The sequence below is a fragment of the Paracoccus sp. J55 genome (assembly GCF_000513975.1).
Classification (GTDB): domain Bacteria; phylum Pseudomonadota; class Alphaproteobacteria; order Rhodobacterales; family Rhodobacteraceae; genus Paracoccus.
On record NZ_AZVA01000003.1, the window covers coordinates 197,168 to 252,070 of the forward strand.

A 54,903-nucleotide genomic window follows, 5' to 3' on the forward strand; every position below is an offset into this window, starting at 1 on the left:
AGCAACCAGCAACCAGCAACCAGCAACCAGCAACCAGCAACCAGCAACCAGCAACCAGCAACCAGCAACCAGCAACCAGCAACCAGCAACCAGCAACCAGCTCATTGTTGTCGAAGGGGCGTGTTCGCGGCGGCATTCCTTCGTAGCGCCCCGGGCCTGCGGAGTTGTTGGCCAAGGGCATGTCTGGCAGCCGCGCCTCTCGCGGCCTTGACCTCGGCGGCGATCCGCGGATGCTGGCCGGGATCCTGACGGAGTCCCGCCCATGTCCGACGACCCCGCCGCCCGCCCTCCTTCGCCCAGCACCGCTGGCGACGGCGGCGCCCCTGATCGCCGCGGCGGCAGCAGCAGCGACGCCAACGCCCCCGGCATCGCGCAGCCCGACAGTCCCGAACCCGGTGCGGTTCGCCCCGGCTCCCGTCCGACCGGCCCGGAGGTCGTCGGCTTCACTCCGCCGCCGCTGCCCGGTCCGGCGCGGATCGAAGGCGGCCATGTGCTGCTGGAGCGGCTGGACCACCGGTGCCATGCCGGGGATCTGTTCGCAGCCAATCAGGGCCAGGACTGGGTCTGGGACTATCTGGGCTATGGGCCCTTCGTCGATCTTGCCGCCTATCGCGACTGGCAGGCCGAGATGGCCGCCAAGAGGGATCCGTATTTCTATGCCTTGCGCGACCGCGTCTCGGGCAGGGTGGGCGGGCTGGCCGCCTTCCTGCGCATCGATCCCGCCAATGGCGTGATCGAGATCGGCCATATCGAGATCGCGCCCGCGATGCAGCGCACCCCCGCCGCGACCGAGGCGATCTCGCTGATGATCGGCTGGGCCTTCGATGCGGGCTACCGCCGGGTCGAGTGGAAATGCGATGCGCTGAACGCCCCTTCGCGCCGGGCCGCATTGCGCTACGGCTTCACCTTCGAGGGGATCTTCCGCCAGCACATGATCTATAAGGGGCGCAACCGCGACACGGCCTGGTTCGCCATCATCGACCGCGACTGGCCGCGGCTTGCCGGCGCGCATCGGGCATGGCTTGCGCCCGGAAATTTCGATGCCGAGGGCCGGCAGCGGCAAAGCCTCTCGGCGCTGACCGCAGGCTGACGGCTCAGGAAATCCGCGCCGCGGCCAGCCTGTCCTGCACCAGCCCGCTGATGCGCGCCAGATCGGTGGCCAGGGCCTGCCCCCGGGCATGGTCGCGGGCCAGCGCCGTCGCCGCATCCTCAAGCGTCCGGTCATGCGCCGAGCGCGCAACCCCCGCCAGGAAGCGCGCGATATAGTCGATGGCCGCCGTGTCGTCCGCCTGGGACAGCACATCGGCGACATGGGCCAGGTCGTCGCGCAGCGCCTCGGGATCGGCGGCGATCATGTCGTCGGGCAGCACGCGCAGGCCCGGAGGGCGCGCCTCGGGCGGCAGGGCGGCCAGGATCGCCTCCTGGAATGCGGCGAGGCTTTCGATGGGCTTCGTCAGGAAACCGTCCGCCCCGGCCCGCATCACCGCATCCCGATTCGCCGGATCGCCCGAGATGCCGAGGATCACCGGCACCCGCGGCAGCGCCCGGGCGATGGTGGCGATCATGTCCGCGCCGTCGCCGTCGGGCAGGCCCATGTCGACGATCACCGCGCCGGGGCGATAGGTCTGCAGATGCCGCAGGGCCGAACGGATGCTGTCGGCCCGACGGATGCGCGCGCCGGAGCGCAGGCACAGCAGGCGCACCGCCTCGGAGGCGACGCGCGAATCCTCGACCACCAGCACCGTCAGGCCGGTCAGCGGTCGGTCGGGCAGGGTGGCCCGCCAGGTGGGGAATTCTTCCGCACCGATCCTTTCCTGTTCCATCTCGCAAAATCCTAACTGGGAATCACCGTCTGTCCCCGAGGATTGCGCGATTTCCCTAAGAAGCGGTTAACGGCGCTTTCTTTTCCTTTCCCCCGCCGCCTTGTGGTCCTAGAAGGGCGCAAACGACGGAGGAAGTGATGATCGGACGCCTGAACCATGTCGCCATCGCCGTGCCCGACCTGAAGGCGGCGGCCGCGCAATATGAAAACAGCCTTGGCGCCAGGGTCGGCGCGCCGCAGGACGAGCCCGACCACGGCGTCACCGTCGTCTTCATCGAACTGCCGAACACCAAGATCGAACTGCTCTATCCGCTGGGCGAGAACAGCCCGATCAGGGGCTTTCTGGACAAGAACCCCTCGGGCGGCATCCACCACATGTGCTTCGAGGTCGAGGACATTCTGGCCGCCCGCGACAAGCTGAAAGCCGAAGGCGCGCGCGTGCTGGGCGATGGCGAGCCCAAGATCGGCGCCCACGGCAAGCCGGTGCTGTTCCTGCATCCCAAGGATTTCAACGGCTGCCTGATCGAGCTGGAGCAGGTCTGATGAGTCTGACCGGGGGCATCGTGCTTTATGCCGTGCTGTGGTTTCTGGTGCTGTTCGTGCTGCTGCCGATCGGCCAGCAGTCGCAGGCGGATGTCGGGCAGGTGACGCCGGGCACCCCGGCCGGCGCCCCGCACGAGCCGAAGCTGAAGAAGAAGATGCTGTGGGCGACGCTGATCGCCGCGCTGATCTGGGGCGCGATCGCCTATGTCATCATCGGCGGCATCATCACCCGCGCCGATCTGGACGCCTGGACGCGCTGATATGGTAAAGGTGGGTGAAGCCCGCCGCCGCCAGCACCGGAACGACCACGTTCAGCACCGGCACGGTCAGGAGAGCCGCGATCAGCACCCCCAGCGTGGTGGCCTGCGCCGTCAGGCCGCGGCGCAGGGCGGTCGCTTGCGGTTCGTGCAGGTGGCGGCGCGCCGCCATCTGGAAGAATTCGCGTCCCAGCAGCCAGCCGTTGCCGCCATAGAACAGCACCGAAGCCAGCGGGCCGAGGAAGGGCGTCAGCACCAGCGTCGCCAGCGTGACCAGGATCACCGCGCCCATGACGGCCAGCGATTCCCAGAGCCCGTCCCAGAAATCGACCGGCAGGCCCTTGGCGGAGGGGTAATGCGTTTCCTCGACCGCCTCGGCGACCTGCTCGGCGAACAGGCCCGAAAAGCCCGCCGCCACCGGGATCATCAGGAAGATGCTCATCAGCGGAAACAGCAGCAGCGAGCTCCAGGACAGGGCCGGGGCCAGGGGGACAGCGCCGATCCAGGGCAGGGTCAGCGTCTCGGGCGCGAAGGCGCGGATGGCCCAGAAGGCCCCGGCCTGCAGCGCCGCGAACAACACCAGCGTCAGCGCCACGCCAAGCGCCACCACGCCGAAGATGCGCGGCCGCAGCAGGTCGCCCCAGGCCAGGACCAGCGCGCGGATCACCATCTAGAGGAACGTCGTCTTGGCCGCGACATCGGGGCGCGGCCGCTCGGGCGGGGTGGCGCCGCGCTGGCCGATATGGATCAGGCCGACGATGCGCTCGTCCTCGCCGATGCCCAGATGCGCGCGGGCGAAACCCGGCTCGGCGGCCGGGCCGGTCAGCCAGGCTGCGCCATAGCCCGCCGCCAGCGCCGCATTCAGCAGCTCCAGGCAGACCGCCCCGGCCGAAAGGAACTGCTCCCATTCCGGGATCTTGGGGTTGTCGACCGGGGCCGAGACCACCGCGACGATCACCGGCGAGGCGAAGGCCGAGCGGGCCTTCTCCACCGCCGCGTCGTCGCCGCCCCCCTCGGCGACATGCTCGGCCAGCACCGGGGCCAGCCGGTCCAGCGTGGCGCGTTCCAGCACCACGAAGCGCCAGGGCTCCAGCTTGCCGTGGTCGGGGACGCGGGCCGCCAGCTCCAGCAGGTCCATCAGCTCGGCGCGCGAGGGGGCCGGCCCGCCGAGCAGCTTCGGCGGATGCGAGCGGCGGCGGCGCAGGAAGGCCAGGGTGGCGGGGTCGGCATGTTCCATTCGGTCCTCGTCGGGTTCGCGCATGTCCTGGTCCCAGATAGCCCTGCAGGCCCGGCAGCGCCAGCCGGCATTGCCTTTTTCGCCGCGCCCGGCTTCAAGGGGGCATGACCGACCTGAGCCATCTTGCCCGGCCCGGCGCCGAAATCGCCGTGCGCGTCACCCCGCGCGCCTCGCGCAACGCGGTGATCCTGGACGGAGAGACGATCCGCGTCACCGTCACCACGGTGCCCGAGGACGGCAAGGCCAATGCCGCCGTGGTCAAGCTGCTGGCCAAGGCGCTGGGGGTGGCCAAGTCGCGGCTGGTGCTGGTGCGCGGCGCCACCGCCCGCGACAAGCTGTTCCGGCTCGATCAGCCGCGCTCCAGCCGGTAGTTGCCCTCGGGCAGGTTCAGCGCCGCCCGCAACTCCTCGAGCTGCTCGATGGTCATGACGATCTGCGCCAGCTCGCCGGTGTCGGGGTCGAACTGTTCGATCACCACCCGGTCGTCGAAGCTCTGGATGACCACGTCCTCGTTCAGCGGCCGCGTTCCGGCTTCGGCCTCGGGAAGTTCGTCGATCAGGGTGATGACGGTGGCGTCGAAATCGTGCTCGATGGTGAACATGGCAGTTCTCCCGTTCAGCTTTTCTCAACAATCGCGTGATATTGCGGCCGGGGCAAGCCCGGGGCTTGGCGCGGGCCGAAAGGGACGGCTAGAGTGGCGCGAACAACTGATGCAGGGGCAGGCGATGGCAAGGATGTGGCAAGCGGCGGCGGCGATCGTGCTGGTCCTGGCGGGCTGTGTCGCGCCCGTGCCGCAGCCGGGCGGACCGCAGCCCGGCGCGCCGGACGTCACCATCACCCCGGCGCCGGATACGCCGGCCAATGCACCCGCCTCGGCCCGCGCCTTCATTTCGGTGATCAGCCGCATGGAGCCGGCGGTCGAGCGCGAATGCCTGGTCCGCCGCACGCAGCCGATCAATTGCGATTTCCAGTTCGTCGTCGATGACCGCCAGGGGCTGGAACCGAACGCCTTCCAGACCGTCGATGCCAGCGGCCGGCCGATCATCGGCTTCACCCTGTCGCTGATCGGCGAGGCGCGCAACGCCGACGAGCTGGCCTTCGTCGTCGGGCATGAGGCCAGCCACCACATCCTGGGCCATATCAACCGCAAGACCAGCGCCGCCACCATGGGAGCGGTGATCCTGGGCGGGCTGGCCAGCGCCTATGGCGGCAATCCCGAGGCGATTCGCAGCGCCCAGGATTTCGGCGCCCAGTTCGGGGCCCGCTACTATTCCAAGGAATGGGAACTCGAGGCGGATTATCTGGGCGCGATCATCGCGCTGAACGCCGGATTCGACCCCGAGCACGGTGCGCTGTTTTTTGCCCGCATCCCCGATCCGGGTGATAAAATTCTGGGCACTCACCCCCCGCGCAGCGCAAGAATGGGGCAGGTCGCCCGCGCCGTGGCCGACTACCGGGCAGGCCGGGTGCGATAGTCCGACGCTGTTGCATTGCTGCATCGGTCTTGTTTTGCCTCTGGAAATCCCCGATTTGTCCAGGAAATCCCGGCTAGTACCATGCAGTTGCGCCACCGCTGCGGGGAAAAGGATCGATTTGTCTGCATGACCCGACGTCAAACTGAACGGTTCCGCCAAATTTTGCTTTCATAGGCGAGAAACTGCCGATAGTTTCCGTTCTGGGTTGTGCTGCCTCCCTTATTATCGGGCGGATTTGGTTTAGGAGCTTTCATGATCGGCGTCATTCTGTGGAGCAGTCCGGCCAAGGAGAAGGCTGTGATCTGGTGCGAGGATCATGGTGCCCTGGCCTATCTGCAAGGATCCGAAAATCTGGCAATATCATCCGAATGGCCCGAGGCGGGCGATCTGGTCGAGCTCGAGGTCGAGCTTCTGGCCGATCTGCGCCATGCCCGCGCCGTCAGCCTCGTGGCCGGCAACCGACGGTCGGAGCTTCCGGACCTGTTGCGGGGCATGGGCGAGAAGCCCGACCGCAACCGGCCGGTCCTGCGGGTGATCTCGAATCGCGAATCGGAAACGCTGGAGCGGCCGCTGAAGCTTGCGGCCGCCCGCTAGGTCCGGTCAGGCGCCGCGCGCCAGGGCCGCGACGCCGGTGCGCGCCTGATCCGACAGGCCCAGGGGGCGCATCAGCTCGGCGAAGGCGTCCAGTTTCTCGGGCGTGCCGGTGATCTCGAAGACGAAGCTCTCCAGCGTCGAATCGACCACGCTGGCGCGGAAGATCTCGGCGATCCGCAGCGCCTCGACCCGCTTGTCGCCCTTGCTCGTGACCTTGAACAGGCCCAGCTCACGCTCGACGCAGGGACCCTCGACGGTCAGGTCGTGCACGTCGTGGACCGGCACGATGCGGCCCAGCTGCGCCTTGATCTGCTCGATCACCGCCGGCGTGCCGCGGGTCACGATGGTGATGCGTGAGCGGTGGCCCAGATGGTCGACCTCGGCCACGGTCAGGCTGTCGATGTTGTAGCCCCGCCCGGAAAACAGCCCGATGACCCGCGCCAGCACCCCCGGCTCGTTCTCGACCAGCACCGCGAGGGTGTGGCTTTCGATGGTCTGGGCGTTCGGGTCGCGCAGGTCATAGGCCGAATGGCTGGATGCGCCCTTCTGGATGTTCAGTGCCGCCATGTTCTTCTCCTAAACTCAGACCAGTGCCGCGCCGGCGCCGGTGATGGCGCCTTCCGTCGAGGCCTCGCCCAAGAGCATCTCGTTATGCGGCTTGCCCGAGGGGATCATCGGGAAGCAGTTCTCGTGCTTCTCGACCAGAACGTCCAGGATGAAGGGGCCGTCATAGTCGATCATCTCCTGGATCGCCGCGTCCAGGTCGGCCGGGTCGGCAACCGTGCGCCCGCCGCAGCCGAAGGCCTCGGCCAGCTTCACGAAATCCGGCAGGCTTTCCGACCAGCTCTGGCTGTAGCGTTCGCCATGCAGCAATTGCTGCCATTGCCGGACCATGCCCAGGCGTTCGTTGTTCAGGATGAACTGCTTGACGGGCGCGCGGAACTGCACCGCCGTGCTCATTTCCTGCATGTTCATCAGCCAGGACGCCTCGCCGGCGACGTTGATCACCAGCGCCTCGGGATGCGCGACCTGCACGCCGATCGAGGCCGGCAGGCCATAGCCCATGGTCCCCAGCCCGCCCGAGGTCATCCAGTGGTTCGGGTCCTCGAAATGCAGGAACTGCGCGGCCCACATCTGGTGCTGGCCGACCTCGGTGGTGACATAGGGGTTGCGTCCCGCCGTCAGCGCCTGCAGCCGCTGCAGGGCGTATTGCGGTTTGATGACCTTGTCCGAATTGCGATAGGCAAGGCAGTTCCGCGTCTTCCACTGCTCGATCTGCGCCCACCATTTCCGCAGGCCCTCGGCATTGGTCTTGCGCCCGCGGGATTTCCAGATCTTCAGCATGTCCTCGAGCACATGGCCGACATCGCCGACGATGGGCAGGTCGACATGGATTACCTTGTTGATCGAGCTGGGGTCGATGTCGATCTGCGCCTTGACCGAGCCGGGGCTGAAATCCGCCACCCGCCCGGTGATGCGGTCGTCGAAGCGCGCACCGACCGCGATCATCAGGTCGCAGTCATGCATCGCCATATTGGCCTCGTAGAGGCCATGCATGCCCAGCATGCCGATCCAGCCCTTGCCCGAGGCCGGATAGGCGCCCAGCCCCATCAGGGTCGAGGTGACCGGAAAGCCCGTCGCCTCGGCCAGCTCGCGCAGCAGCTGGCTGGCGCCGGTGCCGGAATTGATCACCCCGCCGCCGGTATAGAAGATCGGCCGCTCGGCCGTCTCCATCAGCTCGACCAGCCGGGTGATGGTGGCCGGATCGCCCTTTTTCGCCGGCTGGTAGCTGGGCGTCTCGATCTGCTTCGGTCCGACATAGTCGCCGGTGGCGAATTGCACGTCCTTCGGGATGTCGATCAGCACCGGCCCGGGCCGGCCCGAGGTCGCGATGTGAAAGGCCTTGTGGATCGTCGCCGCCAGCTCGTCGGTCTCTTTCACCAGCCAGTTGTGCTTGGTGCAGGGGCGGGTGATGCCGATGGTGTCGGCCTCCTGAAAGCCGTCGGTGCCGATCAGGAAGGTCGGGACCTGCCCGGTCAGCACGACCAGCGGGATCGAATCCATCAGCGCATCGGTCAGGCCGGTGACGGCATTGGTCGCCCCAGGTCCCGAGGTGACCAGGACGACACCCGGCTTGCCGGTCGAGCGGGCATAGCCCTCGGCCATGTGGACGGCGCCCTGCTCGTGGCGGACCAGGATGTGCTTGATGTCGTTCTGCTGGAAGATCTCGTCATAGATGGGAAGTACCGCCCCGCCCGGATAGCCGAATACCGTATCGACGCCCTGATCGCGCAGAGCTTCGATAACCATCCTTGCACCCGTCATCTGTCGGGACATGCCCATTCTCCATTTCTGAACCAAACACGCGGCAGGCGGAAACGGCCCCCCTGCTGCGTCGCGGAAAACTATGGGCGCGGCGCGGCGGGGTCAATGGCGATTGTCCAAGAAAATGACGCGTGGCCGCGAATTCTTGAAATATTCTTACCGAGTTTGCCCTGTTTCGGTAATCATCTCCGGCTGGAGGGAAGGTTGATGCGCGCGACCTGCTCGACGATCGGGTCGATGGACAGCGGATGGATGTCGGAGGTGTGCTGCGCGGGGTCGCCGATCGGCTGCCAGACCCCGCCCTTGTAGATCTCCAGCGCCGAGAACTTGGCCTTGTAATCCATCTTCCGGCTGCCGGGCACCCAATAGCCCAGATAGACGAAGGGCAGGCCGGCGCTGCGCGCCAGCTCGATATGGTCCAGGATGATGTGGGTGCCCAGGCTCATGCTCTCCAGCGCCGGGTCGTAGAAGCTGTAGACCAGGCTCAGCCCGTCATCCAGCACGTCGGTCAGGCAGACCGCCACCAGCCGGTCGCTGCCGGGCGGGGGCGGGGTTTCGCTGCTGTCGCCCTGATGCGTGCGATATTCGATGACGCGGGTGCGGACCGGCGTTTCCTCGATCATCGCGGCGAATTCGAAGATGTCCATGTCGGCCATGCCGCCATCGGCATGGCGCTCGTCCAGATAGGCGCGGAACAGTTCATATTGTTCCTCGGTCGCCCAGGCGCTGGTGGCCAGCCGGCGCAGATGCGCATTCTTGCGCGCCACCCGGCGCTGCGTGCGCGAGGGGCTGAACTCGGCCACCCGGATGCGGGCCGACATGCAGGCGACGCAGCTTTCGCAGCTGGGGCGATAGAGCACGTTCTGCGAGCGCCGGAAACCCTGGCGCGACAGGGCGTTGTTCAGCTCGTTGGCCGAATCGCCGGCCAGCGCGGTGAAGAGCTTGCGCTCGGCCCGGCCATGCAGATAGGGGCAGGGCTGCGGTGCCGTCACGTAGAATTGCGGCGCATGAGGCAGACTGTGCCGCATCAGCCGCGCCCCCGGGATCTGGGGCGCGCCGCGCCCTGGGGCGCATGCGGTCGGGTCACTCTCATGTCGGCGCGCATCGGCGGCGGCTTGGGCTCTGCTGTCAGTTGCACTCGGGCAGAGCCTAGCAACAGTTCCTCCCCGCGCCAAGCAGGGAAAACCGCAAGAATTGAACGCTCCGGTGCAGCAGCGCGGCATTGACGCGGCGCAGGCGGCGGCTAGGCTCTGGACATGGATTTCGCCGCCCGCATCACCCGCCTGCCCATTCCCGTCGATCCCGCCCGCGGCCTTTCGGCGCTGCAGGCGACCGGCATCGCCGATCCCCGCCTTGGCGACTTGATCCGGGGCGCCGCCGGCTGCAGCCCCTATCTGGCGGGGCTGGTCGAGCGCGAGGCCGACTGGCTGCCCGGGGCGCTGGCGCATGAGGATGTCGTCGCCCGCGAAACCGCGGGGTTCGAGACGCTTTCCGCCGACGCCCTCGGCCCGGCGCTGCGCCGGGCCAAGCGGCGGGTGGCGCTGTGGACGGCGCTGGCCGATCTGGGCGGCGTCTGGCGGCTGGAGCAGGTGACGGGGGCGCTGACCGACCTGGCGGATCGGGCCGCGGACCTGGCGCTGCGCGTCCATGTCGCCGCCGAGCGGGCGCGCGGCAAGCTGCCCGAGACCGAGGCCGATGCCGGCGGCATCGTCGCGCTCGCCATGGGCAAGATGGGCGCCGGAGAGCTGAACTATTCCTCGGACATCGACCTGATCGTGCTTTACGACGACAGCGCCTATGCCCGCGACGACCAGCACGAGGCCCGCGCCAGCCTGATCCGCGCCACCCGCAAGGCGGCGGCGACCATCTCGGACAATACCGACCAGGGCTATGTCTTCCGCACCGACCTGCGGCTGCGGCCCGATGCCGCGGTGACGCCGGTCTGCATCTCGATCTCGGCGGCGCTGGCCTATTACGAGGCCGAGGGCCGCACCTGGGAACGCAGCGCCTATATCAAGGCGCGGCCCTGCGCCGGCGACCTGGCGGCGGGCACGCGCTTCCTGCGCGAACTGCGGCCCTTCGTCTGGCGGCGGCACCTGGATTTCGCCACCATCCAGGACGCGCATGACATGCGGCTGCGCATCCGCGAACACAAGGGCCTGCACGGCCGCATCGAGGTGCCCGGCCACAACATGAAGCTGGGGCAGGGCGGCATCCGCGAGATCGAGTTCTTCACCCAGACCCGCCAGCTGATCGCCGGCGGCCGCGACCCGGACCTGCGGGTGCGCGGTACGGTCGAGGGGCTGGCGCGGCTGGCCGAAAAGGGCTGGGTGCCCCCCGACGTGGCCGAGGAGCTGACCGCGCATTACCGCGAGCATCGCGAGATCGAGCATCGCATCCAGATGGTGAACGACGCCCAGACCCATGCGCTGCCGAATTCGGCCGAGGGGCTGGAGACCATCGCCCGGATGATGGGCGAGGCCGATACCGCCGCCTGGTCCGCGCGCCTGGCCGGCCGCCTGGCGCGGGTCGAGGCGCTGACCGGCGATTTCTTTGCCCCCGGCGAGCAGCGGGCGCGCCCGAAGCTTCCGCCCGAGGCCGAGGCGATGGTGGAACGCTGGCGCAGCTACCCGGCCCTGCGCTCGGCCCGCGGCCGCGAGGTTTTTGCCCGGATCGAGCCCGACCTGCTGACCCGCCTGACCGCCGCCGCCCATGCCGGCGAGGCGCTGGCCCGCTTCGACGCCTTCCTGGCCGGGCTGCCGGCCGGGGTGCAGCTCTTCTCGCTCTTCGAGGCCAATCCGCAGCTGATCGAGCTGATCGTCGACATCTGCGGCACCGCGCCCGGGCTTGCCGCCTATCTGGCCCGCCACCCCGAGGTGCTGGACGCGGTGCTGGGCGGCAGTTTCTTCTCGCCCTGGCCGGGCGCGGCCGGGCTGGGCCGCCAGCTCGACCAGCTGCTGGCCTCGGCGCTGACGGCCCCGAACGGCGGCTATGAACAGGCGCTGGATGCGGCACGGCGCTGGGCGCATGAATGGCAGTTCCGCATCGGCGTGCATCACCTGCGCAGCCTGATCGGCGCCGAGGAGGCGGGCGGCCAATATGCCGACATCGCCGATGCGGCTGTGGCGGCGCTGTTCCCGGTCGTCGCGGCGGAATTCGCGCGCCGGCACGGCCCGCCGCCGGGGCGCGGAGCGGTGGCGCTGGGCATGGGCTCGCTGGGGGCGCGGCAACTCAATGCCGCGTCGGATCTCGACCTGATCGTGATCTATGACGCCGCCGGGCAGGACAGTTCGGAGGGGCCGAAGCCCCTGGCGACGCGGGCCTATTACGCGCGGCTGACCCAGGCGATGATCACCGCGATCTCGGCGCCGACCTCGGCCGGGCGGCTTTACGAGGTGGACATGCGGCTGCGTCCCTCGGGGCGGCAGGGGCCGGTCGCGACCTCGGTTCAAAGCTTTCGCGACTACCAGATGACCGAGGCCTGGACCTGGGAGCATCTGGCCCTGACCCGTGCCCGGGTGATCGGCATCTGCGGCGCTGATGCCGCGGCGCTGGCCGAGGAGGTCGAGGCGCTGCGCGTCGAGGTGCTGCAGAGCCGCGGCGGCGATCCGCGCGTCCTGCCGGACCTGGCCGGGATGCGGGCCCGCATCTTCGCCGCCAAGGCCCCGGACGGCGCCTGGGAGGCCAAGATCGGTCGCGGCCGGTTGCAGGACATCGAGTTGCTGGCGCAATGTTTCGCGCTGCGCGCCGGCTCGGCGGCGCGCGCGGCGCAGGCGCAGCTGCGGGCCGGTCCGCGCGCCGGTCTGGTCCGGCGCGAGGAGGCGGAAAGGCTTGCCGCGGCCCGGCGCTTCCTGTGGAACCTGCAATGCGCCGGCCGGCTGCTGACCGAGAAGCCGCTGGACATGGACAATCTCGGCAAGGGCGGGCAGGCCTTCCTGCTGCGCGAGACCGGCTGCGATACGCTTGAGCACCTTGCCGCCCGGCTGGCCGAGACGGTCGAGACGGCGGGCGGCGTCATCGACGGCATTCTGGCCGGGGTGGAGGCGCGGGCCGCTGCGGGATAGCCCCGGGGCAGCCGGCCCCGGAGCGGGCCGCCTGCAATCGATCTGGGCTCCTGCGGCCTGGAGGTCCTTGAGGCACGGGTCCTTGCCGAAGATGGCACACCGGCTTGGCCGCGGCCGGTCCTTTGTGCGGTTAAGCCTAGCCCACCTCGCCCAGCACGGGCACCAGTCGTTGCAGCCGCCCCCCGTCGGAAGGTTGCGCGGCCGAATCGGCTTCGGCCCCGTTCTGCAGCGGAATCAGCCGGCCCGGTTTCGCCACGGGCCCGGTCTCGGGCGTCTCGTCCTGGCCGGCGTCGAAGATGCCGTGCTGGGTCTTGTCCCAGTAGAAGGGCTTCGCCACCACCTCGTAGATCGCCTTCCAGGCGGCCAGGCAGCCGAGCGGGAAATACAGGTGCAGCGTCGGTACCCAGGGCAGCAGATGCCGATGCCGGCGCCCGCGCACCGCCCAGCAGCCGATGGCGATGTTCAGCAGTTCCGACGCCACGAACAGCGTGAACAGCAGGGCTATGGCATTACCGCCCAGCAGGCCCGCCAGCACGCCGCGCATCGGATGCGGCAGGCCGAGGCTGAGCAGCCAGAAGCTCCACAGCACCGGCGCCAGCAGATATTGCGAGACCGAGGCGAAAAGCTGCACCTGCAAGCCGATGAAGCGCCGTGCGCCCAGGTCGCGCCACAGCGCCACCGGGTCGCGCATATGCACGCCCCAGGTCATGGCGAAGCCCTTGAGCCAGCGCGACCGCTGCTTGACCCAGGGGACCAGCCGGCAATTCGCCTCTTCATGGGTCACGGTGTCGAGCATCCGGGTGCGATAGCCGCGCCGGGTCAGGCGCACGCCGAGGTCGGCGTCCTCGGTGACGTTCCAGGCATCCCAGGCGCCGACCGCCTCCAGCGCGTCGCGGCGGAAGAACAGCGTCGTTCCCCCAAGCGGCACCACCAGATCCAGCGCCGCCGCCCCGGCCAGCGTGCCGCGAAACCACGAGGCATATTCGATGGTGAAGGCGCGGGCCAGCCAGTTGCTGCGCGGGTTGTAATAGTCCAGCACCCCCTGCAGGCAGGCCACGTCGGGGGGCGCGAAATGGAAGCCGCGCGCGACCTTGTGCAGCTGGTCGGGCTCGGGCCGGTCCTCGGCATCCCAGACGCCGATGATCGAGCCGCGGCAGAAGTTCAGCGCATAGTTCAACGCCCTCGGCTTGGTGCGGATCGGGCCGTCCGGCACCTTGACCACGCGCAGCCAGCGCGGCAGCCGGGCGTCCTCCAGCGCCTCGCAGGTCACCCGGTCGGTTTCCTCGACCACGATCAGGATGTCCATCAGCTCGCGCGGGTAGTCCAGCCGCGACAGCCGGCCGATCAGCTTGTCGGCGATGTCGGCCTCGGCGAACAGCGGCACCATGACCGAGATTACCGGCAGCGGCGCCGTCATCTCGGGGCGCGGGGCGGCGGCGCGGGCCACCGCCTGGGCCTGCATGCGGTCGCGCCGGTGCTGGCGCAGGATGGCGCCGAAGGAGAACAGCTTCAGCGTGGCCGAGGCGATCAGCGTCAGCACCGCCCAGCCGGTCAGCAGCACGATCACCGCCAGCGGCGCCAACAGCAGCCCCAGCGCCGCCGCCGCGATCACGGCCCCGGCGATTCGGCCGAAGCGGCGCTCGTTGCGGGTGCGGCAGCTTTCCTGCGCGGGCACCCGTGTCTCGGCCTGGCGGATCAGCGCGGTGCGGCGCAGGGCCAGGATCGCCTCGCGCGCGGCGTTTTCGGAGCAAAGCAGCATACGCACGGCCCCGAAGCCGGCGGGCAGGCGGGGGCGCAGCGCCTCGAAATCCTCGGGCCGGGCGGTGGCGATGAAGGTCACGCCGCCGACCCGCCGCCAGGGCACCACCCCCTCGGCCAGGCAGAGCTGGGCGCCCATGGCATCCACAAGGCGCGGATCGGGCGGCAGCGCCTTGAGGTCCAGCACGCTGCTGCGCCATTGCCGGGACAGGGCGCGGGTCAGCGCCTCTTCCTGCACCCAGCCGTTTGCCAGCAGGATCTCGCCCAGCCGCGCCTGCTGGCGGCGGCGCATGACCACGGCCTTGAGCAGGTCGCGCGGATCGACCGCGCCGTCTTCGATCAGGATCTGGCCGAGCAGGCGCAGGTCGCGTGGCGCGACCACCGTCGCTGCGGGCGCGGCGGGGACGGCCGGGGCCGGCCCGGTCGAAAGGGGCTTGATGAGAGCGGTGCGGGCCATAGCGCGATTCCCGGTCCAGGTCATTCCGACCCGATCTCTGCCATGCAGAGGGTTAAGAACGGGTTAACCGCGCCGGCTTTTTGCCGGGATCAGGCGCGGCGGGCGCGCATGGCCTCGGTGAAACGCTCGAACAGATAGGCGCTGTCCTGCGGGCCGGGGCTCGCCTCGGGGTGATACTGCACCGAGAAGACCGGCCGGTCCGCCACCCGCAGCCCGCAATTCGAGCCGTCGAACAGGCTGACATGGGTCTCGATCACGCCCTCGGGCAGGGTCTGGGCATCGACGGCGAAACCGTGGTTCATCGAGGTGATCTCGACCTTGCCGGTTTCCACGTCCTTGACCGGGTGGTTGGCGCCGTGATGGCCGTGGTTCATCTTGATGGTGCTGGCGCCAAGCGCCAGCGCCAGCATCTGGTGACCCAGGCAGATGCCGAAGATCGGCAGGTCGCGGCCCAGCAGCTCGCGGATCATCGGCACGGCATATTCGCCGGTCGCGGCCGGATCGCCGGGGCCGTTCGACAGGAACACGCCCTCGGGATCATGCGCCAGCACCTCCTCGGCGGTGGCGGTGGCGGGCAGGACCGTCACCTCGGCGCCGCTTTGCGCCAGCGAGCGCAGGATATTGCGCTTCGCGCCGTAATCGACGGCGACGACGCGGAAAGGCTTCTTTTCCTCAGACCGGCCGAAGGTTCCGGGCCAGGACCAAAGCCCCTCGTCCCAGCGATAGCTTTGCCGGCAGCTGACTTCTTTCGCGAGGTCCAGGCCGACGATGCCCTGCCAGTCGCGCGCCTTGGCGACCATGGCGGCGATGTCGAAATTGCCCTCGGGATCATGGGCCAGCACCACATGCGGCGAGCCCTGCTGGCGGATTGCGCGGGTCAGGCGGCGGGTGTCGACGCCGCCGATGCCGATGCGGCCGCGCCGCGCCATCCAGTCCACCAGATCCGCGCTGGCGCGCCAGTTCGAGGGCTCGGTCGGGTCCCATTTCACCACGATGCCCGAGGCGACGGGCTCGGGCGCCTCGTCGTCCTGCTCGGTCACGCCGGTATTGCCGATATGCGGGAAGGTGAAGGTCACGATCTGGCTGGCATAGGAGGGATCGGTCATGATCTCCTGATAGCCGGTCATCGCGGTGTTGAAGACCAGCTCGGCCACCACTTCCCCGACCGCGCCGAAGCCCTGGCCGTGGAACACGGTGCCGTCGGCAAGCGCAAGACATGCGGTCGGTTTCTGGGGCATCGTCACTCTCCGGGTAAATCGGCGGGAACCTAGGTAAAGGGCGGGCGGGCGTCAAGGCGGGAACCGGCGGCGCGCGGAACTTTGACGGGTGGCCGGGGTTGAGGGCACGGCTTGACGGCGAGGGCGAAGCCGGGCACCACCCGGCGGAATTCATTCAGCGAGGATCACATGGGACTGCGCGAGCGTATTCTGGCCGACACCAAGGAAGCGATGAAAGCCAAGGAAGCGGCGCGGCTCTCGACGCTGCGGCTGATCTCGGCTGCGATCAAGGACCGCGAGATCGCCGCCCGCACCGAAAGCGGCGACGAGGCCGGGCTGAGCGAGGCCGACCTGACCGCCATCCTGTCCAAGATGGTCAAGCAGCGCCAGGAATCGGCCAAGGCCTATGAAGAGGGCGGCCGGCTGGAGCTGGCCGAGCGCGAGCAGGAGGAGATCAGGGTGATCCAGTCCTATCTGCCGCGCCAGCTGGACGATGAGGAAACCCGCGCCGCCATCGACAAGGCCATCGCCGAGCTGGGCGCCGAGTCGATCCGCGACATGGGCCGGGTCATGGCCGAGCTGCGCAGCCGCCATGCCGGGCAGATGGATTTCGGCGCCGTCGGGCCGATGGTCAAGGACCGGCTGATGAAGTGAGCTGATTCTCGGGCCTCGCCGGGTCCGAGCATCGCCGCAGCCTGCCCGCGCATAGCTTTCGCGGTCCGAGACTGATACAATTATTCTTCCGATGGGCAAAAGCTCGCGCGTGGCGCGGGTTTTTGTTTACAGTCGCCCCGACTCGCCGCCAAAGACGCGAGTCGAGGGCGCCGGCGCGGCGCGGCCATCAGGAGGACGGGCGATGAAGGCATTGGTGCTGGAAGAAAAGGGCAAGCTGTCGCTGCGGGATTTCGACATCCCCGCCACGCTGGGCCCCAGGGACGTGCGGATCAGGACGCATACGGTCGGGATCTGCGGCTCGGACGTGCATTATTACACCCATGGCAAGATCGGGCATTTCGTGGTCCGCGAGCCGATGGTGCTGGGGCACGAGGCGTCCGGCACGGTGATCGAGGCAGGGGCCGAGGTCACGCATCTGAAGCCCGGCGACCGGGTCTGCATGGAGCCGGGGATTCCCGACCCGACCTCGCGCGCCGCGAAGCTGGGGATCTACAACGTCGATCCCGCGGTGACCTTCTGGGCGACGCCGCCGGTGCATGGGTGCCTGACGCCCGAGGTGATCCATCCTGCCGCCTTCACCTACAAGCTGCCCGACAATGTCAGCTTCGCGGAAGGCGCGATGGTCGAGCCCTTCGCCATCGGCATGCAGGCGGCCTTGCGGGCGCGCATCCAGCCGGGCGACATCGCTGTCGTGACCGGGGCCGGCCCCATCGGCATGATGGTGGCGCTGGCCGCGCTGGCCGGCGGCTGCGCCAAGGTGATCGTCGCCGATCTCGCCCAGCCCAAGCTGGACATCATCGGCGCCTATGACGGCATCGAGACGGTCAACATCCGCAACCGCCCGCTGGCCGAGGCGGTGGCCAAGGCGACCGACGGCTGGGGCGCCGACATCGTCTTCGAATGCTCGGGCGCCGCGCCGGCGATCCTGTCGATGCACCAGCTTGCACGTCCGGGCGGCGCCGTCGTGCTGGTCGGCATGCCGGTCGACCCGGTGCCGGTGGACATTGTCGGGCTGCAGGCCAAGGAGCTGCGGGTCGAGACCGTGTTCCGCTATGCCAATGTCTATGACCGCGCCATCGCGCTGATCGCCTCGGGCAAGGTGGATCTGAAGCCGCTGATCTCGGCCTCGATCCCCTTTGCGGACAGCATCGCCGGTTTCGACCGTGCCGTCGAGGCGCGCGAGACCGACGTGAAGCTGCAGATCGTCATGCCGGAGTAAGCGCCATGTATCTGGGACTGGACCTGGGCACCTCGGGCATCAAGGCGATGCTGGTGGACGAGAGCTTCGCGACCGTCGGCGTCGCCCATGCGGCGCTGACCGTCAGCCGCCCGCATCCCGGCTGGTCGGAACAGGCGCCGGCCGACTGGATCGCCGGGGCCGAGGCCGCCATCGCCACGCTGCTGCGTGAGCATCCGCGGGAAATGGCGCGGCTTCAGGCCATCGGCCTGTCGGGACACATGCACGGGGCGACGCTGCTCGACGCTTCGGACCGGGTGCTGCGGCCCTGCATCCTGTGGAACGACGGCCGTTCGGGCCCGCAATGCGCCGAACTGACCGCGCGCGCCGACTTCCACGGCATCGCCGGCAACCTGGTCATGGCGGGCTTTACGGCGCCGAAGCTGCTGTGGGTGGCGCAGAACGAGCCCGCGATCTTCGAGCGGACCGCCAAGGTGCTGCTGCCCAAGGATTACCTGCGGCTGTGGCTGACCGGCGAGCATGTGGCCGAGATGTCGGATGCGGCGGGGACGTTGTGGCTGGACGTGGGCAGGCGCGACTGGTCGGATGTGCTGCTGGCCGCGACCGGGCTGACGCGCGCCCAGATGCCGCGGCTGGTCGAGGGCAGCGATGTTTCCGGCCATCTGCGCGCCGATCTGGCCGAACGTTGGGGCATCCCGCGGGTGCCGGTGGCGGGTGGCGGCGGCGACAATGCCGCCACGGCCTGCGGCATGGGGGTGATGACCCCCGGCACGGGCTTCCTGTCGCTGGGCACCTCGGGCGTGCTGTTCGCCGCGACCGAAACCTATGCGCCGAACACCGGCGACGCGGTGCATACCTTCTGCCATGCCGTGCCGGACACCTGGCACCAGATGGGGGTGATCCTGTCGGCGACCGACAGCATGACCTGGCTGTCCGAGATCACCGGCAAGGCGGTGCCCGACCTCGCCGCGCTGGTCGGCGAGGTGACCGCGCCCTCGCCGGTGCTGTTCCTGCCTTACCTGTCGGGCGAGCGGACGCCGCTGAACGATCCCGACGCGACCGGCGCCTTCCTGGGCCTGCGCCGCGCCACCGGGCTTGCCGATCTGGCGCAGGCGGCGATGGAGGGCGTGGCCATGGCCTTTGCCGATTGCGTCCAGGCGCTGCGCAAGGCCGGCACGCCGATCGAGGCCGCCTATGCGGTGGGCGGCGGCGCGCGCTCGCGGGCCTGGCTGCGAATCATGGCCTCGGCCACCGGCCTGACGCTGCTGGAGCCCGAGGACGGCGATTTCGGCGCGGCCTTCGGGGCCGCCAAGCTGGCCGCGGCCTGCGCCACCGGCGACATTTCCGAGCGCATCTTCGCCAAGCCCGCTGTTCGCGCGGAGGTTGTTCCTGATGCCGGATTGGCGGATGCCTATGCGAAAAAGTATGAGGCTCATCATGCCGCTTATCCGCGTTTGCGGGATCTGGCCATCCCTGCCGTCCAATAGCGACAACAATGGGTTTTCTTCGGAAAGCAGGCCAATGTCGCTGCAGCGCGGCATGGAACTTCTGCCATGCAGCATGAGCCGGCGCCGCCGCCTGCCGTCCGCTTCTTCAATTCCCGCGCGATTGCGGTCAAAAAAGTATCGGTATTTTTCCCGCGCTGATGTGGATCGCGGCACGGCTTGAAGCCTATGGTTGCTGAACGTCCGCGGCGGTCCACTCAGGCTCGGCGACGGGCAGGGGAGGAAGGCGATGCAACCCGATCTGGAACTGGTCCACATCCGCAAGGGCGAATCCTTCGCCGCGTGGATGCATGGCTATCCGTTCCGCACGGTGCGCTGGCATTATCATCCCGAATACGAGATCCATCTGGTCGTCGCCACCTCGGGCACCTTCTATATCGGCGACCATGTCGGCAGCTTCCGGCCCGGCCAGTTGATCATGACCGGCCCGAACCTGCCGCAGAACTGGATCAGCGACATCCCCCCGGGCGAGATCGTGCCGCTGCGCTCGCTGGTGATCCAGTTCCCCGAGCCCTTCATCGAGGATGCCTGCGCCGCCATGCCCGAGATGGAGGCGCTGCGCCCGCTTCTGGACCGCTCGCGCCGCGGCCTGCTTTTCGACGACGCGACCAGCGCCCGCGTCCGCCCGCTGGTCGAGCGGCTGATCGAGGCGCAGGGCATCCGCCGCCTGGCGCTGTTCTGGGAGATCCTGGACATCCTGGCCAATGCCTCGGAATACGAGGTGCTGGCCAGCCTCAGCTTCGAGCTGGACCTGACCCGCACCCATGACGGCGGCATCAACCGCGCGCTGGCCTATCTGCGCGAGCACCTGACCGAGCAGGTCGAGGAGGGCGAGCTGGCCGAGATGGTCGGGCAAAGCCAAAGCGCCTTTTCCCGCGCCTTCAAGCGCCATACCGGCACCACGCTGGTGCGCTATCGCAACCAGCTGCGCGTCGACCTGGCCTGCCAGATGCTGCTGACCGATCCCGACATCAAGGTGGCCGAGATCTGCTACGAGGTCGGGTTTTCGAACCTGTCGAACTTCAACCGGCATTTCCTGAAGCTCAAGGGAATGTCGCCCTCGCAGTTCCGCGCGACATTCGCGGCCCAGAAGGCGCTGGTCATGGCGGACTGACAAGGACCGACATTGCGAATTTCACCAATTCGGGCGGCGCGGCGCCGCCCGGAGACGCGCAGGCTTTGCCTGCTTTCATCCAGATGGGAGGGAACCCTGATGAAATCGAAACTTCTTACCGCCTCGGCCGCGCTGGCGCTGCTGGCGGCCCCGGCTCTGGCGCAGGACAAGCTCAAGATCGGCATGACCTTCCAGGAGCTGAACAACCCCTATTTCGTGTCCATGCAGGAGGCGCTGAAGGAAGCCGCCGAAAGCCTCGGCGCGGATGTGGTGGTGACCGATGCCGGCCATGACGTCGCCAAGCAGATCTCGGATGTCGAGGACATGCTGCAGCAGAACATCGACATCCTGCTGCTGAACCCGACCGACAGCGCCGGGATCGAGGCCGCCGTCCATGCCGCCAAGGCCGCCGACGTCACCGTGGTCGCGGTCGATGCGAACGCCAACGGCCCGGTGGACACTTTCGTCGGCTCGAAGAACCGCGATGCCGGCTACATGTCCTGCAAGTATCTGGGCGATGCGCTGGGTGGCCAGGGCGAGGTCGCGATCCTCGACGGCATCCCGGTCGTGCCGATCCTGCAGCGGGTCGAGGGCTGCAAGGCGGCGCTGGAAGAATTCCCCGAGATCACCCTGGTCACCACCCAGAACGGCCGCCAGGACCGCTCGGTCGCGCTGGGCGTGGTCGAGAACATGATCCAGTCGCATCCGAACCTGGCCGGCATCTTCTCGGTCAACGACGGCGGCGCCATGGGCGCGCTGGCCGCGATCCAGGGCTCGGGCAAGGACATCAAGCTGACCTCGGTGGACGGTGCGCCGGAAGCGGTGCAGGCCATCGCCGCGGGCGGCCCGTTCATCGAGACCACCGCGCAATTCCCGCGCGATCAGGTCCGCGTCGGCCTGGCCATGGCGCTGGCGCAGAAATGGGGCGCCCGCGTGGTGCCGAAGGAAGTGCCGATCGACGTCATGGTCGTTGACGCCGAGAACGCTGCCGAGTTCAGCTGGTAAGGGTTCCTCCCCGCGCCCGCCCCCGCATGTCGCGGGGGCGGGGCATTTCCTAGCCATTCAGGAGGGCATCATGCTGGAACTGAACGGAATCCGAAAAAGCTTCGGCAAGATCGAGGTCCTGCACGGCGTCGACATGCAGGTCCGCGCCGGCGAGGTCCATGCGCTTCTGGGCGAGAACGGCGCCGGCAAGTCCACGCTGATGAAGATCCTTTGCGGCATCATCCAGCCCAGCGAGGGCACGATCCGCATCGAGGGGACCGAGCGCCATTTCGCCGATTACGACCAGGCCATCGCCGCCGGCATCGGCATCGTGTTCCAGGAATTCAGCCTGATCCCCTATCTGGACGCGGTCGAGAACATGTTCCTGGCGCGCGAGATGCGCGGACCGCTGGGGATGCTGGACCGCAAGGCGATGCGCAAGCGCGCCGCCGAGATCATGCGCCAGCTGGCCGTCGACGTGGCCCTGGACGTGCCGGTGCACCGCCTGTCGGTGGCCGAGCAGCAATTCGTCGAGATCGCCAAGGCGCTGTCGCTCAATGCCCGCATCCTGGTGCTGGACGAGCCGACCGCGACCCTGACCCCCTCCGAGGTCGAGCACCTGTTCAAGGTCATGCGCGAGCTGCGCAAGCAGGGCGTGGCGATCATCTTCATCTCGCATCACCTCGAAGAGATCTTCGAGATCTGCGACCGCATCACAGTCCTGCGCGACGGCGAATTCATCGGCTCCTGCGCAGTTTCCGAGGTCGATAACGACCGGCTGGTCGAGATGATGGTCGGCCGGCGGATCGAGAACAACTTCCCGCCCAAGCCCGCTGCCAACCCTTCGGCCCCGGTGGTGGTCGAGGTCGAGGAGGTGCAGCTGAAGAAGGGCGGCCCCGTCTCGCGCTTCGCCCTGCGCAAGGGCGAGATCCTGGGCTTTGCCGGGCTGGTCGGCTCGGGCCGCACGGAAACCGTGCTGGCCATGCTGGGGGCATACCCGGCCCAACGCTGCAAGGTCAGGGTGGACGGGATCGAAAAGCGCTTCCGCGGCCCGGACGAGGGGCTGGCGCATGGCATCGGCCTTCTGCCCGAAAGCCGCAAGGAGCAGGGGCTGATCACCAGCTTCTCGATCCTGCAGAACGTCTCGCTGAACAATTACGGCAAGTATCGCAAGAACCACTGGTTCATCGACCTCAAGAAGGAACTGGCCGCGACGCAGGCCGCCATGGCGCAGGTCCGCGTCAAGGCGCAGGGGCCGCATGCCCGCGTCGACACCCTGTCGGGCGGCAACCAGCAAAAGGTCGTCATCGCCCGCTGGCTGAACCACGACATGCAGGTGCTGATCTTCGACGAGCCGACGCGCGGCATCGATGTCGGCGCCAAGGCGGAAATCTATGCGCTGATGCGCGCCTTCACCGAGAAGGGCGGCGCCATCATCATGATCTCGTCCGAACTGCCCGAGGTGATCGGCATGTCCGACCGGGTCTGCGTGTTCCGCTCGGGCGGGATCGTGGCCACGGTCGAGGGCGAGCAGATCGATTCCGAAACCATCATGACCCATGCTACGACCGGGAGAGTTGAACATGTCGCATGACGCAAACACCGGCGCGGCCGGGAAAACCGGCGGCTTCTCGTTTGGCCGCCTGCTGCATTCGCCCCTGGCGCTGCCGCTGATCGGGCTGATCGTCGTCTCGATCCTGATGGGGCTGGCCAGCGACAATTTCTTCAGCCTGAACAATATCCTGAACGTGCTGCGGCAGGTGTCGGTCGTCGGCATCCTTGCGGTCGGCATGACCTTCGTGATCCTGACCGGCGGCATCGACCTGTCGGTCGGCGCGGTCATGGCGCTGGTCGGCACGCTGAGCGCGGGGATGATGGTCAGCATGGGCCTGCCCGCGCCGGCGGCGCTGCTTGTCGGGCTGCTGATCGGCCTGGGCATCGGGCTGGCGAACGGCGTGCTGGTCGCCTGGGGCCGGATGCCGGCGATCATCGTGACGCTGGCCACCATGGGCATGGCGCGCGGCCTGGGCCTGATCTATTCCGGCGGCTATCCGATCAGCGGCATCCCCAGCTGGATTTCCTGGTTCGGGGTGGGGCGCATCGGCGTGGTGCCGGTGCCGGTCATCATCATGGTGGTGATCTATGCCGTGGCCTGGGTGCTCTTGCAGCGCACCGCCTTCGGCCGCCATGTCTATGCGCTTGGCGGCAACGAGACCGCGGCGCGGCTTTCCGGCGTCAAGACCCAGCGCGTCAAGCTGGCGGTCTACGGCATCTCGGGCCTGACCTCGGCGCTTGCCGCGGTGATCCTGACCGGGCGGCTGATGAGCGGCCAGCCCAATGCCGGCCAGGGCTTCGAGCTTGACGCCATCGCCGCCGTGGTTCTGGGCGGCACCGCCATCTCGGGCGGGCGCGGGCTGATCCTGGGCACGTTGATCGGCGCGGTGCTGCTGGGCATCCTGAACAACGGTCTGAACCTGATGGGCATCAACCCCTATCTGCAGGACGTCATCAAGGGCGCGATCATCCTGCTGGCCATCTATATCGGGCGCGAATGGCGCTGAGCCCCGCCCAACCCATTCGAAAGACAGGAGAACGGAATGTCTGAATCGCTGGACGGCAAGATCGCCGTCATCACCGGCGCGGCCTCGGGGATCGGGCTGGCCACCACCGAGCGGCTGCTGGATCGCGGCGCCACCGTGGTCATGGCGGACCGCAACCAGGCGGCGCTGGCCGAACTGGCCGCGAAACTGGGCCCGCGCGCGATCCCGCAGGTGACGGACCTGCTGGACAGCGACAGCTGCGCCGCCATGATCCCCGAGGTGCTGGCCAAGGTCGATCACATCGACATCCTCTATTGCAATGCCGGCACCTATATCGGCGGCGACCTGACCGAGACGACGCCCGAGGCGATCGACCGGATGCTGAACCTGAACGTGAACGCGGTGATGAAGAACGTCCACGCGGTCGTGCCGCATATGAGCGCGCGCAAGACCGGCGACATCGTCGTCACCTGCTCGATCGCCGGGCATTTCCCGACCTGGTGGGAGCCGGTCTATTCCGGCTCGAAATGGGCGATCACCAGCTTCGTGCAGGGCATGCGCCGGCAGATGATCCCGCACGGGGTGCGCGTCATGCAGGTCTCGCCCGGCCCGGTGGTCTCGGCGCTGCTGGCCGACTGGCCCGAGGAGAACCTGCGCAAGGCCAGGGAATCCGGCAGCCTGATCGACGCGGAAGAGGTCGCGGATGCGGTCGAATACATGCTGACCCGCAAGCGCACCGTCACCATCCGCGACATGCTGGTGCTGCCGACCAATTTCGACCGCGTCTGACGCCCGGCACCCGGAACGGAGAAGCGCCATGGACCAGTATCTGATCGGCATCGACGTGGGCACCGGCTCGGCCCGGGCCGGGGTCTTCGACCGGGCGGGCCGCCTGCTTGCCACCGCCAAGCGCCCCATCGAGATGCATCGCGAGCGCGGCGTGATCGCCGAACAGTCCAGCGAGCAGGTCTGGCGCGCGGTCTGCGATTCCGTCCGGGACAGCGTGGCCCGCGCCGGGATCGATCCGGCGCAGGTCGCGGGCATCGGCTTCGACGCCACCTGCTCGCTGGTCGTGCGCGGGGCGGGGGATGCGACCTTGCCGGTGGGCGATCCCGCCCATCCCGAGCGCGACATCATCGTCTGGATGGACCACCGCGCCGTCGAGCAGGCCGAGCGCATCAATGCGCAGGGCCATGACGTGCTGAAATATGTCGGCACCCGCATCTCGCCCGAGATGGAGACGCCGAAACTCTTGTGGCTCAGCGAGAACCGGCCCGAGGTCTATGCCGCGGCGGCGCATTTCTTCGACCTGACCGATTTCCTGACCTGGAAGGCGACCGGCGCGCTGGAGCGGTCCGCCTGCACCGTCACCTGCAAATGGACCTATCTGGCGCATGAAGGGCGCTGGGACGCGGATTATTTCCGCCAGATCGGGCTGGGCGATCTGGCCGATGACGGTTTCGCCCGCATCGGTGCCCGCGTCGTCGATCCCGGCACGCCGCTGGGGCAGGGGCTGACCGAGGCCGCGGCCGGGGCCATGGGCCTGCGCCCCGGCATCGCCGTGGCGGCGGGGCTGATCGACGCCCATGCCGGCGGTGTCGGCACGGTTGCGGCCGGGGGCGATGCGACGGCCTGCCTGGGCTATGTCTTCGGCACCTCCTCCTGCACCATGACCACCACGCGCGAGCCGGCCTTCGTGCCGGGCGTCTGGGGGCCCTATTACTCCGCCATGGTGCCCGGCAAGTGGCTGAACGAGGGCGGTCAGTCCGCCGCCGGCGCCGCCATCGACCAGCTGGTGCAGCTGCATCCCGCCACGGCCGAGGCGACGGCGCTGGCCGAGGCGGCGGACAAGTCCCTGCCGCAATGGCTGGCCGACCGGGCGCTGGAGCTGGCGGGCGATGCCAGCGCCGCCGTGCGGCTGGCGGATGAGCTGCATGTGGTGCCCGAATTCCTGGGCAACCGCGCGCCCTTCGCCGATCCTCATGCCCGCGCCGTCATCATGGGCCAGGGGATGGAGACCGGGCCGGATTCGCTGGTCGCGCTTTACGTCGCCGGGATCTGCGGCCTGGGCTACGGGCTGCGGCAGATCATCGAGACCCAGGCGCAGAACGGCGCCCCGGTTCAGACGATCAGCGTCAGCGGCGGCGCCGGCGCGCATCCGCTGACCCGGCAGCTTCTGGCCGATGCCACCGGGCTGCCGGTCGAGGTGACGGAATGCCCCGAGCCGGTGCTGCTCGGTTCGGCCATGCTGGGCGCGGTGGCGGCGGGGCTGTTCCCCGACCTGTTGACGGCCATGCCCGCCATGTCGCGCATCGCCACGCGCTGCGCCCCCGATCCCGCCAGCCGGGCGCGGCAGGACGCGCGCCACGCCGCCTTCCTGGCGCTGCAATCCACGGCGCGGCAGATCCGCGCCGCCATGGCGGCCCTGGCGCCGAACTGAACAGGGCGGCGCTGCCGCCGAACCGAACATGCGAGGAACCATGCAATTCTCGGGCAAGACCGTCATCATCACCGGCGCGGGCAAAGGGATCGGCCGCGCCTGCGCGCGCCTGATGGCCGAACGCGGCGCGAAGGTCGTGGCGCTCAGCCGCACCCAGTCCGACCTCGACAGCCTCGCGGCCGAGGTCGGCGCGCGCGGCATCCGCGTCGATCTGGCCGACCCGGCCGCCACCCGTGCCGCCATGGCCGAGGCGGGGACGGCCGACTACCTGATCAACAGCGCCGGCATCAACGTGCTGGAAAGCGTGCTCGACATGACCGAGGCCGGCTATGAGGCGGTGCTGGGCATCAACCTGCGCGCGGCGCTGATCTGCTGCCAGGAATTCGCCCGCGCCCGCGTGGCGGCGGGCGGCGGCGGCGCCATTGTCAACATCACCTCGATCGCCGGCCATCGCGGCTTTCAGGATCACCTGTGCTATGCCGCCTCGAAGGCGGGGCTGGAGGGCGCGACCCGCGTGCTGGCCAGGGAGCTGGGCCCGCACGGCATCCGCGTCAACGCGGTCGCGCCCACCATCACCCTGACCGAACTGGCGGCCGAGGCCTGGTCGGACCCGGCGAAAAGCCAGCCGATGATGGTGCGCCACCCGCTCAACCGCTTCGCCGAGGCCGAGGAGGTCGCGCAAGGCATCGCGCTGCTGCTCTCGGACGACAGCCGCATGGTCACCGGCGCGGTGCTGCCGCTGGACGGGGGTTTCCTCGCCGTCTGACCGCTTCAGGCCGGGGCGTGGAACCGGCGCCGCCCGTCGCGGCTTGTCTCTCGGCGCCAGAACCGGCGCGGGCCGGGGGACAGCCATGCTTGAAGACCTTCACCGCATCCTTCTGGGCGACCAGGACCTGGGCTTCGCCTGGGAGGTCTTCTTCCGCACCGTCATCATCTATTTCTACACGCTGGCGCTGATGCGCTGGCTGGGCGGGCGCACGGTGGCGCAGCTTTCCATCGTCGAGTTCCTGCTGGTCATCGCCATCGGCTCGGCGGTGGGCGATTCGCTGTTCTATCCCGACGTGCCCCTGCTGCCCGCCATGTTCGCCATCTTCCTGGTCGCGGTCTTCAACAAGCTGGTGGACGAGGCGATCCTGTCCTCGGACCTGCTGTCGCGGTTCTTCGAGGGCCGGCCGCGCATCGTCGTCACCGAGGGCCGCGTCCATCACGACCGCCTGCGCCGGCAGGGCATCGGCATGGGCGAGCTTTACGCCAAGCTGCGCGAGAAGGGCGTGGCCGACCTTGCCGATGTCAAGTTCGCCATTCTCGAGGCGGACGGCACGCTTTCGGTGCTGAAGCGGGACCGCGACGGCGCGGCGGGACTCTATCGGCCGCCCGCCCTTCCGCCGGGCGAGATGGCCTGGGCCGACAAGACATGACCGGCACGCGGCGCACCCTCAAGCGGCGGCTCCGCACGGCGCAGCCCTTCTGGGCCGAGACGCCGCATATCTCGGCAGAGCATCGCGCGGCGCCCTCGCAGCGGCGCTGGGACGTGGTGATCGTCGGCACCGGCATTTCCGCGGCGCTGCTGGCCGAGCGGCTGACCCGGCGCAAGCGGCGGGTGCTGCTGGTGGATCGCCGCCAGCCGGTGCGGGGCTCGTCGCTCGCCTCGACGGCGATGATCCAGCACGAGATCGACGTGCCGCTGAGCCGGCTCATGCGCCAGATCGGCCCCGACAAGGCATCGCGGGCCTGGCGACGCTCGGTCAAGGCGGTCGAGGAACTGCTGCGCCTGTCGCGCCGCCTGGGCCTCGACTGCCAGATGCAGCGCAAGCGGGCGCTCTATCTTGCCGGGGACGAGATGGGCTTTCGCGCGCTGGAGGCCGAGGCGGCGCTGCGCCGCGAGACCGGCATCGCGGCCGAGTTCATCCCCCGCCAGCGCCTGCTCGGGGAATTCGGCATCGACCGCACCGGCGCCATCGTCTCGGCCGCCTCGGCCTCGGCCAATCCGGCGCAATTGACGGCGGGGCTGCTGCGGGTGGCGCAAGAGCGCGGGGCCGAGATCGTCTCACCCTTCGAGGTCACGGATTTCGCCGAACTGGCGGACGGCGTGGCGCTGGGTTTCTCGACCGGGCGGGTGGTGGTGGCGGGCCATGTGGTGTTCTGCACCGGCTACGAATTCCTGCCGCAGCTCGTCTCGGCGCATCACCGCATCATCTCGACCTGGGCCCTCGCCTCGGCCGAGGGGGTGCGCCATCCGGCCTGGCTGCGGGATTTTCTGGTGTGGGAGGCCGCCGATCCCTACCTGTATTTCCGCACCACGTCCACCGGCCGGATCATCGCCGGCGGCGAGGACGAGGCCAGCCCCGACGCCTATCAGGACCCGGAGAAGCTGCGCCGCAACGCCGCCGAGATCGCCCGCAAGCTGCGCGAGACCTGCGGCATCCGCATCGGCCGCCCGGCGTATCGCTGGGCCGCGGCCTTCGGCGACAGCGACGACGGGCTGCCGATCTTCGACGCGGTGCCGGGCTGCCGGCGCTGCCATGCGGTGATGGGCTTCGGCGGCAACGGCATCACCTATTCCGTCATTGCCGCCGAAGTGACCACGCGGCGCATCGACGGGCACGCCGATCCCGATGCCGACCTCTATCGCTTTCGCTGACTCCGCCGGGCATTGACGGCGCGCGCGGCGGCGGTCAGCTTGCGCGGGGGGGCGCTTCGCGGCCCGGCAAGCAGCACGCAAGCACGAGGGACGCGCATGACGCAGGACGACTATCCGCGGGGCGAGCCCGCGATCCGCACCACCGCCATGCCGGCGGACACCAACCCGGCAGGGGATATCTTCGGCGGCTGGCTGATGTCGCAGATGGACCTTGCAGCGGGCAATGTCGCCGCCCGGCGGGCGCGGGGGCGCTGCGCCACGGTGGCGGTGGACAGCTTCACCTTTCACCAGCCGGTCAAGGTCGGCGACGAGGTCTCGGTCTTCGCCCGCATCCTGCGCGAGGGGCGCAGCTCGATGCAGCTGCATGTCGAGGCCTGGCGGCGCTCGCGCGAGGGGGTGGAGATGCAGAAGGTCACGCAGGCCACCTTCGTCTTCGTGGCGCTGGATGCGAACGGACGGTCGCGCGAACTCCCACCAGAAAGCTGAGATTTGCCGGGCGAAAGGGCAGTGACGCAATGCGACACCGACTTCGTCGCCTGCGTCCTGCCCGCCGCCCTGACAAGTGAGTTGCATTCCCTGACAGGCGCCGATTACTGTCGGGGGGCGGAACGAAGAACCAACAGAAACAGGGAGCCCGCATCGTGACAGCTGACCCCGGCAACGACGCTTTCGTTGTCTTCGATCACGTCCAGAAAAGCTATGATGGTCAGACGCTTGTCGTCAAGGATCTGAACCTGACCATCGGCAAGGGCGAATTTCTGACCATGCTTGGCCCGTCCGGTTCGGGCAAGACCACCTGCCTGATGATGCTCGCCGGCTTCGAGACGGCGACGCATGGCGAGATTCGCCTGGATGGCAGGAACATCAACGACGTCCCGCCCCACCGGCGCGGCATCGGCATGGTGTTCCAGAACTACGCGCTGTTTCCGCATATGAGCGTGGGCGAGAACCTGTCCTTTCCGCTGGAAGTGCGCGGCATGTCCAAGGAAGAGCGCGAGAGCCGCATCACCCGCGCGCTGGACATGGTGCAGATGGGCCAGTTCAAGAACCGCCGCCCGGCCCAGCTTTCGGGCGGCCAGCAGCAGCGGATCGCGCTGGCCCGCGCGCTGGTCTTCGACCCCAAGCTGGTCCTGATGGACGAGCCGCTGGGCGCGCTCGACAAGCAGCTGCGCGAGCACATGCAGTTCGAGATCAAGGCGCTGCACGACCGGCTGGGCATCACCGTGGTCTATGTCACCCACGACCAGGGCGAGGCGCTGACCATGTCGGACCGCATCGCCGTGTTCAACGACGGCCGCATCCAGCAGCTCGCGCCGCCGCCTGTGCTGTACGAGCAGCCCGAGAACAGCTTCGTCGCCGGCTTCATCGGCGAGAACAACGCCCTGCGCGGCACCATCGAGCAACTTCAGGGCGACAAGGCGCTGGTGCGGCTGGGCAATGGCGAGCTGATCGACGCCACCGCCGTGAACATCCGCGAAAGCGGCCGGCCGACCACCGTCTCGATCCGGCCCGAGCGGGTCGAGTTCAAGCCGGACCTCATGCCGGCCGGCGCCCATACCATCGAGGCGCAGGTGCGCGACGTGATCTATATGGGCGACATCCTGCGGGCGCGGCTGCATGTCGCGGGCCAGGACGATTTCGTGATGAAATACCGCAATACGCTGGGCCAGGTGAAACTGTCGCCCGGCGAGACGATACGGATCGGCTGGCATCCCGAGGACGCCCGCGCCCTCGATCCGGTCTGAGTGTGCATCGAGCAAGAAACCAGGGAGTTATGATGAAACGCACGCTGATACTGACCACTGCGCTGATCGCCATCGCGGCTGCGGCCCAGGCGCAGGACAAGCAGGTCAACCTGCTGTCCTGGGGCGGCGCCTACGGCATGAGCCATGTCGAGGCCTATGCCAAGCCCTTCGAGGCCAAGACCGGCATCAAGGTCCAGGTCTCGGATGCCGACAACCCCGCGACCCCGGTCAAGGCGCAGGTCGAGGCGGGCAATGTCTCGATCGACGTGGCCTCGGTCGAATATGCCGATGCCGTGCGGCTTTGCGACGAGGGCCTGCTGGAAGAGATCGATCCGGCGATCCTGACCCCCGCCGCCGACGGCACCCCGGCCGCCGAGGATTTCATCGAGGGCGCGATCACCGACTGCTTCGTCGGCACGGACGTCTATTCGATGATCCTGGCCTATGACGACACGAAGTTCCCGGATGCCAAGCCGGCCGGCGCGGCGGATTTCTTCGACACGGCCAAGTTCCCCGGCAAGCGCACCATGCGCAAGGGCGCCAAGTTCAACCTGGAATTCGCCCTGATGGCCGACGGCGTCGCGCCCGATAAGGTCTATGAGGTGCTGGGCACGCCCGAGGGCGTCGACCGCGCCTTCGCCAAGCTCGACAGCATCAAGAACAACGTGATCTGGTGGGAAGCCGGCGCCCAGCCGCCGCAGCTGCTGGCCGATGGCGAGGTCTCGATGGCCTTCGCCTTCAACGGCCGGATCTTCAACGCCGCCCAGCAGGAGGGCAAGCCCTTCAATATCGTCTGGGACGGCCAGATCTACGAGATGGAGGGCTGGGTGATGCCGAAGGGCGCCCCCAACCCCGAGGCCGCGAAGGAGTTCATCGCCTTCTCGACCGCGCCCGAGCAGCAGGCCCGCGCCGCCGAGTTCATCAGCTACGGTCCGCCGCGCGTCTCGGCCGCCGCGCTGGTCGGCAATATCGAGGGCACCGAGGTGCCGATGGGGCCGAACCTGCCCACCTATGCCGAGAACCTCGAAAACGCGCTGGCCTCGAATCTCGACTTCTGGGTCGATCACGACGCCGAGCTGCAAGAGCGGTTCAACGCCTGGCTGGCGTCGAACTGATGCGATTGCCGCGGCGGGCATCGTCCCGCCGCGGCCCGCCGAAAGCCCGAACGGGCCAAAGAACGGCCAGAGAGCCGAAACACCAACGGGAGTAAATCATGAAAACCACTCTGATCCTGACCTCGGCGCTGTGCAGCCTCGGTCTGGCGGCCCATGCCCAGAACAAGGAGGTCAACGTCGTCTCCTGGGGCGGTGCCTATGAAAGATCGCAGGTCGAGGCCTATAACATTCCGTTCGCCGAACAGACCGGCATCAAGGTGAACATGCTGGCCGCCGACAACCCGGCCACGCCGCTGAAGGCGCAGGTCGAGGCGGGCAACGTCACCGGCGACGTCTTCGATATCGAGGTCTCGGACGCGATCCGGCTTTGCGACGAGGGCGCGCTGGTCGAGATCGATCCCGCCATCCTGCCGGCCGCGCCGGACGGCACGCCCGCCACCGAGGACTTCATCCCCGGCGCATTGCAGGAATGCGCCGTGGCCAACATCTTCTGGGGCACGGTCATCGCCTTCGACACCACGAAATTCGAGGGCGAGAAACCCTCCACCGCGGCGGATTTCTTCGACACCGCCAAGTTCCCGGGCAAGCGCGGCCTGCCCAAGAACCCCAAGCGCACCCTGTATCTGGCGCTGATCGCCGACGGCGTGGCGCCCGACCAGATCTATGAGGTGCTGGGCACGCCCGAAGGCGTCGACCGCGCCTTCGCCAAGCTCGACACCATCAAGCGCGACGTGGTCTGGTGGGAGGCCGGCGCCCAGCCGGTGCAGCTGCTGGCCGATGGCGAGGTGGTGATGGCGACCGGCTATAACGGCCGTTTCTTCGACGCCATGGTCGGCGAGGGCAAGCCCTTCGAGATCATCTGGGACGGGCAATACATGGACATGGACATGTTCGTCATTCCCAAGGGCTCGCCCAATCCCGAGGCGGCGCTGGAATACCTGAAATTCGCCACCGCCACCGAACAGCTGGCCAATCAGGCGAAATACATCGCCTATGGCCCGTCGCGGCAAAGCTCGGCGGCGCTGGTCGGGCTGTATCAGGACGGCAAGACCGAGATGGGGCCGCATATGCCGACCAATCCCGAATACATGCAGACCGCGGTCATGGACGACCCGGAATTCTGGGCCGACCACTCGGCCGAGCTGGCCGAGCGTTTCAACGGCTGGCTCGCCAACTGACCTCTGAATCGTGCCGCGGCCCGCTGGTTCGGGCCGCGGCTTCCGACCAAGGATTGCCTGACGAAGGACCCAGATGGCCAAAGCCCTTGACCCCCATGCCGCGATCGTGACCGAGGCCGGCGGCCTCGACGAAGGCGGAACGCTGAGAACCGCCGACGGCCGCCCGCTGAAGTCTGCGCTTGCGCGCAGCTCGCGCCGGGCGCGGCGGCGCGCCTTCCTGCTGGTGCTGCCGCTTTTGCTGTTCGTCCTGATCACCTTCGTGATGCCGATCGGGCAGATGCTGCAGCGGTCGGTCAAGAACGAAGGCTTTTCGGCCAACATGCCGCAGCTGACCGCCTGGTTCCACGACAACCCGCGCGGCACCGAGCCCGACGATGCCGCCTGGGCGGCGCTGGCCGCCGACCTGACCGCCGCCGCCCAGGCGCGCACCGTGGGCGTGGTCGGCACCCGCATCAATTACGACATGCCGGGCACGCGTTCGCTGTTCACTTCGGCCGGGCGGCAGGCGCGCGGCGGCATCGAGCCGCCCTATCGCGAGGCGATCCTGGACATGGACGCCAGATGGGGCAACCCGCGGCTGTGGTCGGTGATGCGCGAGGCTTCCTCGCCCTATACCACCAACTTCTACCTCGCGGCGGTGGACCGCACCCGGGACGAGCAGGGCAACATCACTGCCGCCCCGGCGCAGCAGCAGATCTACGGCAAGCTGTTCCTGCGCACATTCTGGCTGTCGCTGGTCATCACCTTCACCACCTTCCTGCTGGGCTTTCCGATCGCGCATCTGCTGGCCACCCTGCCGATGCGGCAGTCGAACCTGCTGATGATCCTGGTGCTGCTGCCGTTCTGGACCTCGCTTCTCGTCAGGACCACGGCCTGGATCGTGCTGTTGCAGCAGCAGGGCGTGGTCAACGACGTGCTGGTCTGGCTGGGGGTGATCGGCAACAACCAGCGGCTGCAGATGATCTTCAACCAGACCGGCACGATCATCGCCATGACCCATATCCTGCTGCCCTTCATGATCCTGCCGCTCTATTCGGTGATGCGCACCATCAATCCCAGCTACGTGCGCGCCGCGCGCAGCCTGGGCGCGACCAGCTGGACCGCCTTCCGCCGCATCTATTTCCCGCAGACCCTGCCGGGGCTGGGGGCGGGGGCGCTTCTGGTCTTCATCCTGGCGGTGGGCTATTACATCACCCCCGCGCTGGTCGGCGGCTCGTCGGGCCAGCTGATCTCCAACATGATCGCGATGCACATGACGCAGACGCTGAACTGGTCCATGGCGGCCGCGCTGGCGGCGCTGCTTTTGGGCGGGGTTCTGATCCTCTACTGGGTCTATGACCGGCTCGTCGGCATCGACAACCTGAAACTGGGATAACGGCCATGGCGCTTCCAACCTACGCATCGCCGCTGGAAAAGGTCTGGCACTACACCTATCTGGCGATCTGCGGCGCGATCTTCTTCTTCCTGATCGCGCCCATCGTGGTGATCATCCCGCTAAGCTTCAATGCCGAGCCCTATTTCACCTTCACCGACCGGATGCTGTCCTTCGACCCAGACGGCTATTCGCTGCGCTGGTATGACAGCCTGCTGACCTTCGGCATGGCGCGGCCGGACGCGCCGCGCGACCTGAACTGGTGGGCGGATGCCTGGCGGAACGCGAAATGGGTGAACGCGGCGAAAAGCTCGATCATCATCGGCTTCTTCTCGACCATCCTCGCCACCGTGCTGGGCACGCTGGCGGCGCTGGGGCTGTCGCGGCCCGAGATGCCCTATCGCCGCGCGATCATGGCGATGCTGATCTCGCCCATGATCGTGCCGATCATCATCACCGCGACGGGGATGTTCTTCTTCTACTCGAACCCCTGCGAGCCGCTGACCTGGATCGGGCTGAACCCCGGTTGCGGCAAGCTGGCCGGCACCTATCTGGGCGTGATCCTGGCCCATGCCACGCTGGGCATCCCCTTCGTCATCATCACGGTGACGGCGACGCTGATCGGGTTCGACCAGTCGCTGAACCGTGCGGCGGCCAGCCTGGGGGCGAACCCGCGCACCACCTTCTTCCGCATCACCATGCCGCTGATCCTGCCGGGGGTGATCTCGGGGGCGCTGTTCGCCTTCGTGACCTCGTTCGACGAGGTGGTGGCGGTGCTGTTCATCGCCGGGCCCGACCAGCAGACCATCCCGCGCCAGATGTGGAACGGCATCCGCGAGCAGATCTCGCCCGCCATCCTCGCCGTGGCGACGCTGCTGGTGATCTTCTCCATCGCGCTGCTCACCACCGTCGAGCTGCTGCGGCGAAGATCCGAACGGCTGCGCGGCGTGACGCCGAGGTGATGCCGGACGCCGCCCTTCGGGGCGGCGTTTGCGCATCAGGGCAGGGCGGCAAGCCAGAACCAGACCGTCAGCATCGACAGGCCCGTCGCCACCAGCACCGCCGAGGCCGAGACGCGCTTGGCCACCCCGTAAAGCGCGGCGAAGAGATAGGCGTTGACCCCCGGCGGCATGGCGGCCGTCACCACGGCCGAGCGCATCTCGGCCATGCTCAGCGCGAAGATCCGACCCAGCCCGAAGGTCACCGCCGGATGCAGCAGCAGCGAGATGCAGCAGCACATCGCGATGGCCCGCGTCTCGCCCTCGGGGCGGTAGCGATAGAGCACGCCGCCCAGCCCGAACAGCGCCGCCGGCAGCGCGGCGCTGGACATCATCCTGACCGCCGCCCAGAAGCCCTCGGGCATGACCAGCCCGGCCTGGGTCAGCAGGTTCATGGCAAAGCCGCCGAGGATGCCGATGACCAGCGGCGTGTGCAGCACGCCCGACAGCGCCCGCAGCGCCACCCCGCCCACGGACAGGTTCTGGCCCCGGGCCCGGGCGAATTCCATCGCGGTGATGCCGAAGGTGTAAAGCAGCGGCGAATGCACCGAGATGATGGTGAAGTTGCCCAGCACCGCCTCGGGCCCATAGGCGCGCTCGGTGATCGGCACCCCCAGAAGCAGCGAATTCGAGAACAGGCAGACGAAGCCGATGGCGATGGCGTCCTCGACGGGCCGCTTCAGCCAATAGACCGACAGGCCGGTCCCCAGCGCAAAGGACAGAAGCGCGCCGCTGTAGAAGGCCAAGAGCAGCAGCGGGTTGTAGTTCGCCCCCAGGTCCAGCCGGGCGATGGCGCCGAACAGCAGCACCGGCAGGGCGAAGTTCTGCGCAAAGCGCATGACGCCGTCGACCGCCACCTCGGTCAGCCATCTGCGCCAGCAGACCAGATAACCGAAGCCAACCACCAGAAAGACCGGCAGGATGACGTCGAAAAGGGCGGTCATATCAGCTCGATCCGCATGCCGTCATGGGCGGGAACGACATTCTCGGGCGTCTCGCGCATGACGGCGTCGTAATCCAGATCCACATGCATGTTGGTGATCACGCCCCGCGCGCAGCCCGAACGCGCGATCCATTCCAGCGTCAGCGCCAGATGGGCATGGCTGGGATGCGGGATCCGGCGCAGCGCGTCGCAGATGAACACCTCGCAGCCTGTGATCGTGCTCCAGGCTTCCTCGGGGATCGCCAGCACATCGGGCAGGTAGACCAAGCTCTGCTCGATCCCGCCGATGCGGAAGCCGAGCGCATTCATGTCGCCGTGGTTGACCTCGAAAGGCGCCAGCTCGATGCTGCCGCCCGCGCCGTCGATGGCGAAAGGGCCGCGGATCGGCTGCAGGTCGCAGATCGGCGGATAGGACGAACCGGGCGGCGTCTCGAAGATATAGCCGAAGCGGGTCTTCAGCGCCGCCGCGGTCGGCAGGTCGGCCCAGACCGGCATTCGGCGGCGCATGTTGAAGACGATCTGCCGCAGGTCGTCGATGCCGTGGATATGGTCGGCATGGGCATGCGTATAGACGACCGCGTCCAGCTCACCGACCTCGGCATCCAGCAGCTGCGGCACCAGGTCGGGCCCGGTGTCGATCAGCAGCCGCGTCACCCCGTCATGGCCATGGCGCTCGACCAGAAGCGAGCAGCGCCGGCGGCGGTTGCGCGGGTTCGCCGGATCGCATTCGCCCCAGCGGTTGCCCAGCCGGGGCACGCCGCCCGAAGAGCCGCAGCCCAGGATGGTGGCCCGGATCATGCCGCGGCCTTGCGAAACAGCCGTTCGAAATTCTGCGTGGTGAGGCTGGCGAACGCGTCTTCCGTCATGCCCAGCAGCCCGGCGCCGACCCGGGCGGTATGGGCGACAAAGGCCGGCTCGTTGCGCTTGCCGCGATGGGGCGGCGGGGCAAGATAGGGGGCGTCGGTCTCGACCAGGATGCGGTCGGCCGGCGCGGCGGCAAAGATCTCGCGGATCTCGGTCGAGCGCGGGAAGGCGGCGATGCCGGACATGGACAGGTAGAAACCCAGGTCCAGCGCCGCCCGCGCGAGGTCCCGCCCGCTGGTATAGCAATGCATGACCCCGGTGAAGGCGCCGGCGCGATGCTCCTCGGTCAGGATGCGGGCCATGTCCTCGTCCGCATCGCGGGAATGGACGATCAGCGGCAGACCGGTGCGGCGCGCCGCCTCGATATGGATGCGCAGGCTTTCGGCCTGCATGGCGGCGCTGTCGGCGGTGTAGTGGTAGTCGAGCCCGGTCTCGCCGATGCCGACGAAACGCGGATGGCGCGACAGAAGGACCAGGTCCTCGACCGTGGCCAGCGGCTCCTCGGCGGCATACATCGGATGGGTGCCTGCGGCATAGAACACGCCGGGATGGGCTTCTGCGATGGCGCGCACGGCCGGTTCGTTGCGCAGCCGGGTGCAGATCGTGACCATGCGGGTGACGCCCGCGGCGCGGGCGCGCGCGACCAGCTCGGCCTGCTCGCCCTCGAAATCGGGGAAGTCCAGGTGGCAATGGCTGTCCACCAGGAGGGGAAGGTCGGGTTCGGACATCGGCAGGGTTCCGTCAGACGGCGGGCTGGTTCGCAAGCCCGATCAGCATATCCATCACCAGCGCGGAAGGGTCAAGGTTGACCGCCCGCCCGGCGCGGGCCCGCGCGGAAAGCTCGGCCTGGGCGCCGGCCCAAAGCCGGGCCGCGGCCGGGTCGGGGGCGATGCGGCCAAGCACCTCGGCCTCGCCTTCTGCCGCCTCGGGCAGGGGCGCGCCCAGCAGCCCGGTGCGCGCGGCGCGGGTCAGGAAACGGTCGAGCAGGGTGACGACCAGGTCGAAGGGATCGCCCTCGGCGCCCGCGCGCCCGGCGGCGAGCTCGGCCAGGGCGGCGGCGGCGCGGCGATCCATGCGCGGATGATCGGCGAAAAGGCCGGTGATGCGCTGATAGACCGCCAGCCCGTCCTGGCCGGCCAGCCGCAGCGCCTCGCCGATCGAGCCGCCGGACAGCGCGGAGAGCCGCGCCGCATCGTGATCGAGCCCCAGATCCTGCAGCACCCGGGCCATGTCTGCGGGATCCAGCGGATGCAGCCGCAATTCGCGGCAGCGCGAGCGGATGGTCGGCAACAGCCGGGCAGGCTGGTGCGCGACCAGCAGGATCGTGGCCTCGTGGGGCGGCTCCTCCAGCAGTTTCAGCAGCGCATTGGCGGCGGCCTGGTTCATCTCGTCGGCGGCGTCGATGATGGCGATGCGGCGCCCGCCCTCGGCAGCGCTCATGTGGAAGAACCCCTGAAGGCGGCGAATCTCGTCCACGGTGATCTCGGCCCGCAGGCGCAGGGTCTTTTCATCGACCGGGCGCCGGACCAGGTGCAGCCGCGGCTCGGAAAGCGCGCGGATGCGGCGCACCGCCGGATCGTCGGGCGAGGCGGTCAGGTCGGGCGACGCGGCCCCGCTCAGCAGCCATTTCGCGATGCCCCAGGCCAGCGTGGCCTTGCCGGTGCCGCGCGGGCCCGAGATCAGCCAGGCGTGGTGCAGCCGGTGCGCCCGGGCGGCGGCGAGGAAATCCGCCACCGCCGCGTCCTGGCCGACGACCCGCGCCGCCTCGCGCGGGTGCGGCGCGCCGGGCACGCGGTCGGGCTCGGGAAGCGGCTCGTCGGTCATGCCGGGCCCTCGACGGACAGGGCGGCAAGCACGCGGGCGGCGACCTCATCCTCGCTGCCGCTGCCATCGATCACATGAATGCGCCCCGGGGCCTCGGCGGCGAGCGCCAGGAACCCCTCGCGCAGCCGGCGCTGGAAGGCGAGGCCCAGCGTCTCGAACCGATCCTCGATGCCGCCGCGCGCCTGGCCGCGGGCGAGGGCGACCTCCGGGTCGACGTCGATGATGAAGGTCCGGTCCGGCTCGATGCCGATGGTCAGGCGGTGCAGCTCCTCGACCAGATGGCGCAGGTCGGCCCGGGCAAGGCCCTGATAGACGCGGCTGGAATCGGCGAAGCGGTCGGTGACGATCCAGGCGCCGCGCGCCAGGGCCGGTCGTATCAGCCGCTCGACATGGTCGCGGCGGGCGGCGGTGAACAGCAGCAGTTCCGTTTCGGGAGACCAGCGTTCGCCCCGGCCCTCGACCAGCAGGCGGCGGATTTCCTCGGCGCCCTCGCTGCCGCCGGGTTCGCGGGTCAGCAGCGTCTCGATGCCGCGCGCGTTCAGCACCTGCGCCAACCGCCGCGCCTGGGTGGATTTGCCCGATCCGTCGATGCCCTCGAAACTGATGAACATGCGCTGGGATCGGCCTCAGTTGCGCACCGACTGGATCGCGCGCTCGCCCAGGCGGAAGGCCGCGCTTTGCATGCGGCCGAAAACGCCGCTGCGGGCCACATCGGTCGCGGCAAGCAGCGGCAGGCGGGACTGGCCCGCGCCGGGAATATCCACGATCAGTTCACCGAGCTGGTCGCCCTTGGTGATCGGCGCCTCGATCGGGCCCCGGAAAACCGCCTCGGCCTTGACGCCGGAGCGCGAGCCGGCGGGGATCAGCACCCGGACGCCGTCCCTGGTGGTCAGGCCGACGCGGCTCTTTTCGCCCAGCCAGACCGGGGCCTGGGTCACGATCTCGTCCTTGGGAATGATGGTGCGCATGGTGAACTGGCGATAGGCCCAGTTCACGATCCGCTCGGATTCCTCGGCCCGGGCCTTTTCGCTGGGCAGGCCGGTGATCACGAAGACGATGCGCCGGTCGCCCTGCACGGCCGAGCCGACGAGCCCGTAGCCCGCCTCCTGCGTGTGGCCGGTCTTGAGTCCATCGGCCTTCCAGTCCCCCGTGCCCAGGCGCAGCAGCGGATTGCGGTTGTTCGCATTCGAGGGCACCCGGCCCTTGTAGTTGTATTCCGTGAGCGCGAAATTCTTGTAAAGCTCGGGAAACTCGGTGATCAGCCGGGTGGCGAGCAGGCCGAGGTCGTGCATCGACATCCGGTGCTGCGGATCCGGCCAGCCCGAGGAATTGGTGAAATGCGAATCCATCATGCCAAGCTGGCGTGCGCGTTCGTTCATCAGCCGCGCAAAGGCCTCTTCGGTGCCGGCCAGCCCCTCGGCCACGACGACGCAGGCGTCGTTGCCCGAGTTGATGATGATGCCGTGGATCAGGTCTTCGACCGTGGGGCGGTCGGCGGGCTCGACGAACATCTTCGAGCCGCCCATCTGCCAGGCCTTGGTCGAGACGGGAAAGGTCGTGTCCATCGCCACCCGGCCTTCATGCAGCGCCTCGAACAGCATGTTCAGCGTCATCAGCTTGGACATCGAGGCCGGCGGCAGCGGCTCGTCGGCATTCTTCTCCATCAGCACGGTGCCGGTCGCCACGTCGTAGACCCAGGCCGCCCGGGCATTGGTGTCGAAGGCCTGCGCCGGCAGCGCCAGGACCATGAGCAGGGCGAAGATGCGGAACGTCAGAGCGCGCATGGATTGTCCTTGACCTGTCGCGTTTGCGCCATGGTTAGCGCAGCGGGCCCGAACCCGCAACGCCGCAGGGCCGCCTGTGCCGGGCAAGTGAACCGCCGGCGCGGGCCTAGTAGCTGCGGATCAGCCCGACGAGGCGGCCCTGGATGCGCACCTTGTCCTCGGGCAGCACGCGGGTCTCGTAGGCTGGGTTCGCCGCTTCGAGCGCGATCATGCCGCCCTTGCGGCGATAGCGTTTCAGCGTCGCCTCGGATCCTTCGACCAGGGCGACGACGATGTCGCCGTTCTCGGCCGTGTCCTGTTCGCGGATCACCACAACGTCGCCGTCGTTGATCCCCGCCTCGATCATCGAATCGCCGCGCACCTCCAGCGCGTAATGCCGATCTTGGCCGGAGAGCATCGAGCCCGGCACGGCGATGTGATGCGAGACCTCGGAGATCGCCTCGATCGGGACGCCGGCGGCGATGCGGCCCATCACAGGCAGTTCCACGGCGGAAACGGCAATCTCCATCGCGCCGCGCGGCAGCGGCGCCGGGCGGTCGGGCGCGTCCCCGTCGATCACCCGCGGCTGGAAGCCGGGGCCCTTGCTGAGGCTGTCGGGCAGGCGGACGATTTCCAGCGCCCGGGCGCGATGCGGCAGGCGGCGGATGAATCCGCGTTCCTCAAGGGCGGTCACGAGGCGATGAATTCCCGATTTCGAGCGCAGGTCCAGCGCGAGTTTCATTTCGTCGAACGAGGGCGGCACCCCGTCGCGAGCCATCCGCGCCTGAATGAATTCAAGAAGCTGGATCTGTTTCTTCGTCAGCATGTTCTGCCCCCGATCTGCTGCGGCCGCCATCATGTTCATTGAATGTTCTAGCGCGGCCAATCCCTTGCGTCAATCTTTATGGCGATTCGGGTAAACTTCGGGTTAACCGGCTAGAGCGGCAGGTAGCCCATGCGCTCGCCCGCCTTGCGGGCCGGGTCGCCGGCGGGGCGGATCAGCAGGGCATCGGCCTCGGCCAGCAGCCACAGCCGGGCGGAATCCTGGTCGGGGAAGGGTTCGATGCCGGGCAGGCCGTCGCCGGGCGAGAGCCGGGCGCGCAGGTAATGCTGGCGGTCGCCCTCGGGCGGCAGGTCGCGGGTCAGCACGGCCTGCAGGGGGTCGGGCCCGGGCGGCAGGCCCTGCATGGCGCGGATCAGCGGCTGCATGAAGAGTTTCGCGCAAACCACGGCAGAGACCGGATTTCCCGGCAGACCCAGCATGGCCGCATCGCCCATGCGCCCGGCCATCAGCGGCTTGCCGGGGCGCATGGCCAGCTTGTAGAAGCTGCGCTCCATCCCGAGATCGGCCGAGACCTTGGCGATCAGGTCGTGATCGCCGACCGAGGCGCCGCCGATGGTCACGATCAGGTCGCAGCCCTCGGCCTCGGCGAAACGGTCGCGCAGGCTTTCCTCGGTGTCGCGGGCCAGCGGCAGGACCATGGGCTCGGCCCCGGCCTCGCGCGCCAGCGCGGCGATGGCAATGTCGTTCGAGCTGATGATCTGGCCCGGCGCCGGGTCCGAGCCGGGGCGCACCAGTTCGTCGCCGCCGGCCAGCACGGCGACGCGCGGCCGGCGCGCGACCGTCAGCCGCGGCACGTTCATCGCCGCGAGCAGCGCCAGATCGGCAGGGCGCAGCGGCCGGGCGGGCTGAAAGGCGGAACCTTCCGAGAAATCATTGCCCTGGCGGCGGATGTTCAGGTTGGGCCCGACCTCGGTGACGGTGATGCGGTCGCCGTCGCGGGTGACGATCTCCTGCATGACCACACGGTCGTAACCGGCGGGAACCGGCGCTCCGGTGAAGATCCGGATGGCGCTGCCGGGGGGCGTCTCGCCCGCATAGGGCACGCCCGCCGCCGCCGTGCCGATCACCGCCAGCGGCCCGGGCAGATCCGCCGAGCGCAGCGCATAGCCATCCATGGCCGAGGCGTCGAAGGGCGGTTGCGTCAGCCGGGCGATACCCGGCGCGATCATGGCGCGGCCGAGCGCCTGTTCCAGCGCCACCTGTTCGGGCTCGGGCGGCCGGGCAAGGGCCAGGACGCGGGCGCGGGCTTCTTCGACGCTGATCATTCTTCCCCCTCAGGGCGCGCGGAAGTCGCCCGATTTGCCGCCGGTCTTGGAGAGCAGGCGGATGCCTTCGATGCGCATGTCCTTCTGCGCGGCCTTGAGCATGTCATAGACGGTCAGGCAGGCGGTCGAGACGGCGGTCAGCGCCTCCATCTCGACGCCGGTCTTGCCGGCCGTTCGGACGGTGGCGGTGACGCGGATGCCGGGCAGAGCCGGATCGGCCGCCAGATCGACCGAGACCTTGGTGATCGGCAGCGGATGGCAAAGCGGGATCAGGTCGGCGGTGCGCTTGGCGCCCATGATGCCGGCCAGCCGCGCCACGCCCATCACGTCGCCCTTGGCCGCGCCGTCCTGCGCCAGCGCCAGCGTCTCGGGCGCCATGATGACCAGGCCCTCGGCCACCGCCTCGCGCGCGGTCTCGGGCTTTTCGGAGACATCGACCATATGCGCCTGGCCTTGGGCGTCGAAATGCGTCAGGCTCATGCCGCGAGGCCCAGGATCTGCCGGGTGGCGCCGGTCACGTCGGCCTGCCGCATCAGGCTTTCGCCGATCAGGAAGCGCCGGACCCCGGCCTCGGCCATGCGGTCCAGGTCGGCGGGGGTGAACAGCCCGCTTTCGCAGACTAGGTCGCGGCCGGTCGGCACATGCGGCGCCAGTTCCAGCGTCACGTCCAGGCTGACCTCGAAAGTCTTGAGGTTGCGGTTGTTCACGCCGATCAGCGGCGATTTCAGACGCAGCGCACGGTCCAGTTCCTCGCGGTCGTGGACCTCGACCAGCGCGTCCATACCCCAATGGATGGCCGCGTCCTCGAGTTCGGCGGCCAGCGTGTCGTCGACCGAGGCCATGATGATCAGGATGCAATCGGCACCCCAGGCGCGGGCCTCGGCCACCTGATAGGTGTCATAGAGGAAATCCTTGCGCAGCGCCGGCAGGCCGCAGGCATCGCGCGCGGCGGTCAGGAATTCGGGCGCGCCTTGGAAACTGGGGGCGTCGGTCAGCACCGAAAGGCAAGCGGCCCCCCCGGCTTCATAGGCGCGGGCCAGCGCCGGCGGGTCGAAATCCGGGCGGATCAGACCCTTGGAGGGGCTGGCCTTCTTGATCTCGGCGATCAGCGCATGGCCGGTCGCGGCCTTCGCGGCCAGCGCGCGGGCAAAGCCGCGCGGGGCCGAGGCGGCGCGGGCGGCAGCCTCGACGCCCGACAGCGGCCGGGCGGCCTTGGCGGCGGCGATTTCTTCCAGCTTGTAGGCCTTGATGCGGTCGAGAATGTCCATGACGTCGGTTTACCCCGCGGCGGCGGTTTCGGAAAGGGCCCAGTCGATCACAGGCTCGCCCCGCGCCCGCAGCCAGTCGTTCACCCGGCTGAACGGGCGCGAGCCGAAGAAGCCGCGCCGCGCTGAAAGCGGCGAGGGATGCGCGCTTTCGATCACCAGGTCCTGCGGGCGCGGCAGTCCGGCCAGCGCCTTCTGCGCATGGGCACCCCAGAGGATGAAGGCCAGCGGGCGCTGCCGCTGCGCGCGGGTGACGGCCTGACGCGCCAGCTTCTCCCAGCCCCATTTCGCATGGGCCCCGGCCTGTCCGGGCAGCACCGAAAGCGAGGTGTTGAGCAGCAGCACCCCCTGCCGCGCCCAATGGCTCAGGTCGCCGTTCGGGGGCGCGGCGCCGATATCCTCGCGCAGCTCGGCATAGATGTTCTTCAGCGAGCGCGGCAGCGCGGTTTCCGGCGTGACCGAAAAGGCCAGCCCGTTGGCATGGCCGGGCGTCGGATAGGGGTCCTGGCCCAGGATCACCACCCGCACCTGCTCGGGCGGGGTCAGCTCCAGCGCGGCGAAGACGCGGGCGGGGCCGGGCAGCCAGTCGCGCTGCGGCAGCCGGGCGGCGATGGTCGGCCAATCCTGCTGAAAGAATGGCAGATCGGCCCAGGCGCGAGGGACGGCGGCGGGTTCAGTCATGAGCTTCCGGCGCGCCGACCTCGGCCGCCAGCGCGGCCAGCTTGGCCTTGGCCTTGCCGCTGCCGATGGCGTCGCGGGCGATCTCGGCGCCCTCGCGCAGGTCGCCGGCCTTACCCGCGATCAGCAGCGCCGCGGCGGCGTTCAGCACCACCGCGTCGCGATAGGCGCCCGGCGCGCCGTCCAGCAGCGCCCGCAGCGCCGCGGCGTTCTGCGCCGGATCGCCGCCCAGGATCGCCTCGAACGGATGCACCGGCAGGCCGGCATCCTCGGGCGATATCTGGAACTCGGTGATCTCGCCGTCCTTCAGCTGCGCCACCCAGGTCGGCTCGGCGATCGAGATCTCGTCGGTGCCGTCGCCGCCATGCACCAGCCAGGCGGCCTCGCTGCCCAGCTCGCGCAGCGTCTCGGCCATCGGCCGGTTCCAGACCCGGTCGAAGGTGCCGGTCAGCTGCCGCCGCACCCCGCCGGGATTGGTCATCGGCCCCAGCAGGTTGAAGATCGTCCGCGTGCCCAGTTCCGCCCGCGCCGGGCCGACATGGCGCATGGCGGGATGATGCACCGGCGCCATCATGAAGCAGATGCCGGTGGCGGCCAGCGCCCGCTCGGCGATCTCGGGGGTGGACATGACGTTCAGCCCCAGATGGGTCAGCGCATCGGCCGAGCCCGATTTCGAGGACAGGTTGCGGTTGCCATGCTTGGCGACCGGCACGCCGGCGCCCGCGACCACGAAGGCCGTGGCGGTCGAGATGTTCAGCGTGCCCTTGCCGTCGCCGCCGGTGCCGACGATGTCCATGGCGCCCGCGGGGGCCTTGATGCGGTTCATCCGTGCGCGCATGGCGCGGGTGGCGGCGGCCATCTCCTCGACCGTCTCGCCGCGCACGCGCATCGCCATCAGCAGCCCGCCGATCTGGGCGGGGGTGGCCGCGCCCTCGAACAAGGCGCCGAAGGCCGCCTCGGCCTCGGTGCCGGTCAGCGGCCGGCTGGCGGCCAGGCCGATCAGCGGCCGGATGTCGGTGACGGCGGCGCTCATGCCGCAGCGCCCAGGTTCTGGCAGCGGCGCAGGAAGTTGCGGATCATGTCGTGGCCGTATTCCGAGGCGATGCTTTCGGGGTGGAACTGCACGCCCTCGACCGGCAGGGTCTTGTGCACCAGCCCCATGATGGTGCCGTCGGCGGCGGTGGCGGTGACGCGCAGGCAGTCGGGCAGGCTTTCCGGCTCGACCGTCAGCGAGTGATAGCGCGTCGCGGTCAGGGGCGAGGGCAGGCCGGCGAAGACCCCGGTGCCGTCATGGCTGATCGCGTCGGTCTTGCCATGCACGATGCGCGAGGCGCGCACCACCTTGCCGCCGAAGGCCTCGCCGATGGCCTGATGGCCCAGGCAGACGCCGAACAGCGGCACGCCCCTTTCCGCCGCCGCCTTGATCAGCGGCACGATGATGCCGGCATGGGCCGGATCGCAGGGCCCGGGCGAGATGACGATGCCCTGTGCGCCCATCTCCAGCGCCTCCTCGACGGAAAGCACGTCGTTGCGGCGCACGACCACATCCGCCCCGGCCTCGCCCATGTAATGCACGAGGTTCCAGGTGAAGCTGTCGTAATTGTCGATGAGCAGGATCATGGCGGGGCCTTGCATTGGGGGGTGAACCCCGGAAAATCTGCGGCTATAGATGGGCTAAAGCCTTGCGGTGGGTCAAGCCCGCGGGCAAGAAAAACCGGCGTGAAAGCCAAGGGCGGGACGGTCGAGGCATGGCAAGAGGGTTCGCGACGGGTCTGGTTCATGGCGTGCTGGTCTGCGGCGCCGCGTTGGCCGCGCTGTCGCTGGCCCTGCCGCAGCCGCCGCGCCCGGCCCCGCTGCCCGCCGCCGGCGAAAGCGGGGAGAGGGAGCCGACCGCCGAGGCCGTCGAGGCGCCGGCAATCCCGGCGCCGGAGCCGTCGAAACCGCCCGCCGATCCGGCCTCTGTCGAGCCGCCTGCCGAGGCAGCCGCAACCGAGGGGTCGGAACCCGTTCGACCGGGAACGCCCGGCGAGGCAGCGGCCGGGCCGGGCGCCGCCACCTCGCTCTCGGTGCCGGCCGAATCCGAATTTGCCCGCAGCACCGACATGCAGCCGCAGCGCCCCGCGCCGCTGGCCGGCGAGCCGCCGGCGCGGCCCGCCGCCCCCGCCGTCCCGCAGCCCGCCGGCGAGGCGGCGCCGACCCGTGCCGATGCCGCCGACAGCCGGCCCGAAACCCCGGCCCAAGCCCCCAGCGCCCCCGAGATGACGCCGCCCGAGGCCGGCCCCGCCGATCTGCCCGACCCGGCGGCCGAGGCGCCGATCCCGGTGCCGCCGCCCGGCAAGGTGGTGGTGCCCAGCCTCGACCGGGCGCCCGAGCGGGCGCTGCCCGCCGCTGCCCCGACGGCCGCAGGCACGCCGGAACCGCCGGCCGCGGCTGCCCCGGCCGAGCCGGGCCCGGAGGAGGAAGCCGCCGCCCCGCCGTCTGCCGCGGGCTCGGGCTTCGACCTGTCCACGCCGCCGGATTTCGGCGGATTGCGCCTTACCGACTGAGACCCTGCCCATGCTGCCGCTCAATCCCGCCCTTGCCGCCACCTTCCGCCCGCCGGTGATGGAGGCCCGCCGCTGGCTGCAAGGGCTGGCTTTCCCGCCCGAGCGGCCGCTGATCAACCTCAGCCAGGCCGCGCCGGTCGAACCGCCGCCGGAAGCCCTGCGCCGCGCCATGGCCGAGGCGGCGCTGGAGCGGCCCGACGCGCATCTCTACGGCCCGGTGCTGGGCCGTCCCGAACTGCGCGAGGCGGTGGCCCGCGACTGGAGCCGCGCCTATGCCGGCCCCATCCGCCCCGAAGAGGTCGCGATCACCCAGGGCTGCAACCAGGCGTTCTGCGCCGCCATCCAGACGCTGGCCCGGGCGGGGGACGAGGTGATCCTGCCCACGCCCTGGTATTTCAATCACAAGATGTGGCTGGACATGCAGGGCATCCGGGCCGTGCCGCTGCGCTGTGGCCCGGGCATGCTGCCCGACGCCGAGGCGGCTGCCCGGCTGATCTCGGACCGCTCGCGCGCCATCGTGCTGGTCAGCCCCAACAATCCCTCGGGCGCGGAATATCCGGCCGGACTGCTGCGCGGCTTCTTCGATCTGGCGCGGTCGCGCGGGCTGGCGCTGGTCCTGGACGAGACCTATCGCGATTTCGACGCGCGCGAGGACGCGCCGCACGACCTGTTCGCCGATCCCGACTGGGGCGACACGCTGATCCATCTCTACAGCTTCTCGAAAGCCTATCGGCTGACCGGGCATCGCGTCGGGGCGCTGATCGCCAGCCCGGCCCGCATGGCCGAGGTCGAGAAGTTCCTCGACACCGTCGCCATCTGCGCCGGCCAGCTGGGCCAGATCGGCGCTGCCTGGGGCATGGCGAACCTGAGGGGCTGGCTGGCCGGCGAGCGGGCCGAGATCCTGGCCCGCCGCAACGCCATGGCCCAGGGCATGGCGGCGCTGCCGGGCTGGCGCGTCAAGGGCTGCGGCGCCTATTTCGCCTGGGTCGAGCATCCCTTCGACATGCCCGCGCCGGAGCTGGCGCAACGCCTGCTGCGCGAGGCCGGGGTGCTGCTGCTGCCCGGCACCATGTTCATGCCCGCCGACGATCCCGAGGCCGCGTGCCACCTGCGCATCGCCTTCGCCAATGCCGACCGGGACGGCATCGCGGCGCTGATGCGGCGGCTGGATGCCTTCCGGCCCTGATGGCGCCGACCGGATTGTGAAGGGCGCGAGGAGGCGGCGCGGCGTCGCGGCACTTGCCGCCGGGCCCTTGGCATCCTAAAGACTTGCGCTGACTGACAAGAACAAGTGGCGGGGCACGGCGACAAGATGCGGGGCAAGGGCAAATCGACCATCGTCTGGTTGCTGATGGGCATGCTGGTTCTGGGGCTGGGCGGCTTCGGCGTCACCAATTTCTCGGGCGGCTCGGCCGATATCGGCTCGGTCGGCGATGTCGGGATTTCGTCGCAGGACTATGCCCGCACCCTGCGCGCCGAGATGCAGGACTTCTCGGCCCGCACCGGCCGGCAGATCAGCGCCGCCGAGGCCAAGGCCATCGGCGTCGATCAGGCGGCGCTGGCGCGGCTTTACACCGCCGCCGCGCTTGAGGCCGAGGCGAACCGGGTGGGCGTCTCGGTCGGCGACAAGGCGGTGGCCGAGCAGATCACCGGCATGTCCGCCTTTCGGGGCATGAACGGCCAGTTCGACCGCAACATCTATGCCGACGCGCTGCGCCGCGAGGGGATGCGCGAGGCCGAGTTCGAACACGACCTGCGCATGGACTTGGCCCGGCTGATCCTGCAGCGCGCGGCGCTGGCCGGGGTCGAGGCGCCGCAGCCGGTGGTGGCGCTGACCCAGGGCTGGCTGCTGGAGACCCGCGACATCCACTGGCGCGAGCTGACCGCCGAGGACCTGCCCGCCCCGGTCGCCGCACCCGACGAGGCGACGCTGCAGGCCTGGCACAAGGCCAATGCCGACCGCTTCACCGCGCCCGAGATCCGCAAGATCACCTATGTCTGGCTGACCCCCGAGATGCTGGAGGACGAGGTCGAGGTCGATGAGCAGGCGCTGCGCGATCTCTATCAGGACCGCATCGACGAGTTCCAGCAACCCGAGCGCCGCATGGTCGAGCGGCTGGTCTTTCCCACCGTCGCCGCCGCCGAAGAGGCGAAGGCCCGCATCGACCGCGGCGAGGTCACCTTCGAGCAGCTGGCCGCCGAGCGCGGCCTGACGCTGGCCGATATCGATCTGGGCGAGGTCAGCCAGGCGGAGCTGGGCGCCGCCGGCGAGGCGGTCTTTGCGCTGGACCAGCCCGGCGTCGCCGGCCCGGCCAGCTCGGAACTGGGGCCGGCGCTGTTCTCGATGAACGCGATCCTGGAGCCGCTGGACATCCCCTTCGAGCAGGCCCGCGACGACCTGCGGCTGGAGGCGGCGGTCGATCGCGCCCGCCGCCAGATCGAGGAACGCTCGGGCGAGTTCGCCGACCTGCTGGCCGGCGGCGCGACGCTGGAGGACATGGCCCGCGACACGCCGATGCGGCTGGGCCAGATCGACTGGAGCGCGGGCGCCGAGGCCGATCCCGACGGCATCGACGCCTATCCCGAATTCCGCCAGCGCGCGGCGCAGCTGACCGAGAAGGACTTTCCCGAGCTGTTCGAAACCGAGGATGGCGGCGTGTTCGCCCTGCGGCTGGACGAGCTCGTGCCGCCGGCGCTGATCCCCTTCGAGGAGGTGCGGGACCGGGTGGCCGAGGACTGGACCCGCAACGAGACGCATCGCCAGCTGCTGGCGCTGGCCGAGGAGCGCCGCGTCGAGGCCGAGGCGGCCGCCGAGCCCGGCATCGGGCCGGCCCCGGCGGCGGCGACCGCGCCGGTCGCCCAGGCCCTTGGCGCCGCGGCGCCCGTCAGCGGCGACGCCGAGGCCGCGGCCGCGGACAAGCCCGCCCCCGCACCCGGCACGCCGGCGCCGAACCTGTCCCGCGGCGGCTTCATCAACGGCGTGCCGCAGGACGTGGTGGCCCAGGCATTCGAGATCGCCGAGGAAGGCGCGACCGAGGTGGTCGATGCCGAGAACCGGGTCTTTCTGGTGACGCTGGACAAGATCCATCCCGCCGCGACCGACGGCGAGGAGGGCGCGCAGATCCGCGCCGGCATCTCGGCCCGGCTGGCGGATTCGCTGCGCCAGGACGTCTTCGACTATTTCGCCCGCGCGCTTCAGGCCCAGGGCGGCGTCACCCTGAACCAGACTGCCGTGGATGCGGTGAACGCGCAGGTCCAGTGATGGAGATCGCCCCCGATTTCGCCGCATTCGAACGCGGCTGGGCCCAGGGCCGCAACCAGTTGCTGACCATCCGGCTGGCGGCAGACCTCGATACGCCGGTCAGCCTGATGCTGAAGTTGGCCGAGGCGGCGCCGAATTCCTTCATGCTGGAAAGCGTCACCGGCGGCGAGGTGCGCGGCCGCTATTCCTTCGTCGGCATGAAGCCGGACCTGATCTGGGAATGCCGCGACGGCAAGGCGCGCATCAACCGCAACGCCCGCTATTCGGACGAGTTCGCGGCCGACGACCGCCCGGCGCTGGACAGCCTGCGCGCCCTGATCGCGGAAAGCCGCATCGACATGCCGGAGGGCGTGCCGGCCGGCGCGGCGGGGCTTTTCGGCTATCTGGGTTATGACATGATCCGGCTGGTCGAGCGGCTGCCCGACGTGAACCCCGACCCCCTTGGCCTGCCCGATGCGATGATGATGCGCCCCTCGGTCGTCGCGGTGCTGGACGGCGTCAAGGGCGAGGTGGCTCTTTGCGCCCCCGCCTGGCATGACGCGGCCACGCCGGCCCGCGCCGCCTATGCCCAGGCGGCCGAGCGGCTGATGGAGGCGCTGCGCTCGCTCGACCGCCAGCCCAGCGAGCCGCGCGCGCTTGGCCACGACCTGAAGATCGGCGAATTGCGCAGCAATTTCAGCAAGGAAGCCTATCTCGCGGCGGTGGAAAAGGCCAAGGACTACATCCGCGCCGGCGACATCTTCCAGGTGGTGCCCTCGCAACGCTGGGCGATGGATTTCCCGCTGCCGCCCTTCGCGCTCTACCGCAGCTTGCGGCGCACCAATCCCTCGCCCTTCATGTTCTTCCTGAACTTCGGCGGTTTCCAGATCGTCGGCGCTTCGCCCGAGATCCTGGTGCGGCTGCGCGAGGGCCAGGTCACCGTCCGCCCCATCGCCGGCACCCGCCCGCGCGGCGCGACCCCGGCCGAGGACGACGCGCTGGAGGCCGACCTGCTGGCCGATCAGAAGGAGCTGGCCGAGCACCTGATGCTTCTGGACCTGGGCCGCAACGATGTCGGTCGGGTGGCGAAGATGGGCACCGTCACGCCGACCGAGCAATTCATCGTCGAGCGCTACAGCCACGTCATGCACATCGTCTCGAACGTCGTGGGCGAGCTGCGCGAGGGCGAGGATGCGCTTTCGGCGTTGCTGGCGGGGATGCCGGCCGGCACCGTCTCGGGCGCGCCCAAGGTCCGGGCGATGGAGATCATCGACGAGCTCGAGCCCGAGAAGCGCGGCGTCTATGCCGGCGGCGTCGGCTATTTCGCCGCCAATGGCGAGATGGACATGTGCATCGCGCTGCGCACCGGGGTGATCAAGGACGGCCAGCTTTACATCCAGGCCGGCGGCGGGGTGGTCTATGACAGCGACCCCGAGGCCGAGTTCATGGAGACGGTGAACAAGAGCCGCGCCCTGCGCCGTGCGGCGGAAGAGGCGGCGCGCTTCGTGCGCGGGAACGGCTAGGGGCGGCGCCGGTGGCTCCGTCGTCCCGGCCGATCCTGCGCCCGTGGGGCCTGTTCCGGGCAGTCGGTGAAGGCGCCCTTGCCGCCGGCGCGACCTTCCGCCGGTCCGCGACGGCCGCTCTCTGCCTTGCCTTGGCGCAGCCTGCCGCAGCCGCCGACCTGATCGGCTTCTGGGACAGTCCGCAGCCCGGTGCGAACGGCTTCAACGCCGTGCCGCAGGACCAGACCTATTTCCGCGCCCTGGCCGGAACCGGGGCGACCTGGGTGCGGCTGTCCTTCAGCAAGTGGAAGGGCAAGGGCCGGGACCTCCTGATCGGCGATGCCGACCGCTATGCCGGCCTTGTCCCCGAGGATCTCGCCACCCTGCGCCGGGTGCTGGACGATGCCCATGCGGCCGGGCTGAAGGTGGTGGTCGTGCCGCTGAGCCTGCCGGGTGGTCGCTGGTCGCAGCAGAACGGCGGCGCTTACGACGACCGCATCTGGTCCGAGGCCGGTTATCAGGACCAGGCCGTCCGGTTCTGGGCCGATCTGGCGGCGGCATTGCGGGACCATCCGGCGGTCGCCGGCTACAACATCCTGAATGAGCCGGCGCCGGAAAAGCACGGCGGCCCGGCCGAGAACGGCACGGAGCAGGCGCTACGCTCCTGGCAGGCCGAACAGTCGGGCGGCCTGCGCGATCTGCCCGGCTTCTACGCCCGTGTCGTCGCGGCGATCCGTGCTGCCGATCCGGTGACGCCCATCATGGTCGATGGCGGCTGGTTCGCCAATCCGCGCTCGCTGGCGGCATGGCCGGGGCCGCTGGCGGACGGCAGGGTGCTTTACGCCTTCCACATGTATGAACCCTATGCCGCGACCAGCGCCCCGAACCTGCAGCGCGACGCGCCGCTGCGCTATCCCGGCGCGGTGACGGCCTATGCCGGGGGCGAGCGGGCCTGGGACCGCGCCGCCGTCGCCGCCCATATCGGCGCGGCCTTCGACTGGGCCGCAGCGCAGGGCCTGCCGCCCACCCGCATCGTCGCCGCCGAATTCGGCTGCATGCGGCGCTGGCCCGATTGCGGCGCCTATCTGACCGACGTTCTTGACGCCGTCGAGGCGCGCGGCGGCCATTGGGCCTTCTATTCCTTCCGCGAGGACGAATGGGAAGGGATGGATTACGAGCTTCCCGCCAGCCTTCCGCCCGGCCGGTTCTACTGGCTGACCGAAGAGGGGCGGGCGGATGAGCTGCCGCGCGACGGCGCGCTCATGGATCTCCTGCGGGACCGGATGCGGCGGCAATAGGGCGTACGCCCGCCCTGTCCATGAGCGATGCCGCATGCCGGTCCCGCCGGAAAACCCGGCAATCGGTGGCCAAGCGGGCTGGGGCCCAAGCGGCTGTGCGGGGCGCGACCCGCGCAGCCGCTGCGTGCCGCTTAGTCCTCGCCGCGATAGGGCTGGACGTATTGCAGCGCCATGTCCCAGGGAAAGAAGATCCAGGTATCCTGGCTGACCTCGGTGACATAGGTCTGCACCATCGGCCGGCCCTTGGGCTTGGCATAGACGGTGGCAAAATGCGCCTTGGGATACATCGTCCGCACATGTTCCAGCGTGCGGCCGGAATCGACCAGGTCGTCAATCACCAGGATGCCGTCGCCGTCCAGCATCACCGCCGGGTCGGGGGCCTTCAGCACCTTGACCTCGCCGCGCTCCTGCCCGCCCTTGCCGTGATAGGATTTCACCGAGATCGTGTCGATGACGCGAATGTCCAGTTCGCGCGCGACGATCATCGCCGGCGCCAGCCCGCCCCGGGTGATGGCCAGGATCGCCCGCCATTCCCGGTCCTCCAGCCGCCAGGCAAGGGCGCGGGAATCGCGGTGGATCTGGTCCCAGCTGATGTGGAATCCGCGTTCATGGGGCAGGCGATCGTTCATGCTGGCTCCTTAATGGTTGACGATCAACAGCAGCCCCAGCAGCGCCATGGCAATGCTGGCGGCCCGGTCGATCCAGAACTTGGCGGCAAAATAGCGCGCGCGCATGATGGCTGTCGACATCAGAACCGCCACCAGCGCATACCAGAAAAGCTCGGTCGCAAGGCAGAGGCCGTAGATCAACCCCTGGCGCGCCGGGCCCATCGGCGCGGGAAAGACCGACAGGATCAGCGCGGCATAGAACAGCGCCGGCTTGGGATTCGAGAGATTGAGCGCGATGCCGCCCCAGTAGCCCCTGGAGGCGCCGCCCGCCGCCTGCGGCAGCGGCCGGGTCGAGGCGCGCCACAGCGCCCAGGCGAACCACAGCAGATAGAAGCCGCCGAAGATCTTCAGCGCCGTGAACAGCGCCGGATGCAGCCGGAACAGCACCGCCAGCCCGGCCAGCGCGAAGAGGCACCAGAGCGAGGCCCCGGTGGCCAGCCCCAGCGCATAGGGCAGGGCGCGGGCGCGGCCATGGGCAAAGGCGGTCTGCACCGTGGCGATGATCGCCGGGCCGGGCGTCAGGATCGCCAGCGACAGCGCCGAGACAAGCGCGATGACTTGCTCGACGCTCATCGCCGGGGATCAGTCCTTCTTCGTGGTGGCGATGTCGGGGGCGTCGACGGCCTTCATGCCGACGATGTGATAGCCCGAATCGACGTGATGCGTCTCGCCGGTCACGCCCGAGCCCAGGTCGGACAGCAGGTAGAGCGCCGACTTGCCGACCTCCTCCTGGCTGACGTTGCGGCGCAGGGGCGAGTTCAGCTCGTTCCATTTCAGGATATAGCGGAAGTCGCCGATGCCGCTGGCGGCCAGCGTCTTGATCGGCCCGGCCGAGATGGCGTTGACGCGGATGCCGTCCTTGCCGAAATCCTCGGCCAGGTAGCGCACCGAGGCCTCGAGCGCCGCCTTGGCCACGCCCATGACGTTGTAATGCGGCATGACCCGCTC

55 protein-coding genes (1 of these 55 running past the window's edge) are annotated in these 54,903 nt (G+C 69.1%); 30 read left to right on the top strand and 25 right to left on the bottom strand.

The genetic code is table 11. The annotated features are described in order from the left end of the window. The first annotated feature begins 262 nt into the window (after window positions 1–262). A complete protein-coding gene (locus PARJ55_RS21480) occupies window positions 263–1,090 on the top strand; it encodes a GNAT family N-acetyltransferase (protein WP_084637779.1) in 828 nt (275 codons plus the stop codon). Between the two features lie 4 nt (window positions 1,091–1,094). Here the strand turns inward: PARJ55_RS21480 and PARJ55_RS0104890 are convergent, their stop codons facing one another. Next, a complete protein-coding gene (locus PARJ55_RS0104890; protein ID WP_028712001.1) occupies window positions 1,095–1,823 on the bottom strand; it encodes a response regulator in 729 nt (242 codons plus the stop codon). Window positions 1,824–1,960: 137 nt separating this feature from the next. Here PARJ55_RS0104890 and mce point away from each other — a divergent pair, with 137 nt between their 5' ends. After that, on the top strand, window positions 1,961–2,365 hold the full coding sequence (gene mce / locus PARJ55_RS0104895) for a methylmalonyl-CoA epimerase (protein ID WP_028712002.1): 405 nt from the start codon (window positions 1,961–1,963) through the stop codon (window positions 2,363–2,365). Further along, the gene (locus PARJ55_RS0104900; RefSeq protein WP_028712003.1) at window positions 2,365–2,625 is read left to right on the top strand and encodes a DUF1467 family protein; all 261 of its coding nucleotides are present in this window, start codon (window positions 2,365–2,367) and stop codon (window positions 2,623–2,625) included. Before mce ends, PARJ55_RS0104900 begins: the two co-directional genes overlap by 1 nt. Here the strand turns inward: PARJ55_RS0104900 and PARJ55_RS0104905 are convergent. Both PARJ55_RS0104905 and PARJ55_RS0104910 read right to left on the bottom strand, forming a co-directional pair. Continuing rightward, window positions 2,591–3,292 (bottom strand): EI24 domain-containing protein, encoded by a 702-nt coding sequence (locus tag PARJ55_RS0104905; RefSeq protein WP_028712004.1) that lies wholly within the window; start codon window positions 3,290–3,292, stop codon window positions 2,591–2,593. The genes PARJ55_RS0104900 and PARJ55_RS0104905 overlap by 35 nt on opposite strands. After that, complete coding sequence (locus PARJ55_RS0104910) at window positions 3,293–3,859, bottom strand: nitroreductase (protein WP_028712005.1); 567 nt, start codon at window positions 3,857–3,859, stop codon at window positions 3,293–3,295. It abuts the gene before it with no gap. Between the two features lie 104 nt (window positions 3,860–3,963). On the opposite strand from PARJ55_RS0104910, the gene PARJ55_RS0104915 reads away from it, so the two are divergent. Next, complete coding sequence (locus tag PARJ55_RS0104915; RefSeq protein WP_028712006.1) at window positions 3,964–4,230, top strand: DUF167 domain-containing protein; 267 nt, start codon at window positions 3,964–3,966, stop codon at window positions 4,228–4,230. Here PARJ55_RS0104915 and PARJ55_RS0104920 read toward each other — a convergent pair. Beyond that, window positions 4,209–4,460, bottom strand: coding sequence for a hypothetical protein (locus PARJ55_RS0104920; protein ID WP_028712007.1), 252 nt, complete (start codon window positions 4,458–4,460; stop codon window positions 4,209–4,211). The genes PARJ55_RS0104915 and PARJ55_RS0104920 overlap by 22 nt on opposite strands. 124 nt (window positions 4,461–4,584) lie before the next feature. Between PARJ55_RS0104920 and PARJ55_RS0104925 the strand changes: the two genes are divergently transcribed. Together PARJ55_RS0104925 and PARJ55_RS0104930 are read left to right on the top strand one after the other, a co-directional pair. Next, window positions 4,585–5,334, top strand: coding sequence for a M48 family metalloprotease (locus PARJ55_RS0104925; protein WP_028712008.1), 750 nt, complete (start codon window positions 4,585–4,587; stop codon window positions 5,332–5,334). 252 nt (window positions 5,335–5,586) lie between these two features. Beyond that, the gene (locus PARJ55_RS0104930; protein ID WP_028712009.1) at window positions 5,587–5,928 is read left to right on the top strand and encodes a hypothetical protein; all 342 of its coding nucleotides are present in this window, start codon (window positions 5,587–5,589) and stop codon (window positions 5,926–5,928) included. Between the two features lie 6 nt (window positions 5,929–5,934). Here the strand turns inward: PARJ55_RS0104930 and ilvN are convergent, their stop codons facing one another. The 3 genes from ilvN to PARJ55_RS0104945 all read right to left on the bottom strand — a co-directional run bounded on the left by ilvN (window position 5,935) and on the right by PARJ55_RS0104945 (window position 9,281). Next, complete coding sequence (gene ilvN / locus PARJ55_RS0104935; protein WP_028712010.1) at window positions 5,935–6,495, bottom strand: acetolactate synthase small subunit; 561 nt, start codon at window positions 6,493–6,495, stop codon at window positions 5,935–5,937. Window positions 6,496–6,510: 15 nt separating this feature from the next. Next, window positions 6,511–8,265: an acetolactate synthase 3 large subunit gene (locus tag PARJ55_RS0104940; RefSeq protein WP_028712011.1), complete on the bottom strand. Its 1,755-nt coding sequence runs from the start codon at window positions 8,263–8,265 to the stop codon at window positions 6,511–6,513. 170 nt (window positions 8,266–8,435) lie between these two features. Further along, window positions 8,436–9,281, bottom strand: coding sequence for an arginyltransferase (locus PARJ55_RS0104945; RefSeq protein ID WP_028712012.1), 846 nt, complete (start codon window positions 9,279–9,281; stop codon window positions 8,436–8,438). 228 nt (window positions 9,282–9,509) lie between these two features. On the opposite strand from PARJ55_RS0104945, the gene PARJ55_RS0104950 reads away from it, so the two are divergent. Continuing rightward, window positions 9,510–12,317 carry a glutamine-synthetase adenylyltransferase gene (locus tag PARJ55_RS0104950; RefSeq protein WP_028712013.1) on the top strand — a complete coding sequence of 936 codons (2,808 nt, stop codon included), beginning with the start codon at window positions 9,510–9,512 and terminating at the stop codon, window positions 12,315–12,317. A gap of 136 nt (window positions 12,318–12,453) precedes the next feature. Here the strand turns inward: PARJ55_RS0104950 and PARJ55_RS0104955 are convergent, their stop codons facing one another. Together PARJ55_RS0104955 and carA are read right to left on the bottom strand one after the other, a co-directional pair. Further along, window positions 12,454–14,532 carry a glycosyltransferase family 2 protein gene (locus PARJ55_RS0104955; protein ID WP_028712014.1) on the bottom strand — a complete coding sequence of 693 codons (2,079 nt, stop codon included), beginning with the start codon at window positions 14,530–14,532 and terminating at the stop codon, window positions 12,454–12,456. 89 nt (window positions 14,533–14,621) lie between these two features. After that, window positions 14,622–15,770, bottom strand: a complete 1,149-nt coding sequence (carA, locus tag PARJ55_RS0104960; protein WP_028712015.1) for a glutamine-hydrolyzing carbamoyl-phosphate synthase small subunit — start codon at window positions 15,768–15,770, stop codon at window positions 14,622–14,624. A gap of 168 nt (window positions 15,771–15,938) precedes the next feature. Here carA and PARJ55_RS0104965 point away from each other — a divergent pair, with 168 nt between their 5' ends. The 18 genes from PARJ55_RS0104965 (at window position 15,939) to PARJ55_RS0105050 (ending at window position 35,218) form a co-directional block, all read left to right on the top strand. Continuing rightward, window positions 15,939–16,403 carry a GatB/YqeY domain-containing protein gene (locus PARJ55_RS0104965; RefSeq protein ID WP_028712016.1) on the top strand — a complete coding sequence of 155 codons (465 nt, stop codon included), beginning with the start codon at window positions 15,939–15,941 and terminating at the stop codon, window positions 16,401–16,403. Between the two features lie 202 nt (window positions 16,404–16,605). Next, window positions 16,606–17,643: an NAD(P)-dependent alcohol dehydrogenase gene (locus PARJ55_RS0104970; protein ID WP_028712017.1), complete on the top strand. Its 1,038-nt coding sequence runs from the start codon at window positions 16,606–16,608 to the stop codon at window positions 17,641–17,643. Between the two features lie 5 nt (window positions 17,644–17,648). After that, window positions 17,649–19,109 (top strand): xylulokinase, encoded by a 1,461-nt coding sequence (gene xylB, locus PARJ55_RS0104975; protein ID WP_028712018.1) that lies wholly within the window; start codon window positions 17,649–17,651, stop codon window positions 19,107–19,109. 247 nt (window positions 19,110–19,356) lie between these two features. Then, complete coding sequence (locus PARJ55_RS0104980; protein ID WP_028712019.1) at window positions 19,357–20,241, top strand: AraC family transcriptional regulator; 885 nt, start codon at window positions 19,357–19,359, stop codon at window positions 20,239–20,241. A 99-nt stretch (window positions 20,242–20,340) separates the two neighbouring features. Next, window positions 20,341–21,246, top strand: a complete 906-nt coding sequence (locus tag PARJ55_RS0104985; RefSeq protein ID WP_028712020.1) for an ABC transporter substrate-binding protein — start codon at window positions 20,341–20,343, stop codon at window positions 21,244–21,246. A 70-nt stretch (window positions 21,247–21,316) separates the two neighbouring features. Further along, the gene (locus tag PARJ55_RS0104990) at window positions 21,317–22,819 is read left to right on the top strand and encodes a sugar ABC transporter ATP-binding protein (RefSeq protein ID WP_028712021.1); all 1,503 of its coding nucleotides are present in this window, start codon (window positions 21,317–21,319) and stop codon (window positions 22,817–22,819) included. After that, a complete protein-coding gene (locus PARJ55_RS0104995) occupies window positions 22,809–23,786 on the top strand; it encodes an ABC transporter permease (protein ID WP_028712022.1) in 978 nt (325 codons plus the stop codon). The genes PARJ55_RS0104990 and PARJ55_RS0104995 overlap by 11 nt, the downstream gene beginning before the upstream one ends. Window positions 23,787–23,822: 36 nt before the next feature. Beyond that, window positions 23,823–24,554: an SDR family oxidoreductase gene (locus PARJ55_RS0105000; protein WP_028712023.1), complete on the top strand. Its 732-nt coding sequence runs from the start codon at window positions 23,823–23,825 to the stop codon at window positions 24,552–24,554. 28 nt (window positions 24,555–24,582) lie between these two features. Further along, window positions 24,583–26,205: an FGGY-family carbohydrate kinase gene (locus tag PARJ55_RS0105005; protein WP_028712024.1), complete on the top strand. Its 1,623-nt coding sequence runs from the start codon at window positions 24,583–24,585 to the stop codon at window positions 26,203–26,205. Between the two features lie 40 nt (window positions 26,206–26,245). Further along, window positions 26,246–26,971 carry an SDR family oxidoreductase gene (locus tag PARJ55_RS0105010; protein ID WP_028712025.1) on the top strand — a complete coding sequence of 242 codons (726 nt, stop codon included), beginning with the start codon at window positions 26,246–26,248 and terminating at the stop codon, window positions 26,969–26,971. Window positions 26,972–27,056: 85 nt separating this feature from the next. After that, window positions 27,057–27,623 carry a DUF421 domain-containing protein gene (locus tag PARJ55_RS21485; protein WP_051416154.1) on the top strand — a complete coding sequence of 189 codons (567 nt, stop codon included), beginning with the start codon at window positions 27,057–27,059 and terminating at the stop codon, window positions 27,621–27,623. Next, the gene (locus tag PARJ55_RS0105020; RefSeq protein ID WP_028712026.1) at window positions 27,620–28,846 is read left to right on the top strand and encodes an FAD-binding oxidoreductase; all 1,227 of its coding nucleotides are present in this window, start codon (window positions 27,620–27,622) and stop codon (window positions 28,844–28,846) included. The genes PARJ55_RS21485 and PARJ55_RS0105020 overlap by 4 nt, the downstream gene beginning before the upstream one ends. 96 nt (window positions 28,847–28,942) lie before the next feature. Further along, complete coding sequence (locus PARJ55_RS0105025) at window positions 28,943–29,332, top strand: acyl-CoA thioesterase (protein WP_028712027.1); 390 nt, start codon at window positions 28,943–28,945, stop codon at window positions 29,330–29,332. 155 nt (window positions 29,333–29,487) lie between these two features. Next, entirely contained in the window at window positions 29,488–30,591 is a 1,104-nt protein-coding gene (locus PARJ55_RS0105030) for an ABC transporter ATP-binding protein (RefSeq protein WP_028712028.1), read from the top strand. Window positions 30,592–30,623: 32 nt separating this feature from the next. After that, window positions 30,624–31,706, top strand: coding sequence for an ABC transporter substrate-binding protein (locus PARJ55_RS0105035; RefSeq protein ID WP_028712029.1), 1,083 nt, complete (start codon window positions 30,624–30,626; stop codon window positions 31,704–31,706). 98 nt (window positions 31,707–31,804) lie between these two features. Further along, window positions 31,805–32,884, top strand: a complete 1,080-nt coding sequence (locus PARJ55_RS0105040) for an ABC transporter substrate-binding protein (protein WP_028712030.1) — start codon at window positions 31,805–31,807, stop codon at window positions 32,882–32,884. 73 nt (window positions 32,885–32,957) lie between these two features. Further along, window positions 32,958–34,259 (top strand): ABC transporter permease, encoded by a 1,302-nt coding sequence (locus PARJ55_RS0105045; protein ID WP_036698793.1) that lies wholly within the window; start codon window positions 32,958–32,960, stop codon window positions 34,257–34,259. 5 nt (window positions 34,260–34,264) lie between these two features. Continuing rightward, a complete protein-coding gene (locus PARJ55_RS0105050; protein ID WP_028712032.1) occupies window positions 34,265–35,218 on the top strand; it encodes an ABC transporter permease in 954 nt (317 codons plus the stop codon). Between the two features lie 35 nt (window positions 35,219–35,253). On the opposite strand, the gene PARJ55_RS0105055 is transcribed toward PARJ55_RS0105050, so the two are convergent. The 13 genes from PARJ55_RS0105055 to PARJ55_RS0105115 form a co-directional block, all read right to left on the bottom strand. Continuing rightward, window positions 35,254–36,198 (bottom strand): AEC family transporter, encoded by a 945-nt coding sequence (locus PARJ55_RS0105055; RefSeq protein WP_028712033.1) that lies wholly within the window; start codon window positions 36,196–36,198, stop codon window positions 35,254–35,256. Next, entirely contained in the window at window positions 36,195–36,995 is an 801-nt protein-coding gene (locus tag PARJ55_RS0105060) for an MBL fold metallo-hydrolase (protein ID WP_028712034.1), read from the bottom strand. Before PARJ55_RS0105060 ends, PARJ55_RS0105055 begins: the two co-directional genes overlap by 4 nt. Further along, a complete protein-coding gene (locus PARJ55_RS0105065) occupies window positions 36,992–37,789 on the bottom strand; it encodes a TatD family hydrolase (RefSeq protein ID WP_028712035.1) in 798 nt (265 codons plus the stop codon). The genes PARJ55_RS0105060 and PARJ55_RS0105065 overlap by 4 nt, the downstream gene beginning before the upstream one ends. A gap of 13 nt (window positions 37,790–37,802) precedes the next feature. Beyond that, window positions 37,803–38,885, bottom strand: coding sequence for a DNA polymerase III subunit delta' (locus tag PARJ55_RS0105070; RefSeq protein WP_028712036.1), 1,083 nt, complete (start codon window positions 38,883–38,885; stop codon window positions 37,803–37,805). Beyond that, window positions 38,882–39,496, bottom strand: coding sequence for a dTMP kinase (tmk, locus tag PARJ55_RS0105075; RefSeq protein ID WP_028712037.1), 615 nt, complete (start codon window positions 39,494–39,496; stop codon window positions 38,882–38,884). The genes PARJ55_RS0105070 and tmk overlap by 4 nt, the downstream gene beginning before the upstream one ends. Window positions 39,497–39,511: 15 nt before the next feature. Continuing rightward, entirely contained in the window at window positions 39,512–40,669 is a 1,158-nt protein-coding gene (locus PARJ55_RS0105080; protein WP_028712038.1) for a D-alanyl-D-alanine carboxypeptidase family protein, read from the bottom strand. A gap of 106 nt (window positions 40,670–40,775) precedes the next feature. Then, window positions 40,776–41,474 (bottom strand): transcriptional repressor LexA, encoded by a 699-nt coding sequence (gene lexA / locus PARJ55_RS0105085; protein WP_028712039.1) that lies wholly within the window; start codon window positions 41,472–41,474, stop codon window positions 40,776–40,778. Window positions 41,475–41,584: 110 nt separating this feature from the next. Beyond that, window positions 41,585–42,757 (bottom strand): gephyrin-like molybdotransferase Glp, encoded by a 1,173-nt coding sequence (gene glp, locus PARJ55_RS0105090; RefSeq protein ID WP_028712040.1) that lies wholly within the window; start codon window positions 42,755–42,757, stop codon window positions 41,585–41,587. Between the two features lie 9 nt (window positions 42,758–42,766). Then, a complete protein-coding gene (moaC, locus tag PARJ55_RS0105095) occupies window positions 42,767–43,237 on the bottom strand; it encodes a cyclic pyranopterin monophosphate synthase MoaC (protein ID WP_028712041.1) in 471 nt (156 codons plus the stop codon). After that, window positions 43,234–44,025, bottom strand: coding sequence for an indole-3-glycerol phosphate synthase TrpC (gene trpC, locus PARJ55_RS0105100; protein ID WP_028712042.1), 792 nt, complete (start codon window positions 44,023–44,025; stop codon window positions 43,234–43,236). Before trpC ends, moaC begins: the two co-directional genes overlap by 4 nt. A 9-nt stretch (window positions 44,026–44,034) precedes the next feature. Beyond that, entirely contained in the window at window positions 44,035–44,703 is a 669-nt protein-coding gene (locus PARJ55_RS0105105; RefSeq protein WP_028712043.1) for a uracil-DNA glycosylase, read from the bottom strand. Beyond that, window positions 44,696–45,733 carry an anthranilate phosphoribosyltransferase gene (trpD, locus tag PARJ55_RS0105110; RefSeq protein WP_028712044.1) on the bottom strand — a complete coding sequence of 346 codons (1,038 nt, stop codon included), beginning with the start codon at window positions 45,731–45,733 and terminating at the stop codon, window positions 44,696–44,698. The genes PARJ55_RS0105105 and trpD overlap by 8 nt, the downstream gene beginning before the upstream one ends. Next, a complete protein-coding gene (locus PARJ55_RS0105115; protein ID WP_028712045.1) occupies window positions 45,730–46,320 on the bottom strand; it encodes an aminodeoxychorismate/anthranilate synthase component II in 591 nt (196 codons plus the stop codon). The genes trpD and PARJ55_RS0105115 overlap by 4 nt, the downstream gene beginning before the upstream one ends. Before the next feature lie 128 nt (window positions 46,321–46,448). Between PARJ55_RS0105115 and PARJ55_RS0105120 the strand changes: the two genes are divergently transcribed. The 5 genes from PARJ55_RS0105120 to PARJ55_RS21490 all read left to right on the top strand — a co-directional run bounded on the left by PARJ55_RS0105120 (window position 46,449) and on the right by PARJ55_RS21490 (window position 53,287). Beyond that, window positions 46,449–47,246 (top strand): hypothetical protein, encoded by a 798-nt coding sequence (locus PARJ55_RS0105120; protein ID WP_028712046.1) that lies wholly within the window; start codon window positions 46,449–46,451, stop codon window positions 47,244–47,246. 10 nt (window positions 47,247–47,256) lie between these two features. Then, the gene (locus PARJ55_RS0105125) at window positions 47,257–48,432 is read left to right on the top strand and encodes an aminotransferase (protein WP_028712047.1); all 1,176 of its coding nucleotides are present in this window, start codon (window positions 47,257–47,259) and stop codon (window positions 48,430–48,432) included. A 126-nt stretch (window positions 48,433–48,558) separates the two neighbouring features. After that, the gene (locus PARJ55_RS0105130) at window positions 48,559–50,508 is read left to right on the top strand and encodes a peptidylprolyl isomerase (RefSeq protein ID WP_028712048.1); all 1,950 of its coding nucleotides are present in this window, start codon (window positions 48,559–48,561) and stop codon (window positions 50,506–50,508) included. After that, window positions 50,508–52,010: an anthranilate synthase component I gene (gene trpE, locus PARJ55_RS0105135; RefSeq protein ID WP_028712049.1), complete on the top strand. Its 1,503-nt coding sequence runs from the start codon at window positions 50,508–50,510 to the stop codon at window positions 52,008–52,010. Before PARJ55_RS0105130 ends, trpE begins: the two co-directional genes overlap by 1 nt. 11 nt (window positions 52,011–52,021) lie before the next feature. After that, the gene (locus PARJ55_RS21490) at window positions 52,022–53,287 is read left to right on the top strand and encodes a glycoside hydrolase family 5 protein (RefSeq protein ID WP_198019312.1); all 1,266 of its coding nucleotides are present in this window, start codon (window positions 52,022–52,024) and stop codon (window positions 53,285–53,287) included. Window positions 53,288–53,418: 131 nt separating this feature from the next. Here the strand turns inward: PARJ55_RS21490 and gpt are convergent, their stop codons facing one another. The 3 genes in view from gpt to fabI are tightly spaced (at most 9 nt apart) and all read right to left on the bottom strand, a layout consistent with a single transcriptional unit that may run on beyond the window. Continuing rightward, complete coding sequence (gene gpt / locus PARJ55_RS0105145; protein ID WP_028712050.1) at window positions 53,419–53,916, bottom strand: xanthine phosphoribosyltransferase; 498 nt, start codon at window positions 53,914–53,916, stop codon at window positions 53,419–53,421. A 9-nt stretch (window positions 53,917–53,925) separates the two neighbouring features. Beyond that, window positions 53,926–54,528: a LysE family translocator gene (locus tag PARJ55_RS0105150; protein WP_028712051.1), complete on the bottom strand. Its 603-nt coding sequence runs from the start codon at window positions 54,526–54,528 to the stop codon at window positions 53,926–53,928. Window positions 54,529–54,537: 9 nt separating this feature from the next. Beyond that, on the bottom strand, window positions 54,538–54,903 hold the 3' portion of the coding sequence (fabI, locus tag PARJ55_RS0105155; protein WP_371257417.1) for an enoyl-ACP reductase FabI. The gene runs 435 nt beyond the window's last position; 366 of the gene's 801 nt are visible here — the last part of the coding sequence; its start codon lies off the right edge, out of view; it ends in the stop codon at window positions 54,538–54,540.

Coding starts and splice junctions, on each gene's coding strand:
- PARJ55_RS0105060 (WP_028712034.1), bottom strand. CDS start 36,995: ATGATCCGGGCCACCATCCTGGGCTGCGGCTCTTCGGGCGGCGTGCCC.
- PARJ55_RS0105150 (WP_028712051.1), bottom strand. CDS start 54,528: ATGAGCGTCGAGCAAGTCATCGCGCTTGTCTCGGCGCTGTCGCTGGCG.
- PARJ55_RS0105070 (WP_028712036.1), bottom strand. CDS start 38,885: ATGACCGACGAGCCGCTTCCCGAGCCCGACCGCGTGCCCGGCGCGCCG.
- PARJ55_RS0104920 (WP_028712007.1), bottom strand. CDS start 4,460: ATGTTCACCATCGAGCACGATTTCGACGCCACCGTCATCACCCTGATC.
- PARJ55_RS0105080 (WP_028712038.1), bottom strand. CDS start 40,669: ATGCGCGCTCTGACGTTCCGCATCTTCGCCCTGCTCATGGTCCTGGCG.
- trpC (WP_028712042.1), bottom strand. CDS start 44,025: ATGGACATTCTCGACCGCATCAAGGCCTACAAGCTGGAAGAAATCGCC.
- PARJ55_RS0105115 (WP_028712045.1), bottom strand. CDS start 46,320: ATGATCCTGCTCATCGACAATTACGACAGCTTCACCTGGAACCTCGTG.
- ilvN (WP_028712010.1), bottom strand. CDS start 6,495: ATGGCGGCACTGAACATCCAGAAGGGCGCATCCAGCCATTCGGCCTAT.
- lexA (WP_028712039.1), bottom strand. CDS start 41,474: ATGCTGACGAAGAAACAGATCCAGCTTCTTGAATTCATTCAGGCGCGG.
- trpD (WP_028712044.1), bottom strand. CDS start 45,733: ATGAGCGCCGCCGTCACCGACATCCGGCCGCTGATCGGCCTGGCCGCC.
- PARJ55_RS0104955 (WP_028712014.1), bottom strand. CDS start 14,532: ATGGCCCGCACCGCTCTCATCAAGCCCCTTTCGACCGGGCCGGCCCCG.
- PARJ55_RS0105125 (WP_028712047.1), top strand. CDS start 47,257: ATGCTGCCGCTCAATCCCGCCCTTGCCGCCACCTTCCGCCCGCCGGTG.
- trpE (WP_028712049.1), top strand. CDS start 50,508: ATGGAGATCGCCCCCGATTTCGCCGCATTCGAACGCGGCTGGGCCCAG.
- PARJ55_RS0105035 (WP_028712029.1), top strand. CDS start 30,624: ATGAAACGCACGCTGATACTGACCACTGCGCTGATCGCCATCGCGGCT.
- PARJ55_RS0104950 (WP_028712013.1), top strand. CDS start 9,510: ATGGATTTCGCCGCCCGCATCACCCGCCTGCCCATTCCCGTCGATCCC.
- PARJ55_RS0104995 (WP_028712022.1), top strand. CDS start 22,809: ATGTCGCATGACGCAAACACCGGCGCGGCCGGGAAAACCGGCGGCTTC.
- PARJ55_RS0105025 (WP_028712027.1), top strand. CDS start 28,943: ATGACGCAGGACGACTATCCGCGGGGCGAGCCCGCGATCCGCACCACC.
- PARJ55_RS0105055 (WP_028712033.1), bottom strand. CDS start 36,198: ATGACCGCCCTTTTCGACGTCATCCTGCCGGTCTTTCTGGTGGTTGGC.
- carA (WP_028712015.1), bottom strand. CDS start 15,770: ATGCCCCAGAAACCGACCGCATGTCTTGCGCTTGCCGACGGCACCGTG.
- PARJ55_RS21485 (WP_051416154.1), top strand. CDS start 27,057: ATGCTTGAAGACCTTCACCGCATCCTTCTGGGCGACCAGGACCTGGGC.
- tmk (WP_028712037.1), bottom strand. CDS start 39,496: ATGTTCATCAGTTTCGAGGGCATCGACGGATCGGGCAAATCCACCCAG.
- PARJ55_RS0104980 (WP_028712019.1), top strand. CDS start 19,357: ATGCAACCCGATCTGGAACTGGTCCACATCCGCAAGGGCGAATCCTTC.
- xylB (WP_028712018.1), top strand. CDS start 17,649: ATGTATCTGGGACTGGACCTGGGCACCTCGGGCATCAAGGCGATGCTG.
- PARJ55_RS0104930 (WP_028712009.1), top strand. CDS start 5,587: ATGATCGGCGTCATTCTGTGGAGCAGTCCGGCCAAGGAGAAGGCTGTG.
- PARJ55_RS0104915 (WP_028712006.1), top strand. CDS start 3,964: ATGACCGACCTGAGCCATCTTGCCCGGCCCGGCGCCGAAATCGCCGTG.
- PARJ55_RS0105120 (WP_028712046.1), top strand. CDS start 46,449: ATGGCAAGAGGGTTCGCGACGGGTCTGGTTCATGGCGTGCTGGTCTGC.
- PARJ55_RS0104940 (WP_028712011.1), bottom strand. CDS start 8,265: ATGTCCCGACAGATGACGGGTGCAAGGATGGTTATCGAAGCTCTGCGC.
- PARJ55_RS0104925 (WP_028712008.1), top strand. CDS start 4,585: ATGGCAAGGATGTGGCAAGCGGCGGCGGCGATCGTGCTGGTCCTGGCG.
- PARJ55_RS21480 (WP_084637779.1), top strand. CDS start 263: ATGTCCGACGACCCCGCCGCCCGCCCTCCTTCGCCCAGCACCGCTGGC.
- PARJ55_RS0104965 (WP_028712016.1), top strand. CDS start 15,939: ATGGGACTGCGCGAGCGTATTCTGGCCGACACCAAGGAAGCGATGAAA.
- PARJ55_RS0105045 (WP_036698793.1), top strand. CDS start 32,958: ATGGCCAAAGCCCTTGACCCCCATGCCGCGATCGTGACCGAGGCCGGC.
- PARJ55_RS0105105 (WP_028712043.1), bottom strand. CDS start 44,703: ATGACTGAACCCGCCGCCGTCCCTCGCGCCTGGGCCGATCTGCCATTC.
- PARJ55_RS0104890 (WP_028712001.1), bottom strand. CDS start 1,823: ATGGAACAGGAAAGGATCGGTGCGGAAGAATTCCCCACCTGGCGGGCC.
- PARJ55_RS0105020 (WP_028712026.1), top strand. CDS start 27,620: ATGACCGGCACGCGGCGCACCCTCAAGCGGCGGCTCCGCACGGCGCAG.
- PARJ55_RS0105005 (WP_028712024.1), top strand. CDS start 24,583: ATGGACCAGTATCTGATCGGCATCGACGTGGGCACCGGCTCGGCCCGG.
- PARJ55_RS0104900 (WP_028712003.1), top strand. CDS start 2,365: ATGAGTCTGACCGGGGGCATCGTGCTTTATGCCGTGCTGTGGTTTCTG.
- gpt (WP_028712050.1), bottom strand. CDS start 53,916: ATGAACGATCGCCTGCCCCATGAACGCGGATTCCACATCAGCTGGGAC.
- PARJ55_RS0105040 (WP_028712030.1), top strand. CDS start 31,805: ATGAAAACCACTCTGATCCTGACCTCGGCGCTGTGCAGCCTCGGTCTG.
- PARJ55_RS0104985 (WP_028712020.1), top strand. CDS start 20,341: ATGAAATCGAAACTTCTTACCGCCTCGGCCGCGCTGGCGCTGCTGGCG.
- PARJ55_RS0105130 (WP_028712048.1), top strand. CDS start 48,559: ATGCGGGGCAAGGGCAAATCGACCATCGTCTGGTTGCTGATGGGCATG.
- PARJ55_RS0104990 (WP_028712021.1), top strand. CDS start 21,317: ATGCTGGAACTGAACGGAATCCGAAAAAGCTTCGGCAAGATCGAGGTC.
- PARJ55_RS0104970 (WP_028712017.1), top strand. CDS start 16,606: ATGAAGGCATTGGTGCTGGAAGAAAAGGGCAAGCTGTCGCTGCGGGAT.
- PARJ55_RS0104945 (WP_028712012.1), bottom strand. CDS start 9,281: ATGCGGCACAGTCTGCCTCATGCGCCGCAATTCTACGTGACGGCACCG.
- PARJ55_RS0105010 (WP_028712025.1), top strand. CDS start 26,246: ATGCAATTCTCGGGCAAGACCGTCATCATCACCGGCGCGGGCAAAGGG.
- mce (WP_028712002.1), top strand. CDS start 1,961: ATGATCGGACGCCTGAACCATGTCGCCATCGCCGTGCCCGACCTGAAG.
- moaC (WP_028712041.1), bottom strand. CDS start 43,237: ATGAGCCTGACGCATTTCGACGCCCAAGGCCAGGCGCATATGGTCGAT.
- PARJ55_RS0105065 (WP_028712035.1), bottom strand. CDS start 37,789: ATGTCCGAACCCGACCTTCCCCTCCTGGTGGACAGCCATTGCCACCTG.
- PARJ55_RS0105000 (WP_028712023.1), top strand. CDS start 23,823: ATGTCTGAATCGCTGGACGGCAAGATCGCCGTCATCACCGGCGCGGCC.
- glp (WP_028712040.1), bottom strand. CDS start 42,757: ATGATCAGCGTCGAAGAAGCCCGCGCCCGCGTCCTGGCCCTTGCCCGG.
- PARJ55_RS0104905 (WP_028712004.1), bottom strand. CDS start 3,292: ATGGTGATCCGCGCGCTGGTCCTGGCCTGGGGCGACCTGCTGCGGCCG.
- PARJ55_RS0105050 (WP_028712032.1), top strand. CDS start 34,265: ATGGCGCTTCCAACCTACGCATCGCCGCTGGAAAAGGTCTGGCACTAC.
- PARJ55_RS0104910 (WP_028712005.1), bottom strand. CDS start 3,859: ATGGAACATGCCGACCCCGCCACCCTGGCCTTCCTGCGCCGCCGCCGC.